64 protein-coding genes and 3 pseudogenes (2 of these 67 running past the window's edge) are annotated in these 57,671 nt (G+C 37.0%); 56 read left to right on the top strand and 11 right to left on the bottom strand.

Going from position 1 to position 57,671, the window contains the following annotated elements; all coding sequences use genetic code 11:
• The 42 genes and pseudogenes from MHB54_RS27990 to MHB54_RS27785 form a co-directional block, all read left to right on the top strand.
• Positions 1–200, top strand: the 3' portion of a protein-coding gene (locus tag MHB54_RS27990; RefSeq protein WP_340982107.1) for a hypothetical protein. Its footprint begins 637 nt before the window's first position; only the last 200 of its 837 coding nucleotides appear in the window; its start codon lies beyond the left edge, outside the window; the stop codon is at positions 198–200.
• A gap of 289 nt (positions 201–489) precedes the next feature.
• The gene (locus tag MHB54_RS27985) at positions 490–1,302 is read left to right on the top strand and encodes a hypothetical protein (RefSeq protein WP_340982106.1); all 813 of its coding nucleotides are present in this window, start codon (positions 490–492) and stop codon (positions 1,300–1,302) included.
• Positions 1,299–3,005 carry a terminase large subunit domain-containing protein gene (locus MHB54_RS27980; protein WP_340982105.1) on the top strand — a complete coding sequence of 569 codons (1,707 nt, stop codon included), beginning with the start codon at positions 1,299–1,301 and terminating at the stop codon, positions 3,003–3,005. The genes MHB54_RS27985 and MHB54_RS27980 overlap by 4 nt, the downstream gene beginning before the upstream one ends.
• A gap of 26 nt (positions 3,006–3,031) precedes the next feature.
• Positions 3,032–4,555 (top strand): hypothetical protein, encoded by a 1,524-nt coding sequence (locus MHB54_RS27975; protein WP_340982104.1) that lies wholly within the window; start codon positions 3,032–3,034, stop codon positions 4,553–4,555.
• Positions 4,555–5,556, top strand: a complete 1,002-nt coding sequence (locus MHB54_RS27970; protein ID WP_340982103.1) for a hypothetical protein — start codon at positions 4,555–4,557, stop codon at positions 5,554–5,556. Before MHB54_RS27975 ends, MHB54_RS27970 begins: the two co-directional genes overlap by 1 nt.
• 19 nt (positions 5,557–5,575) lie before the next feature.
• The gene (locus MHB54_RS27965) at positions 5,576–6,058 is read left to right on the top strand and encodes a hypothetical protein (RefSeq protein ID WP_340982102.1); all 483 of its coding nucleotides are present in this window, start codon (positions 5,576–5,578) and stop codon (positions 6,056–6,058) included.
• A gap of 28 nt (positions 6,059–6,086) precedes the next feature.
• Positions 6,087–7,208, top strand: a complete 1,122-nt coding sequence (locus MHB54_RS27960; RefSeq protein ID WP_340982101.1) for a hypothetical protein — start codon at positions 6,087–6,089, stop codon at positions 7,206–7,208.
• Between the two features lie 53 nt (positions 7,209–7,261).
• Positions 7,262–7,729 carry a hypothetical protein gene (locus MHB54_RS27955; protein WP_340982100.1) on the top strand — a complete coding sequence of 156 codons (468 nt, stop codon included), beginning with the start codon at positions 7,262–7,264 and terminating at the stop codon, positions 7,727–7,729.
• 14 nt (positions 7,730–7,743) lie between these two features.
• Complete coding sequence (locus MHB54_RS27950) at positions 7,744–8,142, top strand: hypothetical protein (protein ID WP_340982099.1); 399 nt, start codon at positions 7,744–7,746, stop codon at positions 8,140–8,142.
• A 5-nt stretch (positions 8,143–8,147) separates the two neighbouring features.
• Entirely contained in the window at positions 8,148–9,341 is a 1,194-nt protein-coding gene (locus MHB54_RS27945) for an Ig-like domain-containing protein (protein ID WP_340982098.1), read from the top strand.
• A gap of 10 nt (positions 9,342–9,351) precedes the next feature.
• The gene (locus tag MHB54_RS27940; protein ID WP_340982097.1) at positions 9,352–9,861 is read left to right on the top strand and encodes a hypothetical protein; all 510 of its coding nucleotides are present in this window, start codon (positions 9,352–9,354) and stop codon (positions 9,859–9,861) included.
• Positions 9,862–9,967: 106 nt separating this feature from the next.
• Positions 9,968–10,336, top strand: a complete 369-nt coding sequence (locus tag MHB54_RS27935; RefSeq protein WP_340982096.1) for a hypothetical protein — start codon at positions 9,968–9,970, stop codon at positions 10,334–10,336.
• A 14-nt stretch (positions 10,337–10,350) separates the two neighbouring features.
• A complete protein-coding gene (locus tag MHB54_RS27930; RefSeq protein ID WP_340982095.1) occupies positions 10,351–11,064 on the top strand; it encodes a hypothetical protein in 714 nt (237 codons plus the stop codon).
• Positions 11,065–11,127: 63 nt separating this feature from the next.
• Positions 11,128–11,904: a hypothetical protein gene (locus MHB54_RS27925; RefSeq protein ID WP_340982094.1), complete on the top strand. Its 777-nt coding sequence runs from the start codon at positions 11,128–11,130 to the stop codon at positions 11,902–11,904.
• 65 nt (positions 11,905–11,969) lie between these two features.
• Entirely contained in the window at positions 11,970–12,656 is a 687-nt protein-coding gene (locus MHB54_RS27920) for a hypothetical protein (RefSeq protein WP_340982093.1), read from the top strand.
• A gap of 133 nt (positions 12,657–12,789) precedes the next feature.
• The gene (locus tag MHB54_RS27915) at positions 12,790–13,278 is read left to right on the top strand and encodes a hypothetical protein (protein WP_340982092.1); all 489 of its coding nucleotides are present in this window, start codon (positions 12,790–12,792) and stop codon (positions 13,276–13,278) included.
• Positions 13,262–13,696 carry a hypothetical protein gene (locus MHB54_RS27910; protein WP_340982091.1) on the top strand — a complete coding sequence of 145 codons (435 nt, stop codon included), beginning with the start codon at positions 13,262–13,264 and terminating at the stop codon, positions 13,694–13,696. Before MHB54_RS27915 ends, MHB54_RS27910 begins: the two co-directional genes overlap by 17 nt.
• A gap of 94 nt (positions 13,697–13,790) precedes the next feature.
• Positions 13,791–20,804 carry an NlpC/P60 family protein gene (locus MHB54_RS27905; RefSeq protein WP_340982090.1) on the top strand — a complete coding sequence of 2,338 codons (7,014 nt, stop codon included), beginning with the start codon at positions 13,791–13,793 and terminating at the stop codon, positions 20,802–20,804.
• 22 nt (positions 20,805–20,826) lie between these two features.
• Complete coding sequence (locus MHB54_RS27900) at positions 20,827–24,312, top strand: phage tail spike protein (RefSeq protein WP_340982089.1); 3,486 nt, start codon at positions 20,827–20,829, stop codon at positions 24,310–24,312.
• A gap of 104 nt (positions 24,313–24,416) precedes the next feature.
• Positions 24,417–25,160 (top strand): stalk domain-containing protein, encoded by a 744-nt coding sequence (locus MHB54_RS27895; RefSeq protein ID WP_340982088.1) that lies wholly within the window; start codon positions 24,417–24,419, stop codon positions 25,158–25,160.
• Between the two features lie 367 nt (positions 25,161–25,527).
• Positions 25,528–25,716 carry a hypothetical protein gene (locus MHB54_RS27890; protein ID WP_340982087.1) on the top strand — a complete coding sequence of 63 codons (189 nt, stop codon included), beginning with the start codon at positions 25,528–25,530 and terminating at the stop codon, positions 25,714–25,716.
• 5 nt (positions 25,717–25,721) lie between these two features.
• A complete protein-coding gene (locus tag MHB54_RS27885; RefSeq protein ID WP_340982086.1) occupies positions 25,722–26,306 on the top strand; it encodes a hypothetical protein in 585 nt (194 codons plus the stop codon).
• Between the two features lie 243 nt (positions 26,307–26,549).
• On the top strand, positions 26,550–26,936 hold the full coding sequence (locus MHB54_RS27880) for a type II toxin-antitoxin system PemK/MazF family toxin (RefSeq protein ID WP_340982085.1): 387 nt from the start codon (positions 26,550–26,552) through the stop codon (positions 26,934–26,936).
• 27 nt (positions 26,937–26,963) lie between these two features.
• Positions 26,964–27,185, top strand: coding sequence for a hypothetical protein (locus tag MHB54_RS27875; RefSeq protein ID WP_340982084.1), 222 nt, complete (start codon positions 26,964–26,966; stop codon positions 27,183–27,185).
• A 64-nt stretch (positions 27,186–27,249) separates the two neighbouring features.
• Positions 27,250–27,693, top strand: a complete 444-nt coding sequence (locus MHB54_RS27870; protein WP_340982083.1) for a YkyB family protein — start codon at positions 27,250–27,252, stop codon at positions 27,691–27,693.
• A gap of 31 nt (positions 27,694–27,724) precedes the next feature.
• Positions 27,725–27,997, top strand: a complete 273-nt coding sequence (locus MHB54_RS27865; protein WP_340982082.1) for a hypothetical protein — start codon at positions 27,725–27,727, stop codon at positions 27,995–27,997.
• A gap of 28 nt (positions 27,998–28,025) precedes the next feature.
• Positions 28,026–28,358, top strand: a complete 333-nt coding sequence (locus MHB54_RS27860) for a hypothetical protein (RefSeq protein WP_340982081.1) — start codon at positions 28,026–28,028, stop codon at positions 28,356–28,358.
• A 53-nt stretch (positions 28,359–28,411) separates the two neighbouring features.
• Positions 28,412–28,642: a hypothetical protein gene (locus tag MHB54_RS27855; protein WP_340982080.1), complete on the top strand. Its 231-nt coding sequence runs from the start codon at positions 28,412–28,414 to the stop codon at positions 28,640–28,642.
• A gap of 23 nt (positions 28,643–28,665) precedes the next feature.
• Positions 28,666–29,364, top strand: a complete 699-nt coding sequence (locus tag MHB54_RS27850) for a hypothetical protein (protein ID WP_340982079.1) — start codon at positions 28,666–28,668, stop codon at positions 29,362–29,364.
• A gap of 56 nt (positions 29,365–29,420) precedes the next feature.
• On the top strand, positions 29,421–29,720 hold the full coding sequence (locus MHB54_RS27845) for a hypothetical protein (protein WP_340982078.1): 300 nt from the start codon (positions 29,421–29,423) through the stop codon (positions 29,718–29,720).
• Between the two features lie 66 nt (positions 29,721–29,786).
• Positions 29,787–30,047 (top strand): hypothetical protein, encoded by a 261-nt coding sequence (locus tag MHB54_RS27840; RefSeq protein ID WP_340982077.1) that lies wholly within the window; start codon positions 29,787–29,789, stop codon positions 30,045–30,047.
• An 83-nt stretch (positions 30,048–30,130) separates the two neighbouring features.
• On the top strand, positions 30,131–30,859 hold the full coding sequence (locus MHB54_RS27835; protein WP_340982076.1) for a hypothetical protein: 729 nt from the start codon (positions 30,131–30,133) through the stop codon (positions 30,857–30,859).
• A 19-nt stretch (positions 30,860–30,878) separates the two neighbouring features.
• Positions 30,879–31,151 carry a hypothetical protein gene (locus tag MHB54_RS27830; protein WP_340982075.1) on the top strand — a complete coding sequence of 91 codons (273 nt, stop codon included), beginning with the start codon at positions 30,879–30,881 and terminating at the stop codon, positions 31,149–31,151.
• 552 nt (positions 31,152–31,703) lie between these two features.
• Complete coding sequence (locus MHB54_RS27825; protein WP_340982074.1) at positions 31,704–32,285, top strand: hypothetical protein; 582 nt, start codon at positions 31,704–31,706, stop codon at positions 32,283–32,285.
• Positions 32,286–32,308: 23 nt separating this feature from the next.
• Positions 32,309–32,500 carry a hypothetical protein gene (locus MHB54_RS27820; protein ID WP_340982073.1) on the top strand — a complete coding sequence of 64 codons (192 nt, stop codon included), beginning with the start codon at positions 32,309–32,311 and terminating at the stop codon, positions 32,498–32,500.
• Positions 32,501–32,659: 159 nt separating this feature from the next.
• Complete coding sequence (locus MHB54_RS27815) at positions 32,660–33,145, top strand: hypothetical protein (protein ID WP_340982072.1); 486 nt, start codon at positions 32,660–32,662, stop codon at positions 33,143–33,145.
• Positions 33,146–33,205: 60 nt separating this feature from the next.
• A complete protein-coding gene (locus MHB54_RS27810; RefSeq protein ID WP_340982071.1) occupies positions 33,206–33,463 on the top strand; it encodes a hypothetical protein in 258 nt (85 codons plus the stop codon).
• Between the two features lie 51 nt (positions 33,464–33,514).
• Positions 33,515–33,931, top strand: a complete 417-nt coding sequence (locus MHB54_RS27805) for a hypothetical protein (RefSeq protein WP_340982070.1) — start codon at positions 33,515–33,517, stop codon at positions 33,929–33,931.
• Between the two features lie 70 nt (positions 33,932–34,001).
• The gene (locus tag MHB54_RS27800) at positions 34,002–34,400 is read left to right on the top strand and encodes a hypothetical protein (RefSeq protein ID WP_340982069.1); all 399 of its coding nucleotides are present in this window, start codon (positions 34,002–34,004) and stop codon (positions 34,398–34,400) included.
• 270 nt (positions 34,401–34,670) lie between these two features.
• On the top strand, positions 34,671–34,844 hold the full coding sequence (locus MHB54_RS27795) for a hypothetical protein (protein ID WP_340982068.1): 174 nt from the start codon (positions 34,671–34,673) through the stop codon (positions 34,842–34,844).
• Complete coding sequence (locus MHB54_RS27790; RefSeq protein WP_340982067.1) at positions 34,834–35,100, top strand: DNA-binding protein; 267 nt, start codon at positions 34,834–34,836, stop codon at positions 35,098–35,100. Before MHB54_RS27795 ends, MHB54_RS27790 begins: the two co-directional genes overlap by 11 nt.
• 216 nt (positions 35,101–35,316) lie before the next feature.
• A pseudogene (locus tag MHB54_RS27785) lies at positions 35,317–35,673 on the top strand (phosphotransferase); the annotation flags it as partial.
• A gap of 51 nt (positions 35,674–35,724) precedes the next feature.
• Here the strand turns inward: MHB54_RS27785 and MHB54_RS27780 are convergent.
• On the bottom strand, positions 35,725–36,156 hold the full coding sequence (locus MHB54_RS27780; protein ID WP_028541367.1) for a hypothetical protein: 432 nt from the start codon (positions 36,154–36,156) through the stop codon (positions 35,725–35,727).
• Positions 36,157–36,335: 179 nt separating this feature from the next.
• Between MHB54_RS27780 and MHB54_RS27775 the strand changes: the two genes are divergently transcribed.
• From MHB54_RS27775 to MHB54_RS27760, 4 genes are all read left to right on the top strand, one after another.
• Entirely contained in the window at positions 36,336–36,785 is a 450-nt protein-coding gene (locus MHB54_RS27775; protein WP_028541366.1) for an Imm63 family immunity protein, read from the top strand.
• Positions 36,786–36,917: 132 nt separating this feature from the next.
• Positions 36,918–37,901 (top strand): ABC transporter substrate-binding protein, encoded by a 984-nt coding sequence (locus tag MHB54_RS27770; protein WP_264453815.1) that lies wholly within the window; start codon positions 36,918–36,920, stop codon positions 37,899–37,901.
• A 33-nt stretch (positions 37,902–37,934) separates the two neighbouring features.
• On the top strand, positions 37,935–38,960 hold the full coding sequence (locus MHB54_RS27765; protein ID WP_025721067.1) for a FecCD family ABC transporter permease: 1,026 nt from the start codon (positions 37,935–37,937) through the stop codon (positions 38,958–38,960).
• Complete coding sequence (locus tag MHB54_RS27760) at positions 38,957–39,964, top strand: FecCD family ABC transporter permease (protein WP_264453814.1); 1,008 nt, start codon at positions 38,957–38,959, stop codon at positions 39,962–39,964. Before MHB54_RS27765 ends, MHB54_RS27760 begins: the two co-directional genes overlap by 4 nt.
• Positions 39,965–40,025: 61 nt before the next feature.
• On the opposite strand, the gene MHB54_RS27755 is transcribed toward MHB54_RS27760, so the two are convergent.
• The 3 genes from MHB54_RS27755 to MHB54_RS27745 form a co-directional block, all read right to left on the bottom strand.
• Positions 40,026–40,460: a VOC family protein gene (locus tag MHB54_RS27755; RefSeq protein ID WP_023988497.1), complete on the bottom strand. Its 435-nt coding sequence runs from the start codon at positions 40,458–40,460 to the stop codon at positions 40,026–40,028.
• Between the two features lie 216 nt (positions 40,461–40,676).
• The gene (locus tag MHB54_RS27750) at positions 40,677–42,089 is read right to left on the bottom strand and encodes a hypothetical protein (RefSeq protein ID WP_264453812.1); all 1,413 of its coding nucleotides are present in this window, start codon (positions 42,087–42,089) and stop codon (positions 40,677–40,679) included.
• 44 nt (positions 42,090–42,133) lie between these two features.
• On the bottom strand, positions 42,134–42,634 hold the full coding sequence (locus MHB54_RS27745) for a histidine phosphatase family protein (protein ID WP_264453811.1): 501 nt from the start codon (positions 42,632–42,634) through the stop codon (positions 42,134–42,136).
• A 218-nt stretch (positions 42,635–42,852) separates the two neighbouring features.
• Here MHB54_RS27745 and MHB54_RS27740 point away from each other — a divergent pair, with 218 nt between their 5' ends.
• Positions 42,853–43,050 carry a DUF3934 family protein gene (locus MHB54_RS27740; protein ID WP_023988500.1) on the top strand — a complete coding sequence of 66 codons (198 nt, stop codon included), beginning with the start codon at positions 42,853–42,855 and terminating at the stop codon, positions 43,048–43,050.
• A 115-nt stretch (positions 43,051–43,165) separates the two neighbouring features.
• Positions 43,166–43,858, top strand: a complete 693-nt coding sequence (locus MHB54_RS27735) for a pseudouridine synthase (protein ID WP_264453810.1) — start codon at positions 43,166–43,168, stop codon at positions 43,856–43,858.
• A gap of 107 nt (positions 43,859–43,965) precedes the next feature.
• Here the strand turns inward: MHB54_RS27735 and MHB54_RS27730 are convergent, their stop codons facing one another.
• From MHB54_RS27730 to MHB54_RS27715, 4 genes are read right to left on the bottom strand one after another with little or no spacing between them, the layout of a single operon-like run.
• A complete protein-coding gene (locus MHB54_RS27730; RefSeq protein WP_023988502.1) occupies positions 43,966–45,066 on the bottom strand; it encodes a GerAB/ArcD/ProY family transporter in 1,101 nt (366 codons plus the stop codon).
• 12 nt (positions 45,067–45,078) lie between these two features.
• Positions 45,079–45,306, bottom strand: coding sequence for a hypothetical protein (locus MHB54_RS27725; protein ID WP_023988503.1), 228 nt, complete (start codon positions 45,304–45,306; stop codon positions 45,079–45,081).
• 6 nt (positions 45,307–45,312) lie between these two features.
• Positions 45,313–46,521, bottom strand: a complete 1,209-nt coding sequence (locus MHB54_RS27720; RefSeq protein WP_264453809.1) for a Ger(x)C family spore germination protein — start codon at positions 46,519–46,521, stop codon at positions 45,313–45,315.
• 14 nt (positions 46,522–46,535) lie between these two features.
• Complete coding sequence (locus MHB54_RS27715) at positions 46,536–47,966, bottom strand: spore germination protein (protein ID WP_264453808.1); 1,431 nt, start codon at positions 47,964–47,966, stop codon at positions 46,536–46,538.
• A 309-nt stretch (positions 47,967–48,275) separates the two neighbouring features.
• Between MHB54_RS27715 and MHB54_RS27710 the strand changes: the two genes are divergently transcribed.
• From MHB54_RS27710 to MHB54_RS27695, 4 genes and pseudogenes are all read left to right on the top strand, one after another.
• Positions 48,276–48,851 (top strand): LysE family translocator, encoded by a 576-nt coding sequence (locus MHB54_RS27710; protein WP_264453807.1) that lies wholly within the window; start codon positions 48,276–48,278, stop codon positions 48,849–48,851.
• 24 nt (positions 48,852–48,875) lie between these two features.
• Positions 48,876–49,652, top strand: coding sequence for an AraC family transcriptional regulator (locus MHB54_RS27705; RefSeq protein WP_023988507.1), 777 nt, complete (start codon positions 48,876–48,878; stop codon positions 49,650–49,652).
• Positions 49,653–49,667: 15 nt separating this feature from the next.
• Positions 49,668–50,519 (top strand): 3-methyl-2-oxobutanoate hydroxymethyltransferase, encoded by an 852-nt coding sequence (gene panB / locus MHB54_RS27700; RefSeq protein WP_264453806.1) that lies wholly within the window; start codon positions 49,668–49,670, stop codon positions 50,517–50,519.
• Positions 50,500–50,589 (top strand): annotated as a pseudogene (locus tag MHB54_RS27695) (alpha/beta hydrolase); the annotation flags it as partial. The gene panB and the pseudogene MHB54_RS27695, both read left to right, overlap by 20 nt.
• Before the next feature lie 176 nt (positions 50,590–50,765).
• On the opposite strand, the gene MHB54_RS27690 reads toward MHB54_RS27695, so the two are convergent.
• Entirely contained in the window at positions 50,766–51,587 is an 822-nt protein-coding gene (locus MHB54_RS27690) for an NAD(P)H-binding protein (protein WP_264453805.1), read from the bottom strand.
• A gap of 131 nt (positions 51,588–51,718) precedes the next feature.
• Between MHB54_RS27690 and MHB54_RS27685 the strand changes: the two genes are divergently transcribed.
• Positions 51,719–52,543 (top strand): MerR family transcriptional regulator, encoded by an 825-nt coding sequence (locus MHB54_RS27685; RefSeq protein ID WP_264453804.1) that lies wholly within the window; start codon positions 51,719–51,721, stop codon positions 52,541–52,543.
• A 249-nt stretch (positions 52,544–52,792) separates the two neighbouring features.
• On the opposite strand, the gene MHB54_RS27680 is transcribed toward MHB54_RS27685, so the two are convergent.
• Positions 52,793–53,395: a TetR/AcrR family transcriptional regulator gene (locus MHB54_RS27680; RefSeq protein WP_076295890.1), complete on the bottom strand. Its 603-nt coding sequence runs from the start codon at positions 53,393–53,395 to the stop codon at positions 52,793–52,795.
• 187 nt (positions 53,396–53,582) lie between these two features.
• Between MHB54_RS27680 and MHB54_RS27675 the strand changes: the two genes are divergently transcribed.
• Positions 53,583–54,788, top strand: a complete 1,206-nt coding sequence (locus MHB54_RS27675) for an MFS transporter (protein WP_264453803.1) — start codon at positions 53,583–53,585, stop codon at positions 54,786–54,788.
• Between the two features lie 299 nt (positions 54,789–55,087).
• Here the strand turns inward: MHB54_RS27675 and MHB54_RS27670 are convergent, their stop codons facing one another.
• Positions 55,088–55,516: a MerR family transcriptional regulator gene (locus tag MHB54_RS27670; RefSeq protein WP_264453802.1), complete on the bottom strand. Its 429-nt coding sequence runs from the start codon at positions 55,514–55,516 to the stop codon at positions 55,088–55,090.
• Between the two features lie 169 nt (positions 55,517–55,685).
• Between MHB54_RS27670 and MHB54_RS27665 the strand changes: the two genes are divergently transcribed.
• Both MHB54_RS27665 and MHB54_RS27655 read left to right on the top strand, forming a co-directional pair.
• Complete coding sequence (locus tag MHB54_RS27665; protein WP_076295893.1) at positions 55,686–56,807, top strand: NADH-dependent flavin oxidoreductase; 1,122 nt, start codon at positions 55,686–55,688, stop codon at positions 56,805–56,807.
• A gap of 396 nt (positions 56,808–57,203) precedes the next feature.
• Positions 57,204–57,671 (top strand): annotated as a pseudogene (locus tag MHB54_RS27655) (Tn3 family transposase) (its annotated part continues 2,130 nt past the right edge of the window); the annotation flags it as partial.

The raw sequence follows: 57,671 nt of genomic DNA, 5'->3' as shown, positions 1-57,671 counted from the left end.
ATTTCAATAAAAGTATAAAGGGAAAGACGTTAAATTATATTCGTGATAGTATGCCCAAATACATAATATGTGATAAATGTGGTAAAGAGCTTGAAGTAAGACATAAGAACACAAGATATTGCAAAGTATGTTTAAAAGAAAGAACCAAAGAACGAAGAAAGGTAAATAATTCAAAGTATTATATGAAGAATAAAAAATAAGACTGCTATTATGGTATTATTCAGTATTGGAGAGAAGGAGTGAACAACCTTTTCTCAGATTTACAATTGTATTTATTTGCTGTCTAGTCCTCATACTACTAGGCAGCCCTCCAATTAAGTATGCAGCATTTATTTATTCCTTATAACCAATCATTCTCCGAGCAAAAATGATTGAACCTCTTGGGATGTGGGTTTCTAATTGAAACTTACATCCTCTTCTTTTTATTCGGTGATAATTTGATAGTGTCGAGCAATGACCAATTAAAAAGATAATTAAATAATGAAATAGGTGATTAACATAAAAAACGAAAAAAATCACACGAACGCTGATATGCTTAAATGTCTCTTTTGTGGTAAAGATGTGAGTCTCACTACTAATATGTGTTACAAACACAATAATGATGGGTTTGAACCAGAATTTTTTCCAGTACATAAAAACTGCATACAAAAGTATATGGGCAATAGCAAAGATGTTGGATATAACGATAAAGTTATAGATGTATTGCGCATGTTAAATCGTCCATACATCCATTCGTCGTGGATTAAAAATGAATGTAACTTTGGGAAATATCTTAAAGAATTGTCCTTGTCTCAAAATAAGGCACTTACATTTCATGATAGTGAATTCGCAAAAAATCCTACCAAAAATGAAACAGATAGCTCAATTTCAGATGAATTGAGAATGTTTTGGAGAGGCTATAGTGACGAAGACATAAAAGAGCTTGATTTTAATTTTTCGACTTTGACTGAGGGTTATGAATCAGAAAGTTTAGTTCAAGAAATGTTGTTGAAACAAATCGCTGTAACACAGTTAAAAGCTAATAGATCTACTAATACTAAAGAATATACAGATTTAGTTAATACGATCAGCAAACTAATGACTGATGCCAATATAAAACCGACACAGAAGAATAGCACAAATCAATCAGAAGCTATATTCGGTGCATGGATAAAAAAAATAGAAGAAGATGAGCCTATACCTGAGCCATTAAAAGAATTCAAAGATTTAGATAGAATAAATAGATATTTAGATAAATATTTTATATCTCACTTCTCCAAGCTTTTTGGGATTAGATCGGGTAATGAGAGTGAAGTAGAATGAGAAAAAGTAAAAAAAGTAGCAAGACGGAAGTTACAAAAGAAAAAGTAAAACTATGGGCATCGTTTTATAGAGAGAACCCACATAGATTTGTATTTGATTATTTGGGGATTAAATTGAAACTATTTCAAATTATCCTTTTTTATATGATGAACAAGTCTACATATTTCATGTATCTAGCTGCACGTGGTCAAGGAAAGTCTTGGATAATTGCTCTTTACGCATGTGTGAGGTGCATACTTTATCCGGGTACAGCAGTTGTTATTGGATCTGGAACAAAAGGACAGGCAAGTTTAATAGTAAAAGAGAAGATAGCATCTAAGCTGATGAATGACAGTGCAAATTTAAGCAGAGAAATAAAACACATAAACAGTGGAAAAGATGAAACAAAGGTTTATTTTCATAATGGTTCAAGCATTGAAGCGGTAACTTCAAATGATAATTCACGAGGATATCGCGCTAATATTCTAATTTTAGAAGAATTTAGAATGATAAAAAAAGATATACTCAATACCGTATTGCGAAAATTCAATGCTACACCCCGACAACCTAAATATTTAAATAAACCAGAGTATAAGCATCTAGGAGAAGAAAATAAGGAAATATACATAAGTTCAGCATGGTATAAGAATCACTGGTCATGGGATAGAGCATTAGCATTTAAAAATTCAATGTTAAAAAGAAAGAATTATTTTGTCTGTGGTTTACCATATCAATTATCTGTTGACGAAGGGCTATATTCACAAACAAAAGTCGATGAAGAAATGCAAGAAGATGATTTTGACGCTGTAAAATGGCAGATGGAAATGGAATGCTTATTCTTTGGTGAATCAGAAAAGGCATATTATAAAATCAACGATTTTGAAGAATGTCGCACACCCAAAGTAAAACCATTTTATCCTATTGATAATGTTGATTATGTGGCAGGAATAAGAGCGAATTATAGCAAGCCTAATAATGAAGTCAGAATTATTGGTGTAGACGTTGCGATGATGGGTGGCAAAGAAAATGACAATACCATATTTACTTGCATTAGATTAATACCTAGAAATGATAGTTACGAACGTCAAATTTCATACATAGAATCTATGAATGGGCAACATTCTGAAAAACAAGCCATACGCTTAAAGCAATTGTATTGTGATTTTAGCGCTGATTATGTAGTTATGGATACTCAAGGTAATGGGCTTTCTTTATATGATGATTGTGCAAAGGTTTTATACGATGAAGAACGAGATATTGATTATCCAGCTTGGTGTGCTATGAACAACGAAGAAATGAGAAATAGAGCATTGGACAAAAACGCAATCCCTCTTATTTACTCAATTAAAGCGAATGCTCAAATAAATCATGAAATTGCTCTAAGCTTTAGGAATGCTTTATTAAAAAAGAAAATTCAACTATTGGATAATGAGATAGTTGGCAAAGAGTATTTGACTGAAAAATATAACTTCCAAAATGTGAGTACAAACGAACAAGCTAAACTTCTTGCGCCATATTATCAGACAACTGCCCTCATTAATGAGTCAGTAAGCCTTGAATATGATATCAGAAATGGACTTGTAAAAGTATATGAAGTTGGAGCAAATCGTAAAGACAGATATTCTAGTGCAGCATACGCTAATTTGTATGCTGATGAGTTGGAAAGGGAAAAGTTTTCTAGTGATTCTGACGATGAGTACGACTATCAATTTTTCCTGAATTAACATAGAAAGGAGTGAAGGGATTATAAATGACAAACAAAGAAGAAACATATGAACATAATTCATACTATTCAATGGAATGGGTAGATACAGGTAAAAAACAGTATAAAGCAAGTCTAGAAACGCTTAGTATGTGGATGAGGGATCACATTGTATTTAACAAAGAGATTCGCGATTTATCTGATTTTCTATACAATTCATTTGGTGCATATGGTCGAGTAATTGATTACATGGTTTCTTTACCTACGTTAGATAAGGTGGTTTATACAACCAGCAAGAAATCAAATAGCAACAAGAAGAAGGAATTATATAAAGAATCTCTAAAGAAAATGAAAGATGAAGTCTTGACGAGAGATATTGTTAGGAAAATAGCGAAATGTGGAACTTATTTTGGTTATTTCCTGTCTGAAGAGATGCTACAACTAAAAGGTACATATTCTGAATATGAGTTAGAAAAAATCATTGAATTAAACAACAGTTTTAATTGTGGAGTAATGAGTCTTCCTATTGACTATTGTACGATTGTTGGAACGCAGGATTCTAGTTATGTTATGGCTTTCGATCTTTCTTACTTTGATCAATTCAGAAGTAATGGATTATCTCAGAAGTTAAAAAGATATCCTAAAGAGATTAGAGAAGGATATGTTAAATTCAATAAGTCCAGAACTGAAAAGTGGATTGTTTTAGATAACACCAAGACAATTGTTGTTAAAACAAGAGCCGATATTTCTGAACGATGGGGTAGACCATTAGGATTGGGCGCTTTTGTAGACATTCTTTTTGATCAGGATTATACCGATGTCAAAAGGAATACTATTCAAAAAGCTAACGGACAAATCTTTTATCAAACTTTTCCCGAAGGCAATAAAGAAGGGAAGTCCATCCTTTCTAATAAACAGCAAGAGAAGCAGCATAGCGACATAAGAAATGCAATCTTTAATAAAAGAGATGGTTCGGGAACTAACTTTTTCTCTATTGCTCATGGAACAACTCTCAATGAATTAAAAATTGATTTGGATATCCTTACTAAAATAAAAGATGAAGATTTAGTCAAGAGAATTTCAACAAATCTAGGGTTTGCCAGTTCCCTTTTGAATGGTGAGGACTCGAATTTTTCTAGCCAAGAGAATAATTTGAATTTGATTTCTTCTGAAATTTTTCAATGGATTGAGCAGGTTCAAAATGAGTATGACAAGGTAATCAATAAAAACATTATCAAAGATAATGACTGTATTGTTCATATCAATTACCTTCCAATAACTCATCTTAACAGGGATAAATTTAAAAATAACGCCAAGGAATTATATACTTTAGGACGCGGTTCTCTGAAAGCTTGGATTGCTGCATCTGGATTCAATATTGATGCATATTTGTCATTAATGGAAGAAGAATTAGAAGAAGGATTGGATGAAAAGTTTCCTCCACATCAAACCTCGTTTACACAATCATCGAATGATACTAAACCGACTGAAGATAATCCCACCAATGAGAATACAATAAAAACTAAATCAAATAATGCAAACAACAACCCTGTACCCAAAGGAGGTGAATAATGATAACGTCAATACTTGAATTAAATCAAAAAAACGAAGTAACAGGTCGAACTTTTATTAGGTGGGTAGTTCATGAGATACACGAAAACAATCAATTTTTTAATGACAATGGTATTAGTTGGATAGAACAATATGTTTTAAACAATATTGATTCTGCTAAAGGAATGCCTATCTGTGTTCAGTTTTTAGATTGGGACAAATCTGAACCGTTCGGACATGGGATGACAAGCATAGAAAATGATGAGCCGAAATTTCAGGATAGTGCTGTTGTCGGCACTACTGAAAATGCATATATAGACACTGTTGAGGTTAATGGACGGACTATTAGGGCATTGGTTGCAGAGGGTTATATTTATGAACAAAGATATCCCAACTTTGTAACTTGGCTTAAATCTAAAATGTATGACAATGATTTCCCAAAAACATCTGTGGAGATTTGTACAAAGAAGAATTCAGGCAACAGTAAAATTATCTATGAGTCCGGTTGGAAGGAAAAAGGTAGAGTGCCTATGATCTATGATTATACGGGCGATGCTATTCTTGGAATTAAACCTTCTGATGAAAGTGCCGTTTTACTCGAACTTAATCATCTTAATAACAAAAATAATAAGGAGGAAGAAAAAATGAATGAAGACCTACAAAAACAAATTACAGAATTGAATCAGAAGCTTGAAGAAGCTAATGCTACAATCCAAAGTTTGAATAAATACAAAAAGGAAAGTGAAGCAAAGCTTCTTATTGCTGAACTAAATAGCAAACTTGCTAACTATTCCAATGAAGAAAGGGAAATTGTTAAAGAGAAGATTGCAACCTTTAACACAGAGCCTTCCACCGAAGGGATTCAGAATATTGTGAGTGAGATTAATTCGTACATTGTTCAGAAGATTTTTGAAAATCGTAACAGCAAGAAGGATCAAGTTGAAGTGAATAGTGCTTCAAACGTTTACGGTGACATGTTCACGAATGAAAAATCTAAAGAAGACTATTCTAGCATTTATTAAAAATTGGAGGAAATAGATTATGTTTAAGTTTGGAACAATCGGAGCCTTTAAACAGGTTCGTAATAACCCACGCACAAAAGCAACAAGCGAATTGAAAAATGGATATGTTGTATTACCTGACAACGCTACTGGACTAGCTCCAACAGCAGCTACACCAGTACAAGCAAAAAGTACCGATGTACACGTTGTATATAACATTATTGATAAGCCTGAAATTCGCAATTCTGCTGATTTTAAAATTGAAATTGGTGAACATGTTCGGGCTTTCAGACTTGCTGATTTGGCTGGCTTGCCTGTTGAGTTGTCATATGACGCCGTAAAAGATGATTACGCAGCTATTAAAGTAGGCGACACTCTTGTACCTTGCGATGATACCTCCGATCCAACAGCTAAAGGAAAATGGAAAGTATCTGCTGATGCTGATTATAAAGTATCGCTCAAGATTCTCGAAAAGACAACTTTTGGAGACAAAGGTTTTTATGTAGAAGTACTAGTAAAATAAAAGATAATTTAAGGAGATTTTATACATAATGACAACATCTTTTGAATTTAATTCAATGAACAACATTAAAAACACTGCTGATTTTAGCAATCCAGAATTGAAAAAAACATCGCCTGTAGTAGAGATTTTCAGTTCTATTGCAAGAGGTAATGATGTTAGTAGATTTGATTCTCAAAAAGTAGACCAAGTTTATGCACGATTGAAAGAGTTGGGTAGTCAAGCTCATGCTGGCAATATGTTTGCCAAAGCAGAAATTAATAACATTGTCCGCTATGACATTGAACCAAGGCTTCAACAAATGATTCAGCTTGCAAGTTTTTTGGGAACATTTAAACAAATTGGCTATGACGAACAGCCGATGATGAGAACATATAAACATGAATCTATTCGTAGTAATTTCCAAGCATCGCAAGGTGACGTTAGCTTTGGTACTACCCAATGGGATGAATATCCTATTAGTACACGAACTATCTCTTCCGGTTTTGCGGTTAACTATCGTGAAATTGCTAGTGGTAATTTAGATAAAGTTGGAGAAGGAATGCAACAGGTAGAAGTGGATATGATGAATAAATCTGTTTATTACATCATTTTCAAATTGTATGAGGCTCTGAAAAATGCAAAAGGAGTAAAATATTTTTCTGAGAGCGCTGGTATTTCTGAGACTGCATTGAAAGAAGTGCTAAAGAAAACTCGTCGCTTTGGTAAACCTTCTATTACTGGTGATTATTCTGTTGTGTCGCAATTGAATGACTTTATTGGATTTAAAGCCGATCCAACAGACGCTAAAAGTACTTTCTTGTCTCAGTCAGTTATGGATGAGATTCATCGAACTGGCCTCCTATCTACCTATAAAGGAAGTCCTGTCGTAGAACTGCCTAACCAGTACGATTTGAATTCATTGAATGCAGCCGGAGATAATTTTAAAACGTATCTTCCAGAAGGATTATTGTTTGTAATTCCCCAAGGCAATGTTTCTCCTTTGCAAATTTTCCAACGTGGTGGCGTCACTACCATGACAGGAAACGATATTGTAACAGGAACAGAACTTACTCGTTTCGATATGGAATTGGGCGCTGGTGTTGCTAAAGGTCGTGAGTATGAAATTGCTCTTATTTCTGATACCAATTTTGAAGCACCTGTAATTAAATAAATTGATTAAGGGTGATTAGTAATAGTCACCCTTTTTATATAGTGGAGGTCTATATGTCATTTGACGAAAGCAAAAAAGTAAAAGTAAAAAATATTTGCACTTGGGATCTATATGTTAATCGAATTGAGAGCAATGGAGATTTTAAAATTGCTGCTAAAAAATCGGTGAGTGTACCAATCAATGAAATCATTGCCCAAGTAAACGAAAACAATCGTCTTTTCACTGGTGATGATGAAAAAGGAACTAATGCAAGAGTTTATATTGAAGATGATGAGCTTAGAAAGTATTTGGGTTTTGATTCTGAAGAAAGTAAAGAGAAACAAGACATTTTAACAGAAGACGAAATTGTCAAAATACTTAACTACAAGACATTCTCAAGTTTTAAGGAAAACATTGAGAAAAAGGTTCTTTATCCATTTCAGAAGTCATTGCTTATGGAAGTTGCAATTAAAAACAAGCTTAATGACCTTGCAAAAGTTCAGTTTATTGAAGAATACACTGAACTCAAATTCACTAAATAATAGGAGGTTGTATCATGGCAACTTCTTATGAAAAAGTGAAAAAATCTTTTTTCTCAAAACCGCAATCACCTGTAATTCTTCCTGATGGATTAGTAAAAGAGTTTTTTGAATCTGCTTTGAGTGAGTTTGAATTAGAACTTTATGAACTCAATTGGAACGATGATAAAAATGAATTTGAGGGGAACTTGAAAGGATCAGAAATTAACCTTTTAGGAAGACTCATGTATATCGCTTATTTGGAACGAGAAAATGACAGGATTATAAAACTGACAAATATCGTAGGTAAAGATGTTTCACTTACAGGTCTAGGAGACTCAAAGAAGTACACACATCAAGCTCTGTCTGATCAAAACGATAAAGCGGCAGCTTTGAAATACATGCTAAAGAATAATAGTTTCTATGATGAGGGTTAATTATCATGTCTGAATCTTGGTATTTGATGAATCAAACATATTATTCTGGTTTTGAGAGAGAGCAATTCGATAATTATGCAGCTAGTGGTTTTTCTGAATTGTTGAACGTTTCTCCTGAAGCATATACAGTGACGATTAATGGTTTAGAAGAAAAAGTTATAATCCAACAGACTACAAAAGATAATATATTAAAAATATTAGGTAATATTGAATCTTTTGCTGCTGGAGACATTGTTACATATAAAGGACATGATTATTTAATCAATCTTCTTCCTCAAGATAATCGTATGTATCAGGTTAGTAAAATGGAGATGTGCAACATTAATTTGAAATGGCTAGATGAAACAGGAAATATAATTTCCTATCCATCGGTTGTTTACTTTAATACACGTTCAAGTTTTGGTATTGAAGAAGGGAAAATAATGAACCTTGTTGATGGACGCAGACAGACCGTACTTCCTAAAAATAAAGATACGGTTAAAATTCGTCGAGATCAAAGGTTCATTATTGGTGGGGATTTATTCAAAGTAAATGATGTTGATTTTGTGAGTGATGAAGGATTAGTAAATCTAAGTTTTAAATCAGATACATACAATTCCACAACCGATAATTTGGAATTAGGCATTGCTGATTACAATGGGAAAGTTGCTGATTATAAAGTAAATATCCTCAATCGGGATGTTACTGCATTCAAAGTTGGCGAGACTTTACAGTTAAATGTAAAGGTAACTAATCGAGATGTTCCAATGGAAGCAGTAGTTACATATTCTTCGTCTGATGAATCTATTGCTACTATTGATGAAAATGGAATGATTACCGCAATTGCAAAAGGCTCATGTATCGTTACAGCAGAGTACAAAAATGTGTCCGATTCTATTCAGTTAAATGTAATAGAAGATGTAGTCAATAATTACTCGGCTGAGATTACAGGCGATGATTATATTAAATATAATATGATCAAAACTTTTACTGCGATTTTCAGAAACAACGGAACGCAGCAAGTAGATAAGAGTCGGTTTTGGATTACTGGATTAGATGGCGAAGCTACAACGCTTGCTACAATCACAGAACAAAATGAGACTGAAAATACTTGCAAAGTTAAAGCTGGTAACAAAAAAGGCTATGTATTGTTGCATACTGAAAACAGTAGTGGTCTATCTCGAACTAGCAAGAAAATAGAAATCAAATCATTATTATAAGGAGGTATTTATGGAGACAATTATTAAATTCGCTGAACTAAAATTGGAGCAGTTTATTCAAGGAACCACAAACAATTGGCTAATCTTTAGTGCGTTGCCAGAATCGAAACAACATTCATCTGGTATTGATGGAGATGTTATTTTGAATGCACTGAAGGCAGTTGAAATTATTGATGCTGACTTGGATGTTACTATTGATTCAGCTTATGATTACGCTTATTCGATTTCAACAGACAATAAGCTCAAATTGGCATTCGCAAAAAGCAAACATGCAGACAAAGGTAGTGCTCTTGAAACATTGAAGTGTGTGACAATCACATATGAACTAGGTGATTTGAAAAGAAATGGTGACTATTACAGGGTAATTGCCCGTGATAATCTAGGGGCAGAACTGCATCGTACCAATCCTTTAACGCTTGATCAAATTGACAAAGTGATTAGCACTTTTGACAGCACAAGAGACGTGACCACAAGTGGGTATGTGAAATACGAAATCAAACCAGACTTTATTCTGAATTAGCATGTCTAGGTTTCAGGAATTAGGCAAAAATCGTTTAGTCGTGCTTCAGCAGCTAACTAGCTCACAAGATCTATGTAAGGCATTGCATTATGATGATAGAGATTATTTGGATAAACCAGATATTGAAGATACCTCGGAACTGATAAGCAATAAGATTTTCCCCTATGGTCACGTTCCCAAATTAGCTGATACAGCGTCCTCTTATCTTACGTTTTCGTTTAAAGATTATCGTCCAGTCAAGAATTCGTTTAAATCTGGATTGCTTCATTTTCAAATCATTGTACATAAGGATTTAATTTCTACTGACTACGAAATGCTGAGATATGACCATATTCTAGCTTGTGTTGATGAACTGTTCAATGAGAACAGAGAGCTAGGGATTGGTAAATTGGAATTCTATCGTATGGATGAGATGTTTGTTAATGAGCAATATGTAGGGTTTTATTTGCAATACAAACTTTGGGAATTCAATTAGGGTGATGATTCGCTTTGATAATTAATCGCCTAGAAACTTTATTCGGTGAACCACATACTTTAGAGAATGGGATTAATATCTATTCTCCTTTATTAAGAGATATTGTGAGAGCTAAAGAATTAAACTACATGATACATCTTAGTTTCTGTTCATTCAATAAAAAGAAAATTCTTGTCGATATGTTTAATCTCAGCCCAGAAGAATTTGAGCAATTTGGAAACGAAGACGATTATACTTCATTAATAAAAATTGTATCTGTCGTGCCATACATAGAAGAAGCTCTATCTTTTTTTGTACGAGAACAGGTGGACTTTAAAGAAGAAACATTCTTTGTAAATGGACGTGAGTTTGTAAACAAAGATAATTATAAATTTGTTTCTAAGATTATATATGAATTAAATGGAGTTTTTGTTGAAGAGCAAAAAGAAATGAAATTTAAAAATAATCGAACTAAGGAAGCATATGAAGAATTTATTAAACTTCAAAAGAAACATAAGAAAAAAGAAGATGGACTTGAACTAAAAGAAATTGTGTCAATATTGATTTGTTCCGAAGGTAACGGCATAACACATTTTAATATGGGCGATTTAACTATCTATCAAGCATACGAACAGTTTGAAAGATTAAGTATGAAAGAAAATTATCGGACAATAGTACCTCTTTGGGCAAATGGGCATTTAAAAGAGGGAGAAAGACCGCCAGAATGGAAAACAAAAATAAAATTTTAGATTTCTAATTCGCATAAATTGCGGATTTTTTAATTTATACATACTTTAGGAGGAATTTATTTAATGAAATTAGGACGTTACGGTTCACGGGAACTTATGAAGTTGCAGATTCTTGATTACCAATCGAGTACACCAGTTATGTACATGGATTATGCAAATACTTCTTCACAGGAAATTCAGTCAAGTCGTGTATATGCTATGGGTAATGGTACTCGTCGTATTGCATGGGATGGTGAGAAAACTGCTACATTGACAGTTGAAACTCAAATTTTCTCAATGGAACATCTTGCTTTGTTGGCTGGCGAAGAAATCAAACGTGGCAAACAGAATATTTATAAAACTCAGGTTTTGACAGTTACTGATGTTGGTGGCAAACTGCAAGTCACTTTAAGTAAAACTCCGATTGGTGGGAAAACTGAATTTTCTGCTTTCTTGTTTGAGAATGGTATTATTTCCAATAAGACACCAATTCCTGTTGCAACAATTACTGACAAAATCGTAGAGTTTGATTCTACTGCAACAATTAAAGCAGGAGATGAAGTAGAGGTTTACTATCGTTCAGAAGTGTTGGATGCGGCAAAGCTATCATTTACAGCCAAAGGATTTCCTAAATACGTAAAACTTATTGGTGATACATTCTATAGTGATGAAGTTGCCACAGAAAGTGAAGTTGCACTTGTTCAAATGGTCTACTATAAAGCAAAATTGCAGCCTAATTTTACAATTGCAACTAGCTCTGAGGGAGACCCAAGCGCTCTCACGCTAGTATTTGACCTGTTTCCACAAAAAGTTGAGGGTACAGATACATTGATTGATATGATTCTTTATGAAGACGAATAACAACAACTAATTAAATACAGCAGGGGATTAAGTTCCCCTGTTATTACATTAAAGAGGGATAGTGAATGTGTGATTTAACAATAGATGAAGTATCAAAAGCTGTCGATAATACATTCACATTAAAGAAAGTAGTTATTGACGATAAGACTTTTAGTTACTATGAGAATTTTAGAAATAGCGAAATAGAAATATTAGTATCCGAATACTATGATATATACGACAAAGTACATGAAATTAATCCGAGTTTCAAACTTCTTAAAGAAGGTTTAATTGTCAAGCATTTCACTAAAATAGGATTAGAACGAATGAGTTTTAGTATGCATAGAGATATAAAACGTTTCATTAAAAATATTATACAGTTGAATGATATGCAATCAAAAAATGAAGACATTTCATATTTAGATAAATTTATGTCAATGTTTTCAAAAGACGATATTGCCAAAGTTGAGAAGATGCTAGAAACTCAAAGCGAGGTGGGTAAAATGAATTACGCCACGACAGATCATTTTTATGAACAAATTGGAATGAATTTCACTTGGGTTAGAAATGAATTGAAAGCTACAACAGAAGATATTGCAAAATTCTGTTCGTTAACCATTGATGAAATTGAAGGATTCGAACAAGGACATTCATTACTTATGGACATTCATACATTACAAGATATATACATGAAAGCACTCATGGACTATGCAAGAGAACACGGTATTCATTTTATGCCTTTGTTGTCGCGTATTTGTGAAACGAAAATGTAATCATGATAAAATACGAATTTGATTAAATTGAAGCTACCTTGAAATGGGTACTTCTTTTTTGCGTTTATAGGGAGTCAAAAGGAGTCACGATTTGAAGGTTGACTTACATACAAATTAATTGGAGGAATAAATAATGGCTAAAAAACTAACAGCAACAGACCTGAATAAATTAAGTAAAGGAATCAATAAAACGAAGACACATCCAATTCTGGATGGACAATTTGAAGTAACCATAGATCAACACTTTAAAAATAGCTCAATCAACAATATTTTTACTGGACTATTTGAAGTCGTTAAGGATATTAATAAATCGGAACTAACTGAATTGACGTTTAGTAGAATTGCTCAACAAATTGGAATGACTTTGATGCTGCGTGAATTTACTGATTTGCCTATTCCGAATAAAAATGATTTTCAAACTTTGATTAAAGTATATGAAAACTTATTGAATACAAATATCTTTGTAGAAGTAATGAACAAAATGCCTGAAGATCAAATTAGAAAAGTAGAAAAGCGCTTTAAAGATATTAAATCTACTTTTGATGAAATTGAAAGAAAAGCAAACGAAACGACAGCGACAACTGCCCCTGGTGAGGTCGAACATAATGGCGACAGCGAGTAACTTTAGAGAGCTTGAGAAGCTAATAAAGCAAAAAGTTACCTCATCTCTACAAGTTGAAGTAGCGCAAAATGTTAGGGAAACAATGAAGGAGAAAGTTCAGGAGGAAGTCTATAATGTATACGCTCCTACAATGTATCAACGACAAGAAGACCGCGGGGGATTAATTGATGATAAAAACATTATCATACATCCAGTCGTTGGAAACACATTGACAGTTGAAAGTAGACGTATGGATGGCGACAAGAATGTTGGACAGGTTGTCGAAACAGGGATTGGATATGATCATGAGTTCGCTTATTCTGGTCGTCCTCGTCCATTCGTAGAAAAAACTGCTGAGGAACTACGTAATACAAATGCTCATGTAGCTGCTCTACATAAGGGGCTAGTTAGACAAGGGTTAAATGTCGAAGTGAAGTAAATACCATAGCTAATTAAGAAGAGATATTGAGTCTCTTCTTTTTTTTATTTTAGTTTTCAGTGCAAAGTATAAAAAGGAAGTGATTCAAGAGATTATGAATGACATGTTAAAAATATTAGTGACTGCCGACCTTAATGTTGGTACTAGTTTAAAATCCGTAAATGAAAAACTGAAGGCATTGGCGAATCATCCATCTTTACAAAAGTTAAATGTAAAAGTAAATATAGATCAAAGTTTCGTTAAGTCCATGAATAGCTTTGTATCCGCTGCTAATAAGTTAAATGTGGCAATGGAACAGCAGAATAAAGTTGTAAATGAAACAACTACTACATATAAACGTTTAGATGGAACGATTGAAAAAGTAACTCAGCAACGATTAGCAGATAATTCTGTTGTCACGAAGTCAAATAAAGTTGTTGATGAACACAAGAAAAAATTACAGCAAGAGTCCGAAGCTTACGACAAGAAAAGAAAGTCTATTCAACAATTAGAATCAGAACTAAAAGGGTATAACTTAGCCACTGAAAAAGCAATCAAGAATGGAAAAGGACAAGTTGTAGGATATAAAAATACATATGAGAATAAAGAAACTGGACAAAAAGTTACAGCTAATATTGATCAAAACGGCATTGTAAAAAAATACGATGAAATAATCAATCATGCCAAAACACTTAAAGATCAGGAATCTTTAGTTAATCAAATGTACAATGGACGTATTAAGTCCATGGAAAGAGTTAGAGATTCAGAGAGACAACTAGCTACAAATCAACAACAAAATGTTCAAAAGAATGCCGAAATACAAAGAGCCGCTGACTTAAAAAATCAACAATCTAGACAAGAACGTGCCGATTGGTGGACTAGAAACCTACGACAGCAAGAGATAGCCGAGACGAAAGCTAATCAGAAGAAGCTTGATAATCTGAATGAGTTTAAACAACAAGCAGAATCAAGCGCTAAACGTTTAAATACTAAATATGGGTCAACAGTTAATCAAGCTGATTTGACTTCTCTTTTGAATAATGCTTCCAAATTAGATATTAATGATTCCAATCTGAAAAATAAAATCAAACAGATACAACAGGGATTCAGAGATTTAGAATCTTCTGCTAAAACTGCAAGCACACAGATTCAGTCATTTGGCGATAAGGTTAGTCATGCATTCAAGTCAATTGGCGCACATCTGATTGCTGGTGCTTTATATGGTACTGTATTTTCTTCTATATCTGAAGGTTTCAAAGGTATGGTTGACATTGAAACTAAAATGGCTGGATATATTCAGACGAATGAGCATTATTTCGAAAGTCTGCAAAAAGGCTCTTTGGATATGCAAAAGGTCAATGATCAATCAAGACAATTCATCCAAACTGCACACGATCAAGGCGCAGCCATCAACGATGTAATTGAGTCAGCACGTCTTTGGGGTCGTATGTACAAAGATGTCGGAGTTGTTCAAACTCTTGTACGTCAATCTACCATGTTGTCTACTGTTGACCTTGTATCCCTAGAAGATGCCACAAAAAGTATGGAGTCTGTACTCGCACAGTATGGTGTTCAACTCAAGAATACAAATGATGCACAGTTGTATGGTGGGCGAATCCTTGACTCTTGGAGTAAAGTAGCACACGAAACAATGGCTCCTGCTAGAGATTTGGGTGCAGCGTTTGAACGCACAGGTAAAATTGCACAAGAGACAGGCGTATCATTCGACTTCATGAATGGTTTGATTTCTAGTGGTATGCGTAACACTGCATTGTCTGGTGAAAATCTAGGTAACATGTGGAAAACAGTTTTAGGAACAATTCGTACAGATAAAGCCGTCTCCGAGATTGAAAAGCTAGGCGTTGAAACTAAAGAAATAGTAAACGGCGTAGAGCAATGGAAAAAAGCTGAAGATATCCTTTTAGACTTGTCTATTGCTGTTATTGATAAGAATTATGATCTAACTCAATCTTATGCTGCTATTTCTCGTGGTGTTTACCAATATGCTAAATTAGCCGCTTCATTAAATCCCGGCGACATTCTATTGGGTACTGCATATTCTATTGGTTCAACTGGTAGCACATTAGAATATTTAACAACACAGATGGATACTATTTCACGTAAAGCTGCTCAAGTAAAAACTTCATTTATAGATATTTTTAACACTGCTGGCAATGATGGATTGCGTAGCATGATCAAGTCTATTCTTGATATTACAGACCAATTATTTATCGGTATGACAAAGATACCTTCAAGTGTTTTCGGTGTAACTGCCGCCACTGTAGCATTGGGTGCAGCTTTCCTTACTTTAAAATCACCAATTAAAACAGTCATTGATTCATTAACCATTGTAAGAGGTATTAGATCGGGATTAGTTACTGTTACAAATACAGAAACAGCAGCAGTGACAGCTAATTCTGTAGCAACTGCTGCAAATGCGGTAAATTCTAAAGCTGCTGCTAGTGCTGAAGCTGGAAGAACTGTAGCAACCGAACTTACAACAGTTGCAATCAATCAACAAACTGCTGCTGCGGCTAGAGCGGCTATTACTACGGCTGTGGCAACTGCTGGTATATCGCTTGCAATAGGACTATTAGCTTCATTGGCTGTGGGATTGGGAACGGCTGAAAAAGCTCAACGCGATGAGACACAGCAAATAAACGATAATATTGAAGCTAGAGAGCGTCAAATTAATCAATATAAACGACAAATTGATTTTCTTCCTAAACTGACTAGTGCTATTCAGAAGTATCAGAAAGTAATTAATTCTGGAACTTTAACAGCACAACAACAAGCAACGGCACAAAAGCAACTAGAAGAAATGTATAAGGCTGTTGGCGTTACAATTGAAGAAGCTGGTTTGAAAAGATTAAAAGATGCCAACTTTAGCCAAGAAGCAATTAACCATGAAATTGAACTGTTAAAACAAAAGAAACAAGCCGCTTCTGAAGTAAATGCCCAAGAGTCTCGTGGAGCATATGAGAAGAAGAAGAGTGAATACGGAAACAATGAAAAAGCTCTAAGTAAAGCAAAAGCAGATTTGAAAAAGTACAATGATGATTTAAATTCAATATTGAATGACAATTCAATAGCTGGCTCCTTTGCCAAGTCTCCAGAAGCTATTCAAGGATATTACCAAATGATTGCTATAGCTCAAAGCAAGGTTGATGAGTTTACTGGCAAACAACAAACCTTATCTAAAGAGTTAGACGAAGCTAATCAGAAATATATGGCTAATATTGAAGCAACAGACCAATTGGCTGGATTAGAAAGTAAAATGGTTAATGCTACAGAAGATGCTACGGAAGCTAGAGAGAAGTTAAATAAAACAATTGATGATAGCGCATCTGAACTTAAATCTTTGAATCAGGCTATGTATGATCAGCAAAAGAACGGATATTTAAGTGTAGATGTTGTTGCGGAGCTACTGAAAAAGAATCCACAACTAGCAGCCAGTATCAAGAAAGTAAAAGATGGATACGTTCTAGAAAACGGTGCAGTTGAGGATTTAAGACAAGCACAAATCCTAATGGTTAAACAGGCTCTTGAAGGTGAAAAGCAACGTGAAATCAATAACATTAATTCAGTCATTAGTAATATTAAAGCTTATGGACTTGAGCTTAATAGTATAAAAGATTTGGCTGATGCCAAAAAAGCATTGGTTAAAATTGATGAGGAAATTGCTAAGAGTAAGTTGCCTATGACTAAAGGCTTAAAGGACGCTTTGGGAATTCCTGATGATCAAGAGGTATCAACATTTAGAACAAAAGCTCTTGAAGAACAAAGAAGCGAATTGGATAAGTTCACAGATTCATTAGCGGAGAAATCCAAGCAAGCTAAAGAGTTGTTGGGTGTTTATAGTAATCCTGATTTGGGTGTTAGCAAAGAATCAACAAAGAAAAATGATCAATATAATGATTCTATGTCTGAAACAAATGAAATTCTTACGGAGACCCAAAAGAAACTTAAAGCAGTTGCTGCTGCTCAAGACGACTTAGAAAATAAACGTACTAGAACTCGCAAAGGTTCCCCAGCATACCGCAAATTTCTTGAACAAGAAAATAAACTGTTGGAGCAACGGAAGAATCTTCTTAAAGAAGGTATAGCCGATCCATCGAAATTGGTATCCACTAAGGTTACCACTACTACAAAAGGTGGAACAGGCTTAGACTCGATGATTTCTGAGGCTCTTTCTTTGTCATCATCTAAAACGTTTAAGTACAGTCAAGCAGCTAAATCTAATGTTAGCTACGATCAGTTCACGGCTACTGCTGTATCCGACTGTTCTCTGTTTGTACAGCAAATGTTCAAAGAGTTCCTTGATATTAAACTGCCTCGAACTACTCAGGAGCAAGTTAAACAAGGACAAGCCGTAACCAATAAAAAGGATTTGCAAAAAGGCGACCTTGTATTCTTTAACACTGTCAAAGGTAAGCCTAATTCGCATGTTGGCTTCTACATGGGTGACGGAAACTTTATGCAGATGGGCGATTCAGGAATGAAACAAGGAAACCTGAATGATAAATATTGGTCTGAGAGATACAGTGGAGCAAGACGTATCCCCGGTGCTAATGCTATTCCAGATATCCAAGCTCCAACAACATCCACAAAAGTAACAGGTAAAAATGCTGACCTGATTAATAAATATGCTGGAGTCAATGGTGTAGATCCTGCACTAATCAAAGCTATCATTCAACAAGAGTCAGGCAATGGTGCCAATGGTATTAAAAACGTCATGCAGGTTAGTAGCCTTGGTAAAAACACTAGTGTTGAAAGCAGTATTAAAACTGGAACTTCAATGTTTGCTAAGTATCTGAATCAAACGGGAAATGTGGACATTGCTCTTGCTATGTATAATATGGGGCCGGGAATACTAGACTACTTTAATAAAAATGGCGGCTATTCTGTTGAGAACATGAAGAAGTTCTCTGCTATACAAAAGCAGAAAACGGGAAGCAAGGTTTATGGTGACACCAATTATGTTGGCAATGTACTAAGATACTATGATGGTGATAGTTCTAGTGTGTTTAGCGGTAAATCTAAAAACAAATACTCGCTCCCTTCTGCTTCTGATTTGGCAAAGGCTAAGGAAGACGCACAGAAAACGTACCTCGATTTGGATGAAAAGCAATATCAAAATAAAGTCGCTTTAATTAATGATTATGTTACGGAATCCCAAGCAAAAATAGAGAATATCGACAGTCTTATTGCTGTGTCTCAGTCCAAACAATCCATGTATTCAGAAACTTCTAGTAAATGGCGTAAAGAAGAAATGTCTCAAATCAGTTATATGACCAAACAACAAGACGAGGTTCGTAAGCAAAACGAGACATTGAAGAAACTGGTTGCTGACAAAAAGATTACAACTGGTGAGTTTGATAAACAAGTTAAGGACAATAATACGAAGATTGCTGAATTTGATAACACTATTCAAGAGAAAACGAAAGCAGTGTTTGATAGCAATATTGCTGAAGATACCGATAAAATTGAAAAGTATGGAAGACAACTTGAAGTATTAAATGCTCAATTGGAAGGGCTTGATGAAAATTCTTCGGAATATTCCCAAGTTCAAGCTAAACAGATTGCTGTAATAAATCAGCAAAGCGATGCTACTAGGAAAACAATTGCTGATTTAGACAAGATGATTGCCAGTGAAAAATTGTCTGCTAAAAACAAGGAAGAATACATAAAACAGCAAGAAGAGTTGAATTTGAAGCTCCTTGAATATCAGAATGCAATCAGAAGAATCAAATCCGATGCTGCTGATAAGATTATCGAGGATTACAAGAAACAAGTTGAAAAGCAGAAAGATATTGCTCTCAAAGCGATTGATAAGCAAAAAGAAGCCGAAGACAAACGTCACGATCAGGCAACTAAAAATATTGATGATGAAGCAAAACGTTTTGAAGACATGATCAATGCTCGAATCAAGGCAATGAATCGATCTGACGAAACGGACGACTACGAAAAGGAATTAAAGAAGAAATTAGATGAGCGTCAAAAGTTGCAAGATCGTTTCAATAAAGAATTGCTCGACAACTCATTTGAAGCAAAAGCTAGACGAAAAGATTTACAAGAACAAATTGATGCTAAAAATGAGGAAATAGACAAGTTTAAACTTGACCGTGAGCGTGAACTTCGTCAAGAAAACCTGAGCGACCAACTTGAAGACCGTAAGAAGTATCTTGATAAGTCCAAAGACGCTGAGGATAAAACACATGATGCAATAACGGAGAATATCGAAAGAGAAAAGGATTTAGTTGAACAGAAATATGACGACATCTTAGAGGATGATCAACGTTATTACAGAATGAAGCAAAATCTTATGTCGGACGACAAGACTAAGGTTAAATCAACTATAGACGAACTCAAAGGTGAATATTCTAATTTCTTCACTTTCCTGCAAGATCAAGCAACTGAGACAGCTAAACAAATGCAGAATATGCGCGATAGCTTGACTATGGATCAAGGTAAACTTGATGATTTTCTGAATTTGGATAGCGGAAAAGGTAGCGGTTCAGGTGGGGGAATTGGTGATGGTTCTGGCAAAGGTTCGGGCAACGGTAACAACAGCAATCAAAAGGCTGATTGGGAAAAGTATCTCTCCAATAAGCAGCAAGCCGAATCAATCTCTAGACAAGTTACTCAATTGCAGCGAGAAAAGAAACCCGATGCTAGTAAGATTAAAAGTTTGCAAGCACAATTCCAATCACTAAAACAACAGAATGATGGTATGCGGTCTAAATGGGGATTCCCAGACGGTAGTTATGACTACCTTAAAGGAATCAAACCGTTTTCTGCTGAAACTGGTGGCAAGACACCTGACAATATGGGTGGCAAAGGCATGTTCCTGTTGGCTCATGAAAAGGAACTGGTATTAAACAAAGCAGACACTGCCAATATGCTGAAGGCTGTAGATATAACCAGAAGCATTGTTGATAAATTAAGTGGTGGAATTGACTTTAGCAGATTTTCACCTGTTACAAATAACAATGATAACAGTCAAGCAAATGTGACTAATGACATAAAAATCATAATGGAAGCAAGCAAAGACACTAAGACAATGAAAGAAAACGCTAATATCCTTGTGGACACACTTTTGCGTAATGGCTTCAAACCGAAGTTGTAAAAATTAAATAGGGGGTGATGAAATGTCACCTCCTTCAATTAAAGGAGATAAAATATTGATAGGCAATATTAACTATAGCTTGAAACCAATTAGACCACAGTATTTCCTGTGTAAACGAGACAGAACAATCATAAGCAAATTAAGTGAAGCTTATAAAGATAGCAAAGAAACAAAAATCAACCAAGCATCTTCAATTGAACTAACTATTCCTTTTTACATTGATATCAATCATCGTTTAATGAAGAATAAGAACATTGAACTTTTACGAGAAAAATACCTAATCAAAGTAGTAGAGGACTATAAAATTGATTGGTTTATGATTAATGAAGTTGTGGATGAGTCAACAGATGAAGAGTGTGCAAAAATTGTACGTGCAGATTCTTTGACTTATGAATTAACCGATAAATCCATACGAGGATATGAAGTTGAAGCTTATCATGCTAAACGGGTCATGGATGATTTGTTGGCTGATACTAAATGGGATATTGGTTCAATAGACGCAGATTTTCAATTAACATATAGGACGTTTAGTTTCAATAGTGTAACTGTACTAGACGCAATCTACACTGTAGCAGATACATATAATGCCATCGTAAGATTCGATACAGATAAACGGTTAGTCGATTTAATTAAGCCTGAACTATTTGGTAACAATTTGGGGCTTACATTTAGCTATAACAAGTATCTCAAAACAATGAATATTAAAAAAGATGTAAAACTGATTGTGACACGTCTAAAGGCATTTGGTCAGGATGATATGGGGATTCAAAATGTAAATCCAACTGGTCAAAACTATATTGAAGATTTTACAAATTGGATGTTCCCCTTTAAACGAGATAAGAACAGAAATGTAATTCAGTCCAGTTACTATATGAGCGATTCACTTTGTCATGCGTTACTTGATTATGCTGAATTATTGAAATCTAAAAAGGGACTATACGATAGCTACCTTAAAGAGAGACAAGGATATGAGAAATATCTTAATCAGTTAAATGTAGAACTAGACAAGTTACTTCATGACAATTCTGTTCTAGGCGAATTACAAATGACTCAACAGTTTGATGGCAAGATGTTCTTTGAGAAGTATCAGCACAGTGGTAACACCTCTCGAACATTTGAATTGAACAATAAATTAGGATATGCCGTTATGATTAAGGTTGATAATGCAAACGGTGTGAGTGTAAGTATTGATAACTCAAATAAATCTGTTCAATCAGGTAAGTGGGTCTTATTAGACAAGTTTAGAGATAAGAGCAATACTACAGTGAATGTATCGGGTGGTTCTACTCAAGTATTTATGCAAGTAGCATTTATTTCTGTTGAAGAGCTTGAAGCTTCGGGGAATGCTGACAAGATTATTGACAAATACAATTATGATAATAAAGAGAATCAGATTAGAAATAAGAAAGAAGAAATCCAGAGTACAGAAGATAAAATTACAGATGTTAAAAAGAAAATCAGCAGTCTTCAGCATGAAACAAGTGATAGTGTCAACTTTACTAATGAGCAATTGTATGAATTAAAAGACTATATTATTGAACGTGAATTCACAGATACCAAATACATAGATGAGCAAGACTTATTTGATGCAACACAAGAGAAGTTCAAAGAATTGCAAGTACCTCAACTAAGCATGGAAGTTGATATTGTAAATTTCATGGAGATTATCGAAGCACAGTTTGACTGGAAGAAACTCAATCTTGGTGACTTTGTTAATGTAAAGTATGAGCCAATGGGACTCAATTTGACTGCCAAAATGATTGAAATTAAATATGACTATGAAAATTCAAACATTAGTTTAGTTGTTTCCAATGTTAAAGACGTAACAGACAAAAATAAAATTCTCATGAAGGCAATTAATGAGGGAAGCAAAACTTCTGTAACTGTCGATCTTAATAAGAACAGATATGATAAGGCTGTAATTTCATCTAATGATATGACAAAGTTGTTTGATAACTTTTGGAGTAAAGCAGCAGATCAAATCAACATGGCTGTTAATCAAACAGTCACCATTGATAATAAGGGACTGACGATATCTCGCGCTGACGATCCATTGAAATTTTTACGCGCCACGAACGGGATTTTGGGACTTACGGACAACGGAGGACTTTCTTTTAAAACAGCGATCACCCCAACGCATATAGTAGCCGACAATGTATGGGGCAAACTTTTTGTAGGTGAACGACTTACACTGGGTGATATCGATGGATTATTAGAAATAACAGGCCCCAAATTTATGATATTTGATCGTTGCAAACGTGAAGTTCAACGTATTGGATTGCTAAGTACAAATCCTGATGTGTTCGGTATGACAATTAATCGATTTGAAGAACCGAATGTGTGTGGAAATGAAAAAGTTTTAAATAAGTTTACGTTCGACAATGTAGATGGATTTAAATTAGAACGTAACCGAAATGGCTCATTTGAGAAAACATTGTATACTTCTCCCGATGGAGATCTGTTTATGAAGGGTAACTTCCAAGCTGGTGAAGGTGACCGAGTGTTTAGGGTCGATAAGGACGGCTTATCGATGGGGAGTGGTCAATGGCTCTCGTCGCCGTTTAGGGCAGATTACTACGGTAGAGTTTGGATGGTTGGTGCTGATATTAGCGATTCAGTTGTTGTCGATAGTAAGTTCCAAGTTGGATCAGGAAATAGAATCGTTGTTATCGACCAGAACGGGTTGAGACTGGGGAGCGCTGACGAAAATACAGCAAATGCAGTAATTAGAATGGATGGTTCAGCTAGATTTAAAAACGTTGAGATTACGAAACCAGATGGAACAAAGCTGATGAATTCGTTAAACGGCGACCTTCATCTCAATAATTTTTCGATTATAGGAGCAGGGATGGTCGATGCCCAGTTAATGGCAGCTAATATATTTGCTGGCGATTCTGGAGTGATTACGGATCTTACAGCGGGAAGACTCAGCACACTTACAAATGCTGCCATTACCGATTGGAGTAACTATATTACCATTGAAGGCAATAAAGCTAGATGGATTACAGGCAAAGTCACACAGGGAGAACAGAAGAAGCTTCCTGATGGTCGATTATTGTATTGGGAAACATCTGCTCAATCTGGCAAGTATACCATTAATGAGACCCCTTGGCCTGTATATGTGTATGATACAAGTCAGAATCAAAAAGTTAAAATGGAGGATGGATTTGAAGGTTCTGGGGATGCCAGTACGCCATATCGTAAGATGGGACTTGGTGATGGCGCAACAGAGAATAGTGGTATAGGTTGGATCAAGAAGCCCAATGGAAGTTTTGATTTCATCTATGGGGCAAGCAACACTGGAAAAGAAAGAAGCATAAGCTTAAGAGATACTGGAGTTCTCATAACTTCAGACGGTGGAGTAGTCAATGTCAGAGGGAAAGAGATTAACTTTATTACTGAAAGTGGATCAATGGTTTCTATGGATGCTCAAGGCGATGTAACTTTTAAAGCAAAACGAAATATGAAATTTGAAGCAAATAGATTCGATTTCGACACGCCAAACTAAAATTAAAAATCTTGATTCCCTCATAAACTTCCACTCCCTCCTATCCGATATATATTGTAAGTATGTGTAAAACATATGCTAATCGAATAATTGGAGGATATACAATGAAAAAACGGATACCAACGTTCCTCGCTGGCGCAATATTTGGTGTTGCAGTAGCAGTTAGTGGCGTAGCAGGAGCAAGTACATATTTAAAAGCAACATTGACACCTACCAAGATTATAGTTGATGGAGAACAAGCAAAGCTCAGTGACAGTCCGATCAATGTGAATGGTAAAGCGTATCTTCCTCTTAGAGATACAGCATCAGCAATGGGCTATAATGTAGCAAGTGCTAGTGGTAGCAAAATTGAGTTGGTAAAAGGCAATGGAACGGTGTCTACTCCCTCCTCTACCCCATCAGCTACAACAACCACAAAAAGTGAGCCATCAACAGCGGCGGTTAAGTCAGGAGGTAAAACCTTTAACGTGGAGCAATACGCAAAAGGAGATAAGCTGGATTCAGAGAAGATTGCAGCGGCGATTGCTAGTGGTGAGCTGACGATCAATTCACAAGATGCAAATGGTGATTCTATACTGCATTGGGTAATTCGTAAGAATGATTATGCGACATATCTTGTAATTAAGAAAAATGCGTTGAATGTGAACCTTGTTAATTCACTTGGAAATTCCCCATTGCATGAGAGTATTTTAGATAAAAATGACTTTTATTTAGGAGAATTGACCAATGGGACATACAAGCCTAACCCAAACATCAAGAACAAGCAGGGTCTCAAGCCTATAGATCTTACAAAGTCGCCCGATGCAGATAATACTACATTGCTGATTTATGGCATGAAATACAAATAAATGAATAAACAATCCAAGCGCCTAATTCTAGGCGTTTTTTCTTTATCAATTTTCACCCTTATTTCAACTTGAAATATCCCTCAATAATTCGCATTTTTTCATACAAAAATCGTACAATTATTTCCTTTCGTTCTACGTAGCATATTGTACGTGTTACGTGTTACGTGATACAATGGTAATACAAACTAAGAAGCATACTACGATATAGAGATAGTCCACAATAAACGAAGAACGTCTCGTAGTTCGTTAACACTTTAAAAGAGACTTGTGTCGTGTAGAGAATTCATTGTATTTTTGCCCAAGGATCATATTTACTAGAATTCTAGAATATTATCTTCTATCTGAGTCTATAGGAGATGATAAAGAGATGGGCAAGAAAAAAGGAGGAAGAAGAATGAGCACAATTCAAAAGGTTGTACCAATTAACAGTCATAAAAAAAGCTTAACCTCCACTAAGAAAAAATTAAATTCATATGAAAAAGCTTGGAACAGTCTATCTAAAAACTCTATACACCAATTAAATAAATTAATCAATATGGATAGGGAAGAGGATTGAGCTTAATGTCAGTGGAAAATGATCGAATTTTAAGAGGTCATATATTTTATGCTGCTGTAGCCTTTTCTGATGGGACTCCAGTAGATTTCTTTGAACCAATTCCTGATCTAGGAAAAGGTTTTGGGAGAATTGTTAGTAAAATGAATGGTTTTAATCCTGTTTACGATGAGAATGGTAAAAAATATTCGCCCACTCTAAATGTTGTAGTTAAGCACAAGGTAAGACTGTCTGTAGTTATTCAGAGCAATCTTTTTAATCAAAATGAGAGTTACGATCATGTCTATATTGCTCCAATTGCAACTATTCATCCTACTCAAGAAAAAACTGAACTTATTGAAAGGCTAAAAGACACAAACGACATCCCTCAGCTCCATTACATAGGAAATCACACTGGTCGTCCAGCATACGTAAATGTGTCTGATATAAAAAGGATTCATAAATCTTTATTAATAGAAGAGACTCGATTTAGTCCTCTTTGTGATTCAGATTTGGAACAGATGGACTATAAAATATCGACGTTACTAGAGATTAAAAAACTGATGCAATTCGAAGAAATATCTGATGATGCTGAAGAGGAACTTTCTTCTTAATTTAGAGTATTCCCACATAATTCTTATAAAATAACAACAATACACAGAGTCAATCCAATAACGGGTTGGCTCTTTTTTTATCTCATCGGCATGCAGTTCTAATAAACAAATATAATGATATTATATATAAAAAAAGAACATTTGTTCTCTTGTAGTGCATTAGTGGATATGGTTTAATGTAATTACAGCAAACAAACAAAAATAATAACATTTAATAAAAAAAACAAGTCGGGAGTGATTGAGATGAATGCAATACTTGAACACAAAGGGGTAGATGCGAAATTAGTTAAAAAATTCGATATTTGGATAGGCAATCTTGGTACTGATAATGTTCTAGGGTCAGAACAACGCGGAGAAAGACCTTTACTTATCATAAGCAATGACAAAGCAAATACTTTTGGAACTACAGTCACAGTGGCTCCATTGACTACCGCAAAAATAAATAGAAATATGCCTACTCACGTAAAATTATCTGCGAAAGATTTAGATTTAGAATGCGACAGCACTGTATTAGTAGAACAAATAAGAACAATTGATAAAAAGAGACTTGGATTTAAAGTTGCTGAAATGCCGGAATACTTTGCTGAACAAGTTAAAAGAGCTTGCAGAGTGCAATTAGATTTATTTTAATACCACATAGATGGAGGAAATAGAAGAATGACAATTACATTGAATGAAGTACATAACATTTCTGAAGCAAATTATATAGTTTTTAGTAAAGGAACTTTAGAGTTTCCCATAGATATTGTTTTTGGTAAAGTGTATGAAATAAAAAAAGTAGACACTGAACTTTATGGTATGCAATACTTTGTGATTGATGAAAAAGGAGTAGACAATTATACAAGTGTTATTATATTACCGCAAAAGTACTATGTTTAATAAACAAAAATAATCATATTGACAATGATTAAACAAACAAATATAATGAAATCATGGAAGGGAGGTGAAAAGAATTAACTCAGAAATAATAAATGAAGGTGTTGATGTGGCTGAAGCGCTGTTTACACTAAATCAAGCAGCCAAGAGACTAAATAGATTGCTCTGGTACAACAAAAAAATGTCAAATGGAAAATGCGCTCAACACAAATTGATCAAGTTGCAGCAAAAATATTACTCTTTGAAAGAAGATGTGATAGCTAATCTAGTAGATAATGGACTAGCAGAAGTAATTGGGATACATAGCAAGGAAGTATATGGTAACAGAACTTACTTTACATATTATAGAGTCGGAAATTACAAGTTTCATCTACCAACGAAAACAAATGAAGGTTTACCGTATCTTGGAGAGTATTTCAAATACAATAGTGAATACAATTACAAAAGTCCAATGAGAATTACAAAGGCTGAATACTTGTTAGAGAGCTTTGTAAAAGAAGGGAGTATATAAAATTAGCGCTGTAAATTGGCATGAGAGCAAAATGTTTATCTTTGATGAATCTGTTGCTGTTGAAATCACAGATAAGTATTTTGGTGAGTTTGAGTTGAATCTATTTAAAAATGAATATGGTGAACCAATGGATAACATTAACTCATTCTGTCAGTTTGTTCGATGGCTACATGAACGTGGTGTGTCCTGTTATCTTGAATTAAATCCTTATTCACCAAAGAATATGATTAAATCGAATCACAAATTTATCAAGCGATTGAAAAATAAATATAAGCTTATACCTAAAAATATTGAAGTGAGATAAAAATAATTGAATAATAGGAGACAATAAAATGAACAAAGTATTGGATAAAGAAATACAAAACAATGTAAAGGTATGCGTCGATCAATGGATTATATTTATGAACACTAATCTCAAAGATATTAAGCAGATTGAGCAAATGTTTCCTGAAACATTAGAGTTTAATAATAAAACAAAAATACACATTTCGGAGGCTCAGGTACTTGTCGAGAAATGTAATAGCTATACTTTGACTGTAAAAGACGTTGAAGAACATCTTGCTTCACAAAGATTGCATTTATTTGAATTGGATAAAATCAATTCATTGTTATCTAATAAACTGATAGACGATGAAGATAGCGCATGTAGTATGTGGTTGAATTAAGATTAGTAAAATAAGGATTTTACACACAAAAATAAATGAAGGGAGGTGAAAAGATGAGACCAGAAGATATTATACTTCGAGGAGAATTAACACCTGAATTGATTGAAGGTTTAAAAGACGAACAAAGAATTATTACGGATATATGTACAATAAAAAAAGAAATATTAGAAAACACTCCTTTCCCTAATCAGTATATTTTTACATTCGCTAGTAGCTTGTGTCTCGCTGATTTTGGGACACCAGAAGAAATTGTAGGCATATATAATAATTTTACAAAAAAATAATTATAAATAAGGAGAAATACATAATGAAAGATTTGAAATTACAAACTGTGAGTGCAAATGGCGAGGTTCTTGAGGAATCATCTATTAAAGTAGAAGAAGGAAATATTATAACTCAGCGGATTCCTGAAGGAGTAAACAATAAAGTAGCACAAGAACAACATCGTTTCCTTTATGATGCTTTAAATAATATGTCTAAGAAGGTAAAAAATAATATTATTTTTTACGCAGAGGTTAGTAAGACGGGTAACAAATCAGAATCGGTTACGCTAACGTTGCACAAAATTGATTTAGATAAAGGAAATAGTTTCATTCCTGCAAAAACAGCAGCTTACACACTTTATAATCTTGCTGACTTTATTCTTGATAAAGTACGCATAGACAAGCCGAAACAAATTGCATTTGAAGGCGCAGGATTGTCAATTGGATTAAAAGATCAGTTTTTTGGAATGGTAAAACAGCGAGAAGATATTACTATTAATGAGAAGGGACAACTGTTTTATGATGGATTGTTTGGACAAATAGCACCGCAATTGTATGTCGGCTCTAATAAAATTGATATGCCTGATCATGTAAAATACAACATAAATGTAGAAAATGATTTATTGCAGTTTGAAATTACAAATAAGAACACTGGCAAAAGTGTGAAAGCAGCATTTATCCTACATAAGGAAGATAAAGCAACGGTTAATGCAATTCAAGCCGCTATTGACATGATTAAGTAAAACCAGAATTTTATAAGATGAAAATAATAACAATATATATAAAAGGAGAGTTTAAAATGAAAAAACTTATCACGCTGAAACAAGAGGACACTGTTTCTCTTGAGGAACTGAATGAGTTAAATACACAAAAAATTATTCCCAGCGAATGGACAATGGAGTCTATGGAATTGAGTGAAGATAAGGTTAAAGAATTAAAAGATAAAATTTTAAAAATTAAAGGTTATGGATTTCAAAATGAAAAGCCAATATCTTTCGAGTTTGAAAAGATTAAAGTAACATCTGTTACTAAAGCCGAGGTGGAAGGTTTTTATAATGTGAATTTTACATGCTACGGAAACGCTAAGATAGACAAATAAAACAAGCATTTTAAAAGCAATTAAAAGAATATAATCATACATATAAAAGGGAGATAATTAAATACTATGACAAACAAAAACATCACAAGTGCTGACCAACTAATGATTGACTATGCTCTATATGTGGGACAGCTTGCTATTGAAGCCCTTGAGCCTGAAGTAACTAGCGACGACTTTGTATCATATATTGTTGATCCAGAAGAATACATTGATCTAACTGTCGAACTTGCGGAGCTTCCTCCTAGGGAAGTAGCTAAAGAATTTCTAAGTCGATTCTATAAATCAGAACAGATTGAAGAATTTTTAAGTCGTTACAATTGGGAATAAATATTTTAGATTTAATTCAATAGGATAGGGTGTATGCGCTTTGCATACCCCTTGTCTACCAATACATATCACAAGGAGTTAAATTGCATAGAATAAAAATAGGGTCACAAGTTTCTGATTTAACGATTGATGGAGTAAAAAACCAACTTGTTAAAGCTGAACAAAGCCACGAATTATTAAGGACGAATAGTATTCAAGATGAAGAAATATTATTAACTGCTCTGATTGAATACGCTAGAGAACAAGGACATAATGTGGTTGTTGATACATATAAACTGGCAATTGAGCTACGTGAAAAATTTGATTATCAACATATTTATGGTGCTAAAAACTATATCAATATAGCAATAGCAAAAAAGTTGCCAACAACTATAGTCCATCATGGAATCCATGTACAGGACAGAATTTTTAAAAATTTAAGTGATGCGCGTATTCCAATAGCTACAGGGTTCACTAATTTTTATATTTACAATGAGTGGATCAGATACGCAAATAAGGATACTTCATTCGGTAAGGATAATACTGAAATGTTGTCAGTATTAGGTGATCAGCATATCACTAACGTCTTCGAATACAGGGATAGAAAATTTTATGCTATATCTACAGATACTTTGTATTCAAAGGGTATGCTCAAAGACCCAAACTATAAGAACGATTGTTATCAAAGTGTAATTTTGTATGAGTTAATTGATAGGAAAAAGATAGAGGTATATAGACAGAACATCGAGGGGTTAGAATATTTTAAATTTTGGTTATCATCATATTTGGAAACAAAAAAATTACTGACAATTAAATGGGTAAAACTAAAATAATCATAATGGAGATGGAATAATGAATAAATCATTAACAGTGGATGAGATGAACAAAGATTATGCGCTTTATGTAGCCTCATTGAGTTTCGAAGCACTAAGCATCAATGAACCAAACGCACATATTTTAACAGCATCATATATCAAAACGCCTGATGATTATTTAGATGATACGATTGAGTGGGGAGAACAACCTTCAAAAGAAGTGACAAAAGAATTCTTGAATCAATTTTATGTTCCTGAATCTACAGAGGAAATTTTAAATAGATATGAATGGGAAGTTGAGTCGATTTAAACATGCTTTACTTTCAACAATACAAACAATTCAAATCACTATATACACTTGAACAATTGAATCAAATGTATGATGCATATGTTGACTATGAGATTAAATTAGGAAGAAAAATACCTAAACCAAACGAATACATATTAGATTTTGTTTCATGTAATGTTGATTTCAAAGAGATAGTAAATCAGTTTTTAGACCAATTTTACAACCTCAAAGATGTGCTGAAGATTATTAATGAAATTGAATTCTATAAAATCTCTAATACGCTAAAGTATATATCTAATTTCAAGTATCGAAAACGGAAGTATTATGCAACAACACAAGAATATCTGTTTAGTACAAGCGATTTTGATAGCACGAGATATTCTTTGTTTCTGTACGATGTTACAGATGAGAACAAGCAAACTCTTATTGAAGACATGAAATGCTTTAGCTTAGAGGAATGTACGCATAAGATTAAAGAGAATATAAATTGCTTCAGCAACATGCCAGATATAAATTGGATTCCACTTAGTAAAAGATAAGTTTTATCAAAACATACATAAAGGGAGTAATTAAATGGATAAAAAAATTGCAGAGAATCTTATGACAGCCAATACGCCTATGGGTAAAGAGTACAGAAATCACATTATGAATGGGTTGACTGACGAACAAGTTTCTAAAGCTTTAGGGATTGACGATATTACCAGTACCGATTTGGTACGGGAACAGACAATTAATCAAGAAGCGATAACGAAGATTCAACAAAAGATGGATGCGTTGATGGCTAAATTGAAGACCGAAACTGACTATGCTTTATTGGAACATTTGGCAAACAGTGGAGAGTTATTGTTGACTGGATTGACAATGTTCGATGAAAGTAAGAGTAATTATCAGATTGTTATTGATACATATACAGCAGAAAAAGGATATCGTGACGATAATGTTATTTATCAAACAGCAGATATAATAATCGATACATATGACGATGATAAGACAGGCACAGAACTAGATCTACTTTTTGAAACGTGTGTTGAAGTATTTAATGATTTACACAACACAAAGAAACGTGACGAAGCAGACGAAGTTTTTTCTAATACACTCAAAACGTTAGGAAACAACCCTTTCTGGATTGATGAAAATGGCGATTTTTCAATGTAATAATTATAAATAGGAGAATACATATGAACGAATTAGATTTTAAAGACTTGAGTGACAAGGCAATTAAAAGTATTAATGACCAACTATCCTTTGATGTACGTACATCTTTTATTAGTGACGCAACAGAAGTATATATGAGACGAATGTTTATGTTTTATCATCAAGAATTGATTGAAAGAGGATTGTTGAACTGTCGTCAAAGTGACGAAGGTTAGGTCCCGAACACTTGTAAAATCGGCTAAACAACACTGTAAATAAATAGTTTGGGACCTTTAATTTTAAATAAAAGACTGATTTGATTTTGTGGCACAATGTAGCCATCTGTGTCCATTCGTATTACATTGTGCCACAAACATAAGGAGTACTTTAAATAAGTGAAAGATAAATTAGTTTTTGGTCGTAGCCTTTTGCTAACGGTATATCAAGAAATAAACAAGCAAGCAGAATCACTTTTAGAGGATGTAATTGAGAAGTCTAGAAAAAGCGACGAAACATATATAGTGGATATAGGCGGTATTACCCAAACTGATGTAATGACCAAAATACTTATTGACACTGGACTAAAAAACAATATGTGTGTTGTTCTTGGACGTGGTGTTGTGAATCCCTTTAAAAAATCTGGTCACCATAAGCACATTTACAAAGAAGCTGATTTTAATCTAACAAATCCATCTAAAAGACCAAATGAAATTCTAGTATCTGCAAATGTTGATATTGATAATCTGGCGTTGTCGGATAAGGACAGAATCGTAGGCGGCTTTATGGATCACGACAAATATAGACGCAAAGTAGAACGCTTGACTAAATTGAAAAAGAAATTGAGAAGGGAGGTGAAAAGAAATGGGTTACGTTCTGACTGATTTTTGAGTTTACTCTGATTATCCTAAACAATTCAATATAAAAAAGGAGAGAAGAATTAAATGAGCATTATGCATCTATTTTTTAGAAAGCGCATTGAACAGATTGAAACTAGTGCCTACACACAAGGAGTGCAAGAAGGTATTTATAAAGGAATCGAACTTATGAGGAAACCCAATAAAGGAGTGTTTGTCCCGTCTTCTTTTGGTGGAGGGAACACAAAGTATCTTTGTTCGGATGGGAAGTTAAGAGGATACAAAGAAAAAATGTTGTATGAAACAAATAAAAAGATTTTCAGTAAGGATACTTTGATGCGTTAAGTGATTATTTCACCAAAATAAAAATACATAATAAAAAGGATGAATTATATAATGGTAGATTTCAAAGAATTTGATGAAGAAGAATTTAGTAAGGACGTAGAATATTTTATTGCAAGTGGTCACAATAAAAAAGAAGCCGAGTATCTTGCACAGAAAGTTATGCTTGCTAAGAAAGATTGCGAATTGAGTAAGCTGTTTAGTCGTGTGTATGAAGAAAATTCTCATACAATTATTAAAAACGATATCGATAAGTTGCATTATCAAGCGCTAAAAGAAAATAAAGTCAATGATGCATGGAACAAAGCTCCTATTAAAGCTGCTAATACGAGTTCTCTTATTGGTGAATCGTTGAAAGAGTTGGCTAAAACTATCATCAATACAGAGTATGTCACTATTGAAGATCCAAATGGAAAATACATTATTAAGCTCAATGGATATCAAATGAAACTTTATAAACTTGTTGACTAGAATGAACTTATTCAGTGCCTACTAATACGGTAGGTGCTGAAGTTATTAAAATTAAAAGGGAGAATGATAAATGAATGAAAAAAACTATCCACAACTTGGGGATACATTGGATACATATCGGTTACATTTTGGAGTTAATCACGGTAATAATAATCTGGCTAGATTTTATCATGAAGGATTGAATATTGTTTGTGCTGTCAATGAGAATCAACAAGTTTATAACATTTCTGCTGAAGCGGATACGTTTCATAAAGCAAAAGAACAGGCTGAAAAGTTTCTAACGCATGATGCTGTATTGATAGAGACATTCCAGTTTGATGGTGATGCAGTATGGCAGTATCATAGCGATACATTAAAGGAATTAGACTTAGAAAAGAATTATGAATCAGGATATGCATTGATTTACATTAATGAATTTGATGGTGATTGCTTTGCATCATTTACAGTAGCAAGTGGAAAAGAAGTCTAAATAAAATAATAGTTTTATGAGAAAGGAAAAGACCAAACTGACAAATTTAATTTGTGATTTTTTAAATGATATTCAGAACAAACATATATATACTCATGAAGATATTATCAGTGGAACTCTAGGCGAACATGTATATATTTCCTCTTTGTATGAGAAAGCTAAATTGTATTTTAAAATGAAGGAAAATGGAATAATTTTAGAAACAAATATTGATGAACTTATTTAGGTCTAAATAATGAAAATACATAGATTAAAGGGGATAATAAAATATTGAAAAAGTCTGAACTAGAAACAGTCAGTTACTTGTTTGCTACTATTTTGAGTGAACAAGGATTGAAAGATGAGGCGACACTTAGAATTATTAGTTTAGCCCAAGAAAAATTGATTAGCAACAGTTCCGCAGATGAAGCCATTGGAATGTTAGGTGGCAATGATGAGTATTGAACTAGATACATACATAGAAGAAAAACAAGCGAACAGTACATACATAGAAAACGAAATACTTAAATCGTTAGAATCATATCCCCCCCTTTTGAACGTAAAGCATATACAAGAAATTATGCAAATTGGAAAGGCAGCAGCCTATACAGTGTTGAATTCAGGTGAATTCCCTACCTTAAAAATAGTCAATCAGTTGAGAGTAGCAAGACCTTATTTCGCAAAATATCTAATTGAATCATCTACATATAAGGATGCATAAATAATGCATAAAAAAAGAACACACCAAGCAATCTGATTTTGCTGAATGTGTTCTTTTTTTATTGTTAATTGGACACACAGTGGTCACGGCAGCGAAAAAACGAAGTGATTTTTATTGGTTTAAGATGAGACGAAATGAGAAGGTGAGAGATAGAATCCCTTGATAGAATAAGGTTTTTTGAGGTATATTGAGATTATATGAGAAGCTGGAAATAGTGTAGGCAATATGGTGGTTAACCCATCTGGTGAACTGGGTATCATTGATTTTAATAGAATGGATTATGGTGATCCTTGGGAGGAATTCAATAGAATTACCTGGTGTGCAGCATTAAGTCCTTTATTCGCTTCGGGCCGTATCCACAGTTATTTTAATAACCATGTACCTGATTTATTTTTTAGATTAATGGCTCTGTATATTGCAAGCAATCAGCTTTCATCGATTCACTGGGCCATTCCATTTGGCAAAGAAGAGGTAGACGATATGGTGCAACGAGCTGAAGAGGTTTTGGAGGCATATAATTACTTTCAAACCTATATACCGAAATGGTACGTGCCCAGTTACAGCGACTTGTAAAAGCGAAGACCGCCGCTCCTGGGGAGTGACGGTCTTTTTTTTAGCATTCTATTATTGTTTCTTAATCTTGTACGTAAATTCCCAAACGGCTTGATGACCTGAATAACGTCCACGGTTTTCAGTAACCGTCACTCTTAACTTAACGGTAGAACCTTTAGCAGAAACCGAGGAGACCTTTACATTCTTGGTGGCTTCGCCTTCATCAGGAATTTTGTCTTGTTCCTCAGCGTACGCATACAGCTTTATGCTACCATTCGATTTGACCTTCACCTTCACGCTGTTACCTTCACTAATGGATTGATCTGCCACCTGGGCAGCAATGGCCCATTCGTTGCCTACGTGATCGTTGGATACCAAGGTTGCTTGTTGAAACGTAACGATATACGTTGATGTTGCCGAAGCTGCGAGTGCGTACGTTCCGTTGAATATTAAGGATACCACTACCAATAGAATAGCTGATGCTTTCGTCCATACTCTATTCATTCGCCTGTCTCCTTCAGTTGGATATATTGAGGAAATTCCCTCTATTCTAATTATCGTTTGCATCAAACAGAATTGTTAATGGTTGGTAAAAAAAGAATTTGACTTCTTATTGCATCACTTGTGATCTAACATGATTATGACTTGAATTTATTTAGTAGAGAAAGGGAAGGGAAAATCTGATGAAAAAAATATATAGCGAACAAGAACTCATAGATATGACTATTAAACAGCTTGAACAAACTTCAATATATGAAGACCAGTATGAGCAATATGTAAGACGACCTTTCCGTACGGATTTTTATGATGATCTGAGCCCGTATGTGCAAGTGGGCAAGCGGGGTTATACGCTCCAGATGTATGAAAGAGGCATACAGATGCTGAACAAGCTTACGAAAGAGGAAGAGGATGTGATTTATTGGATCATCGAAGATACAATTCACATCATTGCTCATCTAAATTTACTTCGCAAATATAAAGTGGATAACATAAATACTCATTTAAAATATACCAAGGAAATCACGAAGGAGCTGACAACTGCAATGAACAAAGCATTTTATGAAATTGGAGGAATCTACCAGGAATGGCATGAAGCGAATAGAAGGGGAGCACTGGAGAACCCATTAAAGTAAAACAAAAAAATAAAGAAACAGTTGACAATCACTAATATAAAATTTACAATTTTATATTAGTGATATTGATAATCATTATCACTAATTTTAAGTATGTTTTGCACTTACTATATTTCAAAGGAGATTTACAACATGCATCGTATGATGAACAAGAAATTTCACATGATTTTATGTGCACTATTCGTAGTGATTTTTGTTATTTCAGGTTGTGGGAATGCTGGCAGTTCCTCTGATTCATCTGCTAAACCCGCGTCGCCCACGAAGGAAGAGGTAAGCAGTGATTCTGATACGCGTACAGTCTCTACGGTAAAAGGAGATGTGAAGGTGCCCGCTAATCCTCAACGGGTAGTAGTGAACTGGTATGTTGGCGATGTATTTACACTAGGGATTAAGCCGGCCGCAGTCATGGGGTGGAAACAAGAAACGATGCCTTTTTACGATAAGTTTAACGACATCCCCAATATCGAAAAGTGGGAAACTGAGGAAATTATGAAGTATGATCCTGATCTCATCATTACATATGATACAAAGGATTATGATAAGCTCTCTAAAATTGCGCCTGTTCTTGTGATACCTGAGGATAAAATGACCTCCCTAGAACGTTTGAAATTTCTTGGTCAGGCCACAGGACATGAAGCAGAAGCAGAAAAAGTGATTTCACTGTTTGAAAGCAAGCTGAGTCAGGCCAAAGAAAAACTAAATTCCGACATATTCAAGGACAAAACGTTTAGCATTTTCGAGGACTGGGGCAGTGGCTCCTATGGAATTTATTATGAAACAGGCTCACGTGGAGGAACGTTGCTTTACAATTATCTTGGACTTCACAAACCGGAAAAGCTCAACACATTGGTTAAAAGCTCCGGAGAGCGTCGAGGTTCTTTATCCTACGAGGTAGCTGCTGAATACTTTGGAGATTATGTCCTTTGGTTTAAGCAGGAAGGCAAAGAATCCGAATATGCGAAGACAAAAATCTGGAGCAGTATTCCAGCCGTTAAAAACGGACATATCATCGAAATTCCAGCGAAATATGCAGGACTGTTCTATTATTCGGACGTTGCTAGTATGACGGGGCAGCTAGATTATATTATTAGCAAATTGCTGGAACAGACTAAGTAACGTTGCATAATTGACCAACTAAGGGTGTAATCGATGTCTACTCACAAAGAACCAAATAAAAAAGGAATATTTCATTTTATAGGCTATATGATCATGGGCGTGTTCCTGCTCCTGGTGGTTACCGCAGCATCTATTACCTTTGGTGCTGCGGAAATGAGCTTGAAGCTGGCGTGGGGGGCTATATTTCAGTTTGATCCCAACATTACGGAACATCAGATTATTCACACCTTGCGTTTTCCACGTACCGTGGCAGATATCATAGTAGGGTGCAGCTTGGCTGTGTGTGGGGCAATTATGCAGGGAACCACTCGTAATCCACTAGCGGATTCGGGACTCATTGGCATAAGTTCAGGCTCGACATTTGCTATTGCGTTATGTATGGCCTTTTTGCCTGGTCGTACTTACGGAGAAACTATGCTGTATTCTTGCCTAGGTGCAGCAATCACTACTGGCATCACGTATTACATCGCTTCTATAGGCAAGCGAGGAATGACGCCTCAGCGACTGGTGTTAGCAGGAATGTCCATCTCCATGCTTTTTGGTGCGTTTAGTACGTTTATCGCTATTAAGTATGAGATTGGCCAAGCCCTTGATTACTGGTCTGCTGGTGGTACAGCCAGTGCCAAGTGGGGCGAATTAGCTTTCATTGCGCCACTGTTTGTAGTGGGTTTGGTCTGTGCCATCGCGCTTTCTCCCTCGATTACGATTTTGAGCTTCGGGGAGGATGTGGCATCAGGCTTGGGTATTCGTGCGAATAGGATTAAGCTGTTTTCAACCTTAATTGTATTAATTTTAACAGGGTTATCGGTTATTGTGGTCGGCCCTGTTGGCTTCGTTGGTTTGATCGTGCCACACATTATGCGCCATCTGGTCGGAACAGATTATCGGTATATTATCCCGGCCTCAGCTTTGTATGGAGCAGTCTTTCTGTTGGCGGCGGATTTACTCGGACGACTGATCAATCGCCCTCACGAAACACCCCTTGGCATTATTTTTGCCTTGGTGGGCGTACCCTATTTTCTCTACCTTGTGCGCAAGCAGAGGAGGGAGTTTAGTTGAAACTGTCCCGTAATACCAGGGGGATTAGCATTATTTTACTGTTAGTAGTGCTGACGCTGCTAGTGGCTGTACTCAGTATGAATGTTGGGAAAATGAACCTTTCTCCACTCGAAGTTATCAAGGTCATCATTGGCGAAGGAACGAGCAAACAGAACCTGATCGTGTTTGACTTTCGACTGCCACGTATTGTGCTTTCTATATTGGTAGGTATTGGCATGGGGATATCAGGCTGTATTATGCAAAGCTTGCTCAAAAACGACATGGCTAGCCCGGGGACGCTCGGCATCAGCTCAGGCTCAGGGTTATTTGTACTTATGTATATTACGTTGTTCGCTAGTGAAGGATTGCTATCGCCTATTCTTCTTCCAGGACTGGCTTTTGCAGGCGGCCTTACGGCAGCATTTTTGATTTTTATGTTTGCTTTCAGGCGGGGAAGAGACATCTCGCCTACAGGCTTAATTTTAACCGGTGTCGCTATGGGCAGTGGCTACAGCGCATTATCTCTGATGTTGACACTCCGGCTAGACAAGCAACAGTATGACTTTGCTCTGAGATGGCAGGCTGGAGACCTGTGGGGGGACGACTGGAGCTATATTATGGTGCTGCTCCCGTGGGTGCTTATCATTTGCTTTTACGTTTTTTACAGGTCGAACACACTCAATACGTTGAATTTGGGGAATCAGACAGCATCGGGGCTCGGCGTAGCAATTAAAAGGGAGTTTATCGGCTTGACGATTGCTGCCGTTGCGCTCGCTTCTGGTAGCGTGGCACTTGGCGGAAATTTCTTTTTTGTAGGCATGGTCAGTCCCCATCTAGCACGCAAGCTAGTAGGACCCAATCATAAGCTATTGCTACCTACGACGGCATTAGTTGGTGCACTCGTCATTTTGATTGCTGACACACTTACTCGGACGATTAGTTTTGGAGCTGATATTCCAACCGGAATTATTATCACCATACTGGTTACCCCTTATTTCCTTTACTTGCTGTCGAAAGCCAGTTAAATGCATAATGAAAAGACGCTAACCCATGTCCATGCAAAATATGGCTGGGTTAACGTCTTTTTTATTGTTCTTTGGGCGATTCTTCATTGTCATAACTCAATTGCCATTCAATTCCAAACTTATCTTTAAGGCTACCATAGCATTTGCTCCAGAATGTTTCTTGAAGCTCCATGTTTACGGTCCCCCCTTCTTTTAACTTATGGAAGTACGATCGAATTTTCTCTTCGTCCTTATTGACGATGGCGAGGCTGATGTTGTTTCCGGCTACGAAAGGCATACCAGGAAAAACGTCTGAAAACATGACATTACTACCATCAATTTGAAGCCGCGTGTGCATGACCAAATTTTTGGCTTCTTCTGGTAGAGGATAATCGGGATTGGGTGGTGCTTCACCGAACGTCATGATATGTGGTTTCTCAGTCCCAAATGCCTCTGCGTAAAACTCCGCTGCTTCGCGACAGTTTCCATTAAAGTTAAGATAAACATCAACAGACATGTGTTTCACTCCTTTATGGCTGATTTTTTACTTGCAAATTCTCACCTATCATTATTAGCCTGTGCAGAAGCAAAAATACTAAGTGTTCATTGACTTTCTAACGTGTAGCCGTTAAGGGGGATGTTAGCGTCTTTTTAAGGGATTGGAATTAAAGTAACCCGCAAAAAGACTGCTTGCTCTTAAGCAAACTATTTTGCGGGTTATTATATGGCTTGTTTAGAGGGAAATCAGGTTTGGAGTGGCAGGGTGATAGAGCAGATGACGTGAAATATCGCCGGGATGCTGTACGAAAAGTGGTCCCCAAGCAGGATTGGTATCGTGCATCAGCTTTAACAGGGACAGCATCCGATTTAATATAACCTGCAGATCCGCTTCCCGGGAAAGTCCCTCAGTAACAGCAGCAGCTACCACATGCGCGGCGTAGAAGCCAGAGCGGTGCTCGTCGGTAAGAGAACCGGTGGTTTGCAGCAAGGTACGTAAAAGTGCGGCGACGCTCTCATCCTCGTTTCTCCAGTTTTGGATTTCATCCAGACTGTGATTTTCAAGGCTTGCAAGTTTAGTCTTCATAATGGCTTCAGCTACAATTCGTGCAGAACGTTTTGCTGTATTAGCGTCGATGGCTCTGCCGTTAAGCTTAATATTTGATAGATCCTTGTCGACTTCCGATTCAATGACTTCTGCCCATGCTCCAGCTTGGTCGAATTCCAAAAGTGCAGTGGCGTAGGCACCCAAATATCCCCGTAAAATATCTGCAGCATGTGGATCACGGGTAGGTCCTTCATTTCGAAGTTGAGCTCTTCCCGAAAAGGCGGCATTCATACCCCGGAAATAACCGATTAAGCCAATGGCAGCTGCTGGTCCCAGATTAAGGACACCCAATACATCCGAGGCGGTTTCATCGATGCGGGAAGCCCAGTAGTCCGGTAGTCCTTGTCCGATGTTTTCGCTGTTTAATCTGTTTCTAACGACATTGGCCAACTCTTGAATTAGACCCAGATCAGCATGCAAAATGTCATGACCACATACTTCATGAGGGATACTGGACCAAGCCAGCAGTCCATTTGTCGCATGCGCAGGAGGAAGACTGACAATCGCTGCTTGCACTTTAAATACTGCTGTGGCATCAGCGGGCCATGTGTACGGGCCATTTTCCGGCTCTCCCCATTTAACAAGTGCTGGAATAATACTGAGATCCGGTTCTTTTATTCCTTCACGATCTTCTGCGCTAAGAAAACCGTCATACAGGTCACTCACAATCTCCTGAAAAGCATCGGTCGCAAGTGCATTGTAGCCTTCTCCGTTTTGCAGAATGCTCTGAGCGATATCCAGCATGAGTCCGGCAGCTCTAGTTCTACTTGGGTCCTGAATCAAAATTTCAGTGAAGCCCTGTTGCCCAAGCTTGTCCAATTCCTTAATAAACGGAATCGCGACCGTTTCCTGATATATTTTCGGCAGTTTGGCTTTTGCCGCATGGAGTCTTCCCATCAATTGGTGATAATCCGTAGGGGCTGCCGGCCCCTGAAGATTGGAGAGAACCGCCTTTTTCACATTTTCGATACAAACAGACATGTTGGATACGTCGGGTTTGGTAACAGCGGTGATGCGATTTCTTTCGAGCATTCCTTGCATAATTAGATGACCTCCCAGTTTTTTTTGAATTAAACTACAACAGTTTACTCTGTACTCCACAAATGCTTCGCCTGACATTTTCCATCACTAAAAGTTAAAAGATAGAGATCCGGATTCGTGATTTCCTCCAGAATAAAATCTGGAGCATAATGATGCAGCAGGAGTGTTATGATCAAGCGATGGGTGACTAACAGAAAGGTGTGTCGACCGCTCTCCAGCAATTCTTCCGTTAAGGCAGTGACCCGGGTGTTAACCATTTTTTCAGACTCTTCAGCCGTAACTTCGGGCACCCCTCGTTCTCTAAGACGATCTTCAGGTGGATCAAGTTTGATGTTTAATCGTTCTTCAATGATTTCCGCTGTCTGCCAAGCTCGTTTATACGGACTGGAAATCAAACGGTCTACATGCAAGCCATCCATATGCAGTAGAAAATCCGCCAACTGCTTGGCTTGCTCGAAGCCCTCTGGAACTCTGAGCGGAGCATCCGGCTCATTACCAGTCCCAATACCGTGACGAACCACAAACAGCCTTACGTCATTATTCATACTGTATCCTTCTTTTCTAGAGAAAATTAGCCATTTAAGTGGGGGAAAAGAAAGCTTTTTTCGCGGCCTACAATAACATGTGTGAGCTTTCACATGATTATGTGCTCCTTTATTTGGCACAGTTTATGCTTCAATTTTTTAAAACAAATGGGCATTATGATCAAAGTAATGGTATGATAGCTTAGTTAAATCTGAACGACTAGTAATGGAGTGATCATATGGGTGGAAAAAGCAAGGGCGGCGGGACCGGCAGAGGTACAGGTAGTAAGGGCTGGACACGCTGGAACAAAACTGCGAAGCCAGTAAGGACAAAAAGCGCTTCTACAAGCGCACCGGGAAGCAAAGCGGCAGGTGGCACAAAAGGCGGCACTGCCAAACCAACAAGGAATAAAAGCGGCGGCAGCAGTAGCAAATAAGCCGGGAAAGTATAAGTTGTCGTAAACGGCGAACATCTGATTAAGCAAGAACAATCAGGTGTTTTTTTAATTATTTTACTTATACTCGCATATTATAATCAGAAGCAGGTGAATCGTGAGAATTAACAAGTACATAAGTGAGACAGGATTTTGCTCACGTCGGGAAACCAATAGGTTGATTGCAGCAGGACGAATTACGATTAATGGAAATGTTTGTGAAGCGGGCGCAGAAGTAGAGCCACAGGATATCGTGCTGATTGATGGAAAAGCTATTCCGCTTAATTCCATTGAACCTGTATATTTGGCTCTGAATAAGCCTATAGGCATTGTTTGTACCGCAGCGGAGCAAGTGGCTGGCAATATTATTAGTTATGTCAATTATCCTTCACGTATCTTTGCCATTGGCAGGCTGGATAAAGCGTCAGAGGGACTCATTCTATTAACCAACGATGGAAGCATTGTGAATCAAATGATGCGTTCCGAGCATGGTCATGAGAAGGAATATATAGTGACTGTAGACAAACCTGTTACAGACGAGTTTACGCAGGCCATGTCTCGCGGCGTTGAAATATTGAACGTCATTACCAAACCGTGTAAGGTTGATCGTACGAGCGAATACGAGTTTCGCATTATTTTGACGCAGGGTCTGAACTTGCAAATTCGCAGAATGTGCAAGGCATTGGGCTACAGGGTGCTAAAGTTGGAACGTATTCGAATTATGAATATTACCTTGGATCATCTGGAACGTGGGCAATGGAGACATCTGGAGAGGGAGGAACTGGAGTTACTTCTTGCTAAATTGCAATAATGATTACAACAAGAGCAAGTCCCCTAGCCCAATAGGCGTCTTCCATGTCCTTTGGACGTGGTGGAGAGGCTGGAATTGGACAGTATGTTCATACGGTCAATGCAACTTTAGTGATACTTTTTACGGAATTTCAACGAGCCGCCTACCTTACCCACCAGCCATAGCACAATAGGAAACACGATACCGAAAATCATGGCGTAAAAAGGCCATACTGAAAAAAACTTGATTAAAAATTGCATATTTGGCCAAATAGAATGAACCATTGCCATTGCGATTAGGATCAGAGGAACTAAGAGAGAGTTAGCGCTTCGAAGACGAAAAGCATCTGCAAGCCCTTGCGCTGAAACATATAAAAGCAATGCGAGTCGAAAAAAAATGGTAACAAACCAGAACACTGCAACGACAATTTCAAACCGTTGAAGAAACTCCCCGTTACTGATTGTTCGGCTAATAAAATAAGTAGGAAACGTCAAATTAGATACAACACCTTCACTCATCACGGCGATTATTTGTAGAACCATGAAAAAATACATGCCGCCGCTAATCAAAGCACATGTAATCACTGTCTTTCTCCACTTCTTTGGATCGGGAATGTACTGTGCAAAAAAAAGATACAGAATTGCTTCAAGGTAGGGAAAGGCAAACAAATTGAACGAAGCGAGAACGATAGGGTTCAAACCATACTCAAAAATAGGGAGCACATTATTTATGTTGGTCTCAGGAAGAAGGGTAATCCTGACCAAAAGATATAGAACCAGAAGGAAAAAAAACAGGATTTCCGCACAACGGCCAATTACAGCAGGGCCTGATCGAACGGCGAAATAAATGACTATAAGCATGATGAAATATATCGCGTCGGAGGGAGTTTCCGGCATAATATCTATTGTGATAAAGTCACCTAGATTTCGAAGCGTCATGATGAACACAAGAAAGGGAAAGAAAAAAATGAAAACGATGCTAATCGTCCCGCCCAAGGGACCGAAGAGGCAACGGAGATGCTCTACGAAAGATTTCCCCTGTATTTGCCTAGCGATGGAGGCATATAAAGGTATCAATAACAGATGGAAACCTAAGGAGACTGGGATGGAGAGCCAGGCATCTTGTTTAGCGGCAGCAGTAATTGCCGCTGGGAGCACCAGATATGCGCTTCCTATTTGATATAATGTAAACCACATAATAGCTTGTCGAACGGTCAAGTTGGAATTCATTCCAATGCCCCCTTAAGATAACATTTCTATAAGTAACCGGCTTACCGGTTGGAATAGGATTCGAATGCCCGTCAGTGGAGTCGGCAGTTCAATGTTGGCGATCCGTAGGATAATCAATATAACGCCTATAGTCAACAATACCGAGCTGAATACAATTTCACGCACATATTGTTTCTTCTTGAATTTTTTAAACTCATACAGCGATGTTAAAATGGAACTTACGAGAATCACATAAAGCATATGTATTCACTCCTGATTGTGTAGTCCCATATCGATTGGACTGGTGATTTCTCCGAACCGGATCAAACGATAATTGAGCTGAATATCCACTTTAAGCGTTTGGAATTTTTGTGGCCAATCCTCTTTCCATTTATGCCATTCACGTGGGTACTTGCGGTGAAGAGCTTCTCCAAACCCGAATATATCGGAACCGATTTGTTGTGCGTACGAAATGCCTTCCTTCAAAGACTGTTCCAGATGCTCTTTAGCTGATTTTTGAAGATCTCTAAATGTCTCTTCATTCTTAAGGTTGACATTGCACGAGACCGTTCCGATATTGGATTCTGTATCCACAATAAGAGAAATGTGCGGCTCATGGTCTATTATTTCTGGACGCATCTTTACTTTGGAACGGATTACTTCAACAACAAATTTTCCTTTGGAATTCGGACAATCGATGGAAGCTACGGTGCTGGAAACACGGTTGGATATATAGGTAAAGGCTTTACTTTGTGAATCATCCATCCAATCGATAAGTCGGTCGCCCTTGAAAACACCAATTCCAGTGAAAAAATATTTAACATGTTGGGGCGACTTTGTCACATTATCAATAGTTAGACCTTTTTCTAGGTTTGTCAGTCGAATACCGGTGAGAACCGGTTCAATGCCATCCTCTGTAAATTTTTGTAAAATATCTTTCACATTGACCGCGGAAGTTGGAGCCCATGCTTTTTCAGAAAGCCTTAATGCCTTATACATATCCATTGCAGGCAAGACCTCGGTCGGAGCTACAAAAGTAACGGCCTCCTTTGCCGTGTTTCCTCTGACAACGGCCAAATAGAAATCAGGCCGAACTTCATGATCACGGAACAGAAAGTCCAGCGGCTCCTTGATTCCTTTTTTGGCCGTTTTTTCATCAAAAATAACAAACTTTAAGTGAGACATATACATTTTTCGGGACGATTCCGTTGTTAATTTTCGAATAGCTTCAAATATGGTATCGGCGCGTTTGGAAAAAACGATCGTTGGCGTCCGTTCCATGGGGGAATTCTGAGACATTTGCGATGGGTCAACCACTTGTAAACTGACTTCATATTGGTCATCAACTGCATCAATGCCCATAGCCATCACGACGGAAATTGCGCTCAATTCCTTACTGTTCCAGCAACCCGTAAGAAACACCATTAGCCAGATGCACATAAACAGTAATAAAATGGTGGATCGATACGAGTTCATGATGGTCTACTCCTTTAGTTTTTGCGATGTTTTTTTTTAGTTCTATATGGAAAACGTAATATGGCGTCCCTCTGCTCCGACGATTTGTAATTGGCAAAGGGGCTCAAATACGGTACACCGAACGAATGAAGCCCATTCAGATGCACAAAGAGCATGAGGATACCAACAGTCAATCCGTACACACCAAACATAGCGGCTATGGCTATGAAAGCGAAACGTAATATCCGGATTGGAATAGCAAAGGTGTACGAGGGAATGACAAAGCTCGAAATGGCAGTTATTGCAACAACAATGACCATAACAGCCGAAACGATGTTTGCTTCTACAGCTGCCTGGCCGATCACTATTGACCCAACAATTGAAACGGCTTGACCGACCGTCCGTGGCATACGAAGACCTGCCTCCCTCAGAATTTCAAAAACCACTTCCATGATCATCGCCTCAATAAATGCTGGAAACGGTACTCCTTCACGTTGCGCGGATAAGCTTAATAACAAAACTGTTGGAATCATATCCTGATGGAATGTCGTTAATGCGACATAAATGGCCGGAGCCAACATACAGATTGCTAGACAGATGTACCTTAATATTCGAATGATACTACTGTAAATAAAGGATTGATAATAATCTTCTGCGGATTGAAGGAAATCTGCAAACACCGCAGGTGCAAGGATGGCGAAGGGAGATCCATCCACAAATATCGCAATTTTCCCCTCCATAATTCCTGCTGCAATAGAGTCTGGGCGATCAGAATTATAAAAGAGCGGAAATATCGTGAGTTGCTTATCTTCATGGAGACATTCTTCCAAATATTCGCTTTCAAGCACGCCTTCTACATGCATGTTCTTTAACTTGGATATCATGTCCTGCACCTTTTTTGGGTCAGCGACCCCATGTAAATACATGACAGATACATCGGTCTTGGTTTTTTCGCCAACTTTTACCGTAGTTAGACGTACTCTTGTATCCTTCACCCTTCGACGAACCATAGTCGTATTCGTACGTAAAGTTTCTGTAAACGCTTCTTGCGGACCTCTGACCACAGGCTGCGTCTTCGAGTCCGTAATGCTGCGTTCTTCCCATCCAGGCAAAGAAATGACCAATCCTTCATCCGTATCGTTCAGTAGTAGGAGAAGACTACCTGAGAGGATCTGTTCCAAGGCATCTTCAAAGTTTTGAGTAAAGCTTGCTTCACCAATGTCCAAAATTGCGTTTTTCAATAACGGTAAAGTGATCTCGTCAGAGGAAACACGATCATGCAACGGACGGATCACGTTGTCCTGTACCTTTTGCATGTCAGTCATTCCATCCAAATAAAAAAGAGCGGCGTGTTTATGGCCAGTCGTGATCTCACGAACAATAAAATCCGAACTGTTTCCCATGAAGTCACAAATGAGATCGATATTCTGGCATAATTGTCTTGAAAATTTGGTATGTAACTTCATTTTCACCCTCCTCAGATACGTAGTATTAACAATAATCCGAAATAATACCACAATAATCCATGATTATGTTTGTTGTCGGTAAGGTTAAAAACATCTTTAACGGTAGAGGATTCGGGCTAAGTAATTTTTGAAGACAGCTACGGACAACAAGGAACTGACGATGCAACTCTTGGATAAAGGAAATTTTGATATAGCAAACAGCGTAGCAGAAGGGTGACTACGAAGGGTACAATACCTGCAATAATATACTATATGCCATTTATCTTAAGATGTATTATTTCATGAGAATACGTTAAAGGAGTTTTCCTCATGAATATTACATCTGTTTTAATTTACTGCTTTATTGCCACTTTTACACCAGGTCCAACTAATATCGTTATACTATCTACAGTCCATAATTTTGGGGCAAAAAAAGCAATGAAATATACGTATGGAGCAACTCTAGCTTTTGGTTTATTACTTGTTATTTCTGCTATATTGAATACAATGCTTATAACGATCATACCGAAAATTTTAATTGTTATGCAGATAATCGGAAGCTGTTATATGTTCTATCTCGCCTATCAAGTTTACAAAATGGATACATCCAATCCAACCGTAAACCAATCAGCTACCTTTATGTCAGGCTTCTTTATGCAGTTTCTAAATCCAAAGGTAGTACTATTTACAATGACTGTAATTCCTAGTTTTATTATGCCCCACTATATCGCAATACCTGCGGTGACGATAAGTATTGTCGCTATAACGCTTATTGGTTTTTTAGCATTTGTGACATGGGTTCTTTTCGGTGCAATCTTCAAGGAGTTTTTACAGAAGCATAAAAAGACTGTTAATATAATGATGGCCTTATTTTTAGCCTATGCGGCCATAATGATATGGATGTAGGTAAGCTTGTTAGGGGTGATTGAAATGGACAAATTTATCTATAAGAAATCAGCAGGTATTACTGCATTATCAGCAAGTCTTTCTGAATTTAAGTATAAGAAGCACTCTCACATGGAGTATGCAATAGGCGTAACATTGCGTGGAATTCAAGAGTATACCTTGGATGGCAGCTTACAGTTATCCTATCAAAATGGTGTGATGCTTTTTAATCCAGAACAGGCGCATGACGGAATGGCACATAATAAGGTGGGGCTTGATTATGTCATGCTATATATTGAGCCACAATTGCTTTTGGAGATTATTGAGCACAAGGATATCGTACGGTTTTCAACGCCAATTGTGTATGACTATAGCCTTGAACAAAAAATATTAAGTCTTTCTAAGGCTATCTTAAGCGAAAAAGATGAGGCTTTGTGTAGCGAATTACTTTTATCCTTGACGGATAGCCTTTTTCAAACCAATCTTTCTACAGACAATAAGAAAGAGAACGTGTTAATTCGAATAGCGAAGGATATGATTCATACCAACTTAGAACATGTACTTAAACTTGACGAGATATGTAAAGAGCTTAATTTATCGAAATTTCAGTTTATCCGATTATTCAATGCTCATACTGGAATTTCACCATACCAATACTTTCTTAACTGCAAGATCGAACGTGCAAAGCAGTTAATAGAAAAAAATAGAGATATTTATTCAGCAGTAGCAGAATGTGGTTTTGTTGATTTAACCCATTTAAATAAACACTTTAAAAGTGTATATGGAACAACAGCATTTGAATATATGTCACATTTAAATTGAGGAGGAGGGAATACGTTGAAACAAACTACAGATTTGTTGAAGATGAAGCAAAACAATGAAAAGATTGTCATGTTAACAGCCTATGACTATCCTTCTGCAAAGCTTGCAGAACAAGGGGGCGTTGACGTCATATTGGTTGGTGATTCGCTTGGAATGGTTGTTCTGGGTTACGATTCAACAATTCCAGTTACAATCGAAGACATGATTCACCACACGAAAGCTGTTAAACGAGGAGCGAAGGATACATTTATCATTACGGATATGCCGTTTTTAACCTATCATTTGTCTGTTAGAGATACATTAATCAATGCTGGGGAATTAGTTCAAGATGCCGGTGCCCATGCGGTGAAGCTGGAAGGTGCCGATGAAGTCGTCGAACATATCGCCGCCCTGACAAGAGCAGGAATTCCTGTCTGCTCCCACCTGGGACTGACTCCGCAAACTGTTGGAGTTTTAGGCGGATATAAGGTGCAGGGAAAAGATGCATTAGCCGCTAAAAAATTGCTGGAAGATGCTAAGAAATGTGAAGCGGCTGGAGCATTTGCTCTTCTTTTGGAATGTGTTCCAAGACAACTTGCAGAAGAAGTAACCAAAGCCCTTTCGATTCCGGTGATTGGAATTGGTGCTGGATTGGATGTGGATGCCCAGGTTCTCGTATATCATGATATTTTAGGCTATGGTGTTGAACGGGTTCCTAAGTTTGTGAAACAATACCATTTGCTGAATCCGTTTATATTGGAGTCCATTCAAGCTTATACTGCTGATGTGAAGAATAAACGGTTTCCTGAAGAAAAACATACTTTTACGATGAAGGAAGAGGAACTGAAAGTACTTTATGGAGGTAAGGCTGGTGATTCACGGTACTGAAGATCCGATTATCCCTTATGAACATGGAAAAAATCTGGCTAACGAAATTACAGGTGCGGTTTTACTGAGTTCAATAAAACAGCGGTAGTCTAGGACTTTATTTTTCCGTCCATGGCTGCCGCTGTTTCTATTACTTGGATCATCAGTCTAATGTAGTATCGTTTTACTCTTTGCCATTCCTCGTTCAACTAGTGTTAGGTTCAACTAGCGTTTTCCGTTAGGTAATTAGTAAAAGTACATAAGGGGTTATACAAAATAATGCTTGTTTTCATTAACCCATTGAGTAAATGTTCTGGCTGGCTTGCCTGTAACTTGTTCTACTGTCGGTAGAACGGTATAGGCTCCTTTAGGAGGGTTTTTCCCAATCCCTATAATAAAGTATTCAATAAATTCATTGTCATAGCCTTTGCTTTTCCAATCTTGTTGTACTTGTTCTTCTGTAATTTCAACAAGATCAATGTATTTATCTATAACTACAGAAATTTGTTTAACCATACTTCTTGGAGACAATGCTTCTGGTCCTGTCAAATCATATGTCCGCTTATCATGGCCTTCTTCTGTTAGTGCCTTTACTGCGACATCAGCGATATCAGCTTCATGAATTCTAGCGCTTAAACTATCGGGGAAAGCCGTACGAATAATCCCTTCTTTTTGGATTGATTCTGTCCAACCACTGTAAAGTGCATTTTTCATAAATTCCACTGGCTTTAGTAAAGTCCATTCCATTCCGCTATTTTTAATAACGTCCTCAATTGGGTTCCCTTCAAAATCTAACAGGGCTACAATTCTTGCAACATTAGCTTGTTTTGCCATCTGAATAATTCTTTTGTTTTTTATAAATTTTTCGTCCGATTGTTCACTCTGAGTGATCAGAAACAAGCTATCTATAGTATGGAGATGTGCTTTTATAGTTTCGGGAATATCAAGATCCCCTAGAACTACTTGTGCTCCTTTAGGTAAGTTGCTTTCCTTCCTTGACAATGCCTTTACTTCTATATCTTTTGCAAGTAGTTGTTCAACAATATGACTTCCCACACTTCCTGTTGCTCCTGTAACTAGAACTTTCATTCCTTATATCCTCCCAAGATTAATTATTTAGGTATTACTTTCGATTAGATACTCCTCATGGTCTACTGCTATTTGAAGGTTACTTGGTTATAATAAAGTGTGGTGTAACACCATAGTCAAGGAGGGATTTCATGGAGAATAATGTTCAAACTCATTTAACGTCAGGACAATTTGCAAAAGTGATGGGTATTAGCAAGGATACTTTATTTCACTATGATCGACTTGGAATTCTTTCTCCTGAATTTAAAGCTGAAAATGGGTATAGATATTATTCAATTAATCAAATTGATGTTTTTAAAGTGATCTCAATACTTAAAGAATTAGAAATGCCATTAAAAGAGATAAAAGAGTATTTAAATAAAAGGTCACCTCAGGAGCTCATTGTCCTACTTGAGAAAGAAGAGGCAATGCTGAATTCAAAAATTAAACAACTGCAAAAAATGAAAAGCATAATATCAGAGAAGAAACGAATTACCCAAGCAGCAACTGAGATCATTTCAACTGATATTATTATTGAGGAAAAAAAGGAGGAGTTTTTGGTAGTAACAGAGGCTGATCCTTACACAAATGATAAAAGCATTTACGATTCTATGATAAAACACGAAAAGTACTTGAACATTTATAGTATTGATGCTTCCCATACAGTAGGCTGGATGAGAGATACTACAAGAGTCTTAGCAAATGAAACATTCAATTATGATTATCTTTTTACTAGAGTTAGTAAAAAATCACATTATTCAAATTTCAAGCGAGAAAAAGGAACATATTTAATCGTGTACCATACAGAGGGATACTCAAGCGTATGTGACACTTATGATCGAATAATAAGTTATGCTAAAGATAAGAGCATAGAATTACAGGGATTTTTTTATGAGGATGTTTTGTTAGATGATCTTTCAGTTAGAGGTTATGAAGAGTATTTAATTGAGATCTCTGTTCAAATTTTAAAGATGTAGATTAGAAAACAAAGAGAACCCATTTCTCTACTTACTGTATATAATACTCACGGCAAATCAAACTTTCTTGCTGGTTAAACATCCATGCATCCCAATAAAACATTTTCCTGTACAGACGGAATTCTGCATAAAAATAGATACAGGTTTGTTAGTCGTTGTTGAAGAGGTGGGTAGAGAGGCAATCTCCTTTTTCGGAGATTGCCTTTTTCTATTGGCATGCCCTTATGGGTTATGAAAACTGAGCCATTCTCAGGCACAAGTATCCCAAAGCTCCATCAATTTAGTTATGGCTGCATCAATGTTGTCTAGGGACACACCATCTCTGGCTTCCGTAGATATACCTTCCAGAAAGGTAACGAATAGTGTGGTTAACATGCTAACATTTGTGGATTCTTGAAGTTCTCCGTTCTTGGTAGCTCGCTCAATACGAGCATAGAACTTGTTCCTAGTCACTGCTCTTTGCCTGATCAATAGTTCTCGAATATGAGTGTTTTCTGGCGAACAAGTATTTGCAGAGAATATGACTAAACAACCCAAGGGATGGGTCTGCTCAGTCTGCATGATTGCTGAACTTCTTAAGGCTAATTCAATAGCTGTGCGCGATGAAAGGGAATAGTTTGTAAGGCTTGTCGATACTTGTCCGTATGTAGCCAAATACTGGTCCAGCGCTTCTTTGAATAATGCGTCTTTTGATTCAAAAGCTGCATAAAAGCTGGCTGAGGAGATGCCGCCCATCGCCTTTTTGAGTTGAGCCAAAGAGGTTGATTCAAATCCATGCTCCCAAAACAACATCATAGCTTGGGAGATCGCTTCGTCGCGACTGAATTTACGTGGTCTTCCGGTTCTAACCATGGAGTAGCCTCCTTTTACCTTGTACTTATATACTAATCGATCCAAAAGTGATTGACAAGAGCGGGAGGTCTCTTTAAAATATGGAATGATCGATCCATAAATAAATGTAAGGAGGTCAAATCACTGGCACATTTGCTTGGTCTTCCGCTTGAACTTGTTTTCAAATCGATATTAAGGAGCTGCGCTAATGTCCAGCAATAATTCTTCTACTACTGCAAAGATCGCGTCTTCCGCTTCCTCTAGGTCCTTTCCCTGGCTTGGCCTGCTCGCTTTGGCTATGACAGGATTCATCTGTATTATGACAGAAACGATTCCGGCTGGTTTGCTTCCGCAAATAAGTAAGGGGCTTCATATTTCAGAGGCAATGGCCGGTCAATTGGTCACCGTGTATGCTATCGGTTCCTTAGTGGCCGCCATCCCTGTAGCTATAGTTACCCGCCAATGGCGGAGGCGTCCGCTGTTACTTCTGGCTATCTGCGGATTCCTGGTTTTTAACAGTATCACTGCAATTTCTTCCAGCTACATACTGACGCTGGCTGCTCGTCTACTGGCAGGAGTTTCGGCTGGAGTTCTATGGGGAATGATCGGCGGTTACGCTCTCCGCATGGTCTCTGCTACATTGAAGGGGAGGGGGATGGCGGTTGCCATGGTTGGAACGCCCATCGCCTTGGCTATTGGTGTCCCGGCGGGAACGTTTCTGGGGAACCTTATGGGTTGGCGTTCTGTTTTTGGAATCATGTCGCTACTGACTGTTATACTGCTCGCGTGGGTGCTTTGGAAGGTGCCGGACTATCCGGGACAGTCCTCCGATAAGCAAACTTCGATCTATGCAGTCTTCCTTACACCGGGGATTCGGCCCATACTATTGGTTGTACTGACCTGGATGACAGCCCATAATATTCTTTACACTTATATTGCTCCATTTCTTGCGGCCAATGGGATGGGGGAGAGAGTGGGGCTGGCGCTGGCTTTCTTTGGCATTGCTGCTCTCGTAGGTATATGGATAACGGGCGTATTCATCGACCGTTGGCTGCGTAAGCTTGTCCTTATTAGTCTTATTTCCTTCGTCTTTATTTCTATTGCCATGAGCTTTAGCAACTCCAATGTCCTTATGATCTATATCATTGTTACGGTATGGGGGTTAACTTTCGGCGGCGCAGCAACGCTATTGCAAACGGCGCTTGCTCAGGCTGCAGGGGAGAGCAAAGTGGATATGGTCATGCCGATTAACACGACCGTATGGAATCTGGCTATCGCTGGCGGCGGGATGGCTGGGGGTATTTTACTTGATACTTTTGGTGCGGGATCATTTTCATGGGCATTATTCATACTCTTATTCCTTGCGCTTCTCGTGGCTTGGGGTGGCAAAAAGTATTCGTTCCCTCCACAGTAATCTGGTAATTAGTGAGAATTTGTTTAAAAAATTCGCTTGTTATGACTTCTAGGGGTAGTACCAGCGTCGCTGTCACCAGGGGCAAAGTAGATGGATAAATATGTTAAATATAAGTTCTGGGAATTTCGCTATGATTGGAGAAATTCCTGCGTCTCAAACGTATGGAATAAACCTACATTTATCTTGTTGGGTTGTTTACGTTAATGTGCAAAGACAGAGCTAGGCTGCCGACATTGATCGGCAGCCTAGTCTTAGTTGGAGATTGAACTATCGTTTCCCGTTAGCGCAAGTACATTACATTAATTCACCATCTTAATCTCCAGGCCGTGACCGTGACATTTAAAGTTATAGTTGGGGTTTTTCATAACCTCTTCTTTCTGAAGTTCATACATGGCTAGTTTATAGTTTATTTCTTCCAAGTGTTTTTGACTTTCGTCAATTTTCTTCTGAACTTCCAATTTATGATGCATCAACATTTCTTCTCTTTGCAAATAGGTGCTATTTCCCAATTCATAAAGTTCCTTGTAATCCTTGATTTTTGAAAGAGGCATTCCTGTCTCTTTGAGACAACGAATAAAAGAAATCCAATCTATTTGTTGTTGGTTATAAACTCTACGACCTTTTTCGTCACGAGATATATTTGGTAATATCCCCTGCTCTTCATAAAACCTAAGTGTCTTTGCAGATACATTTAAATTCTCCACTACATATGTCATTGAATATAACATCTATTTGTCCCACCTTTAGTTACAGTTACTGTAACTAAATATATATCATGAAAAGATCGAAAACACAACAATTCTACATGTAATCATATAAAAATAAATCCTTGACCTACTGTAACGGTAACCAATTACACTGAAACAGAAAATAAAATATGATAGCGAGGTTAAGGAAATGAATCAAAAATACAGTAGGTTATTTGAATCCTTCACATTCAGAAGTGGAATAACAATGAAGAATAGTATCGTTATGGCACCTATGACCACCTGGTCAAGCAATGACGATCTTACCATTTCGGATGACGAAGTAAAGTATTACAAACAAAGAGTGAATGGAGTAGGACTCGTCATTACAGGGTGTACTCATGTTACACCTAATGGGCAGGGTTTTACGAATGAATTCGCTGGGTACAATGATGAATTTACTCCAAGTTTACGAAAATTAGCTGAAGCAGCGAAAAGTGGAGGCTCTCCAGCGATCCTACAGATTTTTCATGCTGGCAATAAAGCTTTGCCCGATTTGGATGCAGTTAGTGCGAGTGCATTGCAACCCGAAATTACTAATTTAGGTTCAACGCCAGAAACAAGAGAACTATCACATGAGGAGATTTTGTCGATTGTACGTGCTTTTGGAGATACAACAAGACGAGCGATTGAAGCCGGATTTGATGGCGTCGAAATTCATGGGGCACATGGATTTTTAATTCAAAACTTCTGGTCGCCAGCAACGAATCAACGGACGGACCAATGGGGAGGATCACTTGAAAATCGCTTGCGTTTTCCATTGGCGATTATTAACGAAATCAAAAATGTCATTGAAAAACATGCTGCAAAACCATTTATGATTGGTTTCCGGCTTTCCCCTGAAGAATCCCACAAAGTGGACGGATTACGTATGAAAGACACGTATGAATTAATTGATTTCCTTGTTGAACAGGATTTAGATTATATTCATGCTTCATTAGATAATGTGTCTTCAAAGCCAGTAGATAGTCAAGATGAAAAAACACGGCTTGAATTAATTCTTGAAAGAGCAAACGGTAAGATACCTGTGATGGCTGCTGGTTCCATACTAACACCGGATGATGCTCTTCAAGCTGCGGAATTAGGATTGCCGCTAGTCGCCATTGGGCATGCGTTAATTATGGATCCTAACTGGGTTGAAAAGGTCGCAAATGGACGTGAAGCCGAGGTAGATTCTGAGTTGAACGTTTCGAAACTCAACCAGCTTAATATTCCAGAAAAACTTTGGAATGTAATTCAAGCAATGCCCGGTTGGTTTAATATTGGGAAATAAAAAGTAGTCCTAAAGGCTACTCAGATTGACGAGAAACCCACGTCTTTTATGAGACTTCGGGTTTCTTTTGCTAATTCTCCGTCCATCCGTAGTTCGGTAGGGCAATTCTTACTGTTGCGGACACACATACTGCGAATGTTTCGATCTTGAAGGCCTTTGCAAATCGGGGTCGTTAAATAACCTGAATCTAAGGCTACTGCTCCAGAATATTGTTGCGTTAAACTGCCCGTTAGCTTAGTCCCCATGAATAAATAAAAGTTCCGAATTAATTTTTGTATATGGAACTTCGAGTTGTTTGAGACTCATATTGTCTAAAATATACAGCTTGGATATACTTATTTCAAGCGCTAAGTTCCGATACTCACAGTAATAGGAACTTTATTCGGAGGGGATTACATGAAGCGAAATTGGGAACTGGACGAGCTGATTGAGCATTTTACCTATCTCCCGAACGAAATGCAGCAAATAGGGAATAAGAGCAGTGAGACGAGGATCGGTTTCGCAGTCATGTTTAAGTTCTTCCAATACGAGGCGCGATTTCCGTTCCATAAATTTGAAGTTCCTAAGGCCGTCATTTCATACATCGCCAAGCAAATCGAAGTGCCGGCAGAACTGTATGCACAATACGATTGGAACGGTCGGATGATCAAATATCACCGCGCTCAAATCCGAGAATTTTTTGGTTTTCGAGAAAATACCGTTCAAGATTCACAAGAGATGTCGGAATGGCTATGCCAGCATGTCCTTCATCGTAGCCAGGAGTGGGAACATATAAAGGAATCGGTTTACGGTCGGTTCCCGGGAACTGAATGTAGAACCACCGTCACCTGAACGTATTGAACGTCTGATCCGTTCCGCCATTCA

The organism is Paenibacillus sp. FSL M7-0802 (assembly GCF_038004945.1).
GTDB classification, from domain to species: Bacteria; Bacillota; Bacilli; order Paenibacillales; family Paenibacillaceae; genus Paenibacillus; species Paenibacillus polymyxa_B.
The sequence above is the reverse complement of the archived record's forward strand: the minus strand, read 5'-3'. Positions and strand labels throughout refer to the sequence as shown.

What these genes read in the sequence shown, in the direction of transcription:
- MHB54_RS27980 (WP_340982105.1), top strand. Translation starts at nt 1,299, where the DNA reads ATGAGAAAAAGTAAAAAAAGTAGCAAGACGGAAGTTACAAAAGAAAAA.
- MHB54_RS27975 (WP_340982104.1), top strand. Translation starts at nt 3,032, where the DNA reads ATGACAAACAAAGAAGAAACATATGAACATAATTCATACTATTCAATG.
- MHB54_RS27970 (WP_340982103.1), top strand. Translation starts at nt 4,555, where the DNA reads ATGATAACGTCAATACTTGAATTAAATCAAAAAAACGAAGTAACAGGT.
- MHB54_RS27965 (WP_340982102.1), top strand. Translation starts at nt 5,576, where the DNA reads ATGTTTAAGTTTGGAACAATCGGAGCCTTTAAACAGGTTCGTAATAAC.
- MHB54_RS27960 (WP_340982101.1), top strand. Translation starts at nt 6,087, where the DNA reads ATGACAACATCTTTTGAATTTAATTCAATGAACAACATTAAAAACACT.
- MHB54_RS27955 (WP_340982100.1), top strand. Translation starts at nt 7,262, where the DNA reads ATGTCATTTGACGAAAGCAAAAAAGTAAAAGTAAAAAATATTTGCACT.
- MHB54_RS27950 (WP_340982099.1), top strand. Translation starts at nt 7,744, where the DNA reads ATGGCAACTTCTTATGAAAAAGTGAAAAAATCTTTTTTCTCAAAACCG.
- MHB54_RS27945 (WP_340982098.1), top strand. Translation starts at nt 8,148, where the DNA reads ATGTCTGAATCTTGGTATTTGATGAATCAAACATATTATTCTGGTTTT.
- MHB54_RS27940 (WP_340982097.1), top strand. Translation starts at nt 9,352, where the DNA reads ATGGAGACAATTATTAAATTCGCTGAACTAAAATTGGAGCAGTTTATT.
- MHB54_RS27925 (WP_340982094.1), top strand. Translation starts at nt 11,128, where the DNA reads ATGAAATTAGGACGTTACGGTTCACGGGAACTTATGAAGTTGCAGATT.
- MHB54_RS27920 (WP_340982093.1), top strand. Translation starts at nt 11,970, where the DNA reads ATGTGTGATTTAACAATAGATGAAGTATCAAAAGCTGTCGATAATACA.
- MHB54_RS27915 (WP_340982092.1), top strand. Translation starts at nt 12,790, where the DNA reads ATGGCTAAAAAACTAACAGCAACAGACCTGAATAAATTAAGTAAAGGA.
- MHB54_RS27910 (WP_340982091.1), top strand. Translation starts at nt 13,262, where the DNA reads ATGGCGACAGCGAGTAACTTTAGAGAGCTTGAGAAGCTAATAAAGCAA.
- MHB54_RS27905 (WP_340982090.1), top strand. Translation starts at nt 13,791, where the DNA reads ATGAATGACATGTTAAAAATATTAGTGACTGCCGACCTTAATGTTGGT.
- MHB54_RS27900 (WP_340982089.1), top strand. Translation starts at nt 20,827, where the DNA reads ATGTCACCTCCTTCAATTAAAGGAGATAAAATATTGATAGGCAATATT.
- MHB54_RS27895 (WP_340982088.1), top strand. Translation starts at nt 24,417, where the DNA reads ATGAAAAAACGGATACCAACGTTCCTCGCTGGCGCAATATTTGGTGTT.
- MHB54_RS27890 (WP_340982087.1), top strand. Translation starts at nt 25,528, where the DNA reads ATGGGCAAGAAAAAAGGAGGAAGAAGAATGAGCACAATTCAAAAGGTT.
- MHB54_RS27885 (WP_340982086.1), top strand. Translation starts at nt 25,722, where the DNA reads ATGTCAGTGGAAAATGATCGAATTTTAAGAGGTCATATATTTTATGCT.
- MHB54_RS27880 (WP_340982085.1), top strand. Translation starts at nt 26,550, where the DNA reads ATGAATGCAATACTTGAACACAAAGGGGTAGATGCGAAATTAGTTAAA.
- MHB54_RS27875 (WP_340982084.1), top strand. Translation starts at nt 26,964, where the DNA reads ATGACAATTACATTGAATGAAGTACATAACATTTCTGAAGCAAATTAT.
- MHB54_RS27865 (WP_340982082.1), top strand. Translation starts at nt 27,725, where the DNA reads ATGTTTATCTTTGATGAATCTGTTGCTGTTGAAATCACAGATAAGTAT.
- MHB54_RS27860 (WP_340982081.1), top strand. Translation starts at nt 28,026, where the DNA reads ATGAACAAAGTATTGGATAAAGAAATACAAAACAATGTAAAGGTATGC.
- MHB54_RS27855 (WP_340982080.1), top strand. Translation starts at nt 28,412, where the DNA reads ATGAGACCAGAAGATATTATACTTCGAGGAGAATTAACACCTGAATTG.
- MHB54_RS27850 (WP_340982079.1), top strand. Translation starts at nt 28,666, where the DNA reads ATGAAAGATTTGAAATTACAAACTGTGAGTGCAAATGGCGAGGTTCTT.
- MHB54_RS27845 (WP_340982078.1), top strand. Translation starts at nt 29,421, where the DNA reads ATGAAAAAACTTATCACGCTGAAACAAGAGGACACTGTTTCTCTTGAG.
- MHB54_RS27840 (WP_340982077.1), top strand. Translation starts at nt 29,787, where the DNA reads ATGACAAACAAAAACATCACAAGTGCTGACCAACTAATGATTGACTAT.
- MHB54_RS27830 (WP_340982075.1), top strand. Translation starts at nt 30,879, where the DNA reads ATGAATAAATCATTAACAGTGGATGAGATGAACAAAGATTATGCGCTT.
- MHB54_RS27825 (WP_340982074.1), top strand. Translation starts at nt 31,704, where the DNA reads ATGGATAAAAAAATTGCAGAGAATCTTATGACAGCCAATACGCCTATG.
- MHB54_RS27820 (WP_340982073.1), top strand. Translation starts at nt 32,309, where the DNA reads ATGAACGAATTAGATTTTAAAGACTTGAGTGACAAGGCAATTAAAAGT.
- MHB54_RS27810 (WP_340982071.1), top strand. Translation starts at nt 33,206, where the DNA reads ATGAGCATTATGCATCTATTTTTTAGAAAGCGCATTGAACAGATTGAA.
- MHB54_RS27805 (WP_340982070.1), top strand. Translation starts at nt 33,515, where the DNA reads ATGGTAGATTTCAAAGAATTTGATGAAGAAGAATTTAGTAAGGACGTA.
- MHB54_RS27800 (WP_340982069.1), top strand. Translation starts at nt 34,002, where the DNA reads ATGAATGAAAAAAACTATCCACAACTTGGGGATACATTGGATACATAT.
- MHB54_RS27790 (WP_340982067.1), top strand. Translation starts at nt 34,834, where the DNA reads ATGAGTATTGAACTAGATACATACATAGAAGAAAAACAAGCGAACAGT.
- MHB54_RS27780 (WP_028541367.1), bottom strand. Translation starts at nt 36,156, where the DNA reads ATGAATAGAGTATGGACGAAAGCATCAGCTATTCTATTGGTAGTGGTA.
- MHB54_RS27775 (WP_028541366.1), top strand. Translation starts at nt 36,336, where the DNA reads ATGAAAAAAATATATAGCGAACAAGAACTCATAGATATGACTATTAAA.
- MHB54_RS27770 (WP_264453815.1), top strand. Translation starts at nt 36,918, where the DNA reads ATGCATCGTATGATGAACAAGAAATTTCACATGATTTTATGTGCACTA.
- MHB54_RS27765 (WP_025721067.1), top strand. Translation starts at nt 37,935, where the DNA reads ATGTCTACTCACAAAGAACCAAATAAAAAAGGAATATTTCATTTTATA.
- MHB54_RS27755 (WP_023988497.1), bottom strand. Translation starts at nt 40,460, where the DNA reads ATGTCTGTTGATGTTTATCTTAACTTTAATGGAAACTGTCGCGAAGCA.
- MHB54_RS27750 (WP_264453812.1), bottom strand. Translation starts at nt 42,089, where the DNA reads ATGCAAGGAATGCTCGAAAGAAATCGCATCACCGCTGTTACCAAACCC.
- MHB54_RS27745 (WP_264453811.1), bottom strand. Translation starts at nt 42,634, where the DNA reads ATGAATAATGACGTAAGGCTGTTTGTGGTTCGTCACGGTATTGGGACT.
- MHB54_RS27740 (WP_023988500.1), top strand. Translation starts at nt 42,853, where the DNA reads ATGGGTGGAAAAAGCAAGGGCGGCGGGACCGGCAGAGGTACAGGTAGT.
- MHB54_RS27730 (WP_023988502.1), bottom strand. Translation starts at nt 45,066, where the DNA reads ATGAATTCCAACTTGACCGTTCGACAAGCTATTATGTGGTTTACATTA.
- MHB54_RS27725 (WP_023988503.1), bottom strand. Translation starts at nt 45,306, where the DNA reads ATGCTTTATGTGATTCTCGTAAGTTCCATTTTAACATCGCTGTATGAG.
- MHB54_RS27720 (WP_264453809.1), bottom strand. Translation starts at nt 46,521, where the DNA reads ATGAACTCGTATCGATCCACCATTTTATTACTGTTTATGTGCATCTGG.
- MHB54_RS27715 (WP_264453808.1), bottom strand. Translation starts at nt 47,966, where the DNA reads ATGAAGTTACATACCAAATTTTCAAGACAATTATGCCAGAATATCGAT.
- MHB54_RS27710 (WP_264453807.1), top strand. Translation starts at nt 48,276, where the DNA reads ATGAATATTACATCTGTTTTAATTTACTGCTTTATTGCCACTTTTACA.
- MHB54_RS27705 (WP_023988507.1), top strand. Translation starts at nt 48,876, where the DNA reads ATGGACAAATTTATCTATAAGAAATCAGCAGGTATTACTGCATTATCA.
- MHB54_RS27690 (WP_264453805.1), bottom strand. Translation starts at nt 51,587, where the DNA reads ATGAAAGTTCTAGTTACAGGAGCAACAGGAAGTGTGGGAAGTCATATT.
- MHB54_RS27685 (WP_264453804.1), top strand. Translation starts at nt 51,719, where the DNA reads ATGGAGAATAATGTTCAAACTCATTTAACGTCAGGACAATTTGCAAAA.
- MHB54_RS27680 (WP_076295890.1), bottom strand. Translation starts at nt 53,395, where the DNA reads ATGGTTAGAACCGGAAGACCACGTAAATTCAGTCGCGACGAAGCGATC.
- MHB54_RS27675 (WP_264453803.1), top strand. Translation starts at nt 53,583, where the DNA reads ATGTCCAGCAATAATTCTTCTACTACTGCAAAGATCGCGTCTTCCGCT.
- MHB54_RS27670 (WP_264453802.1), bottom strand. Translation starts at nt 55,516, where the DNA reads ATGTTATATTCAATGACATATGTAGTGGAGAATTTAAATGTATCTGCA.
- MHB54_RS27665 (WP_076295893.1), top strand. Translation starts at nt 55,686, where the DNA reads ATGAATCAAAAATACAGTAGGTTATTTGAATCCTTCACATTCAGAAGT.